General features: G+C 61.5%; 45 protein-coding genes, 1 tRNA gene, 2 pseudogenes and 1 riboswitch. Of the genes and pseudogenes, 28 read left to right on the top strand and 20 right to left on the bottom strand.

The features are described 5' to 3' along the window. The 4 genes and pseudogenes from MOV76_RS18155 to MOV76_RS18170 all read right to left on the bottom strand — a co-directional run. A pseudogene (locus tag MOV76_RS18155) lies at window positions 1-376 on the bottom strand (hypothetical protein); the annotation flags it as partial. Window positions 377-435: 59 nt separating this feature from the next. Further along, complete coding sequence (locus tag MOV76_RS18160) at window positions 436-1,353, bottom strand: NAD(P)-dependent oxidoreductase (RefSeq protein WP_130717754.1); 918 nt, start codon at window positions 1,351-1,353, stop codon at window positions 436-438. Beyond that, a complete protein-coding gene (locus tag MOV76_RS18165; RefSeq protein ID WP_247265020.1) occupies window positions 1,350-2,186 on the bottom strand; it encodes a glycosyltransferase in 837 nt (278 codons plus the stop codon). The genes MOV76_RS18160 and MOV76_RS18165 overlap by 4 nt, the downstream gene beginning before the upstream one ends. Before the next feature lie 10 nt (window positions 2,187-2,196). Beyond that, window positions 2,197-3,417: an NAD-dependent epimerase/dehydratase family protein gene (locus MOV76_RS18170; protein WP_247265021.1), complete on the bottom strand. Its 1,221-nt coding sequence runs from the start codon at window positions 3,415-3,417 to the stop codon at window positions 2,197-2,199. A gap of 119 nt (window positions 3,418-3,536) precedes the next feature. Between MOV76_RS18170 and ybgC the strand changes: the two genes are divergently transcribed. The 14 genes from ybgC (at window position 3,537) to serA (ending at window position 19,643) form a co-directional block, all read left to right on the top strand. Beyond that, window positions 3,537-3,992, top strand: a complete 456-nt coding sequence (gene ybgC / locus MOV76_RS18175; RefSeq protein ID WP_018243438.1) for a tol-pal system-associated acyl-CoA thioesterase — start codon at window positions 3,537-3,539, stop codon at window positions 3,990-3,992. A 375-nt stretch (window positions 3,993-4,367) separates the two neighbouring features. Then, entirely contained in the window at window positions 4,368-5,087 is a 720-nt protein-coding gene (gene tolQ, locus MOV76_RS18180; protein ID WP_003542733.1) for a protein TolQ, read from the top strand. An 18-nt stretch (window positions 5,088-5,105) separates the two neighbouring features. After that, the gene (gene tolR / locus MOV76_RS18185) at window positions 5,106-5,558 is read left to right on the top strand and encodes a protein TolR (RefSeq protein ID WP_017968102.1); all 453 of its coding nucleotides are present in this window, start codon (window positions 5,106-5,108) and stop codon (window positions 5,556-5,558) included. 8 nt (window positions 5,559-5,566) lie between these two features. Continuing rightward, complete coding sequence (locus tag MOV76_RS18190; protein WP_247265022.1) at window positions 5,567-6,703, top strand: hypothetical protein; 1,137 nt, start codon at window positions 5,567-5,569, stop codon at window positions 6,701-6,703. Window positions 6,704-6,724: 21 nt separating this feature from the next. Beyond that, window positions 6,725-8,035, top strand: coding sequence for a Tol-Pal system beta propeller repeat protein TolB (tolB, locus tag MOV76_RS18195; protein ID WP_026188517.1), 1,311 nt, complete (start codon window positions 6,725-6,727; stop codon window positions 8,033-8,035). A gap of 153 nt (window positions 8,036-8,188) precedes the next feature. Continuing rightward, on the top strand, window positions 8,189-8,722 hold the full coding sequence (gene pal, locus MOV76_RS18200; RefSeq protein ID WP_018243435.1) for a peptidoglycan-associated lipoprotein Pal: 534 nt from the start codon (window positions 8,189-8,191) through the stop codon (window positions 8,720-8,722). 162 nt (window positions 8,723-8,884) lie between these two features. Beyond that, the gene (gene ybgF, locus MOV76_RS18205; protein WP_247265023.1) at window positions 8,885-9,874 is read left to right on the top strand and encodes a tol-pal system protein YbgF; all 990 of its coding nucleotides are present in this window, start codon (window positions 8,885-8,887) and stop codon (window positions 9,872-9,874) included. A gap of 11 nt (window positions 9,875-9,885) precedes the next feature. Continuing rightward, window positions 9,886-11,289 carry a tRNA lysidine(34) synthetase TilS gene (gene tilS, locus MOV76_RS18210; protein WP_018445909.1) on the top strand — a complete coding sequence of 468 codons (1,404 nt, stop codon included), beginning with the start codon at window positions 9,886-9,888 and terminating at the stop codon, window positions 11,287-11,289. A gap of 96 nt (window positions 11,290-11,385) precedes the next feature. After that, window positions 11,386-13,317, top strand: a complete 1,932-nt coding sequence (gene ftsH, locus MOV76_RS18215) for an ATP-dependent zinc metalloprotease FtsH (protein ID WP_017989342.1) — start codon at window positions 11,386-11,388, stop codon at window positions 13,315-13,317. A gap of 241 nt (window positions 13,318-13,558) precedes the next feature. Further along, window positions 13,559-14,911: a phosphoglucosamine mutase gene (gene glmM / locus MOV76_RS18220; RefSeq protein WP_018068990.1), complete on the top strand. Its 1,353-nt coding sequence runs from the start codon at window positions 13,559-13,561 to the stop codon at window positions 14,909-14,911. Between the two features lie 307 nt (window positions 14,912-15,218). Beyond that, entirely contained in the window at window positions 15,219-15,458 is a 240-nt protein-coding gene (locus tag MOV76_RS18225; RefSeq protein WP_018243432.1) for a hypothetical protein, read from the top strand. Between the two features lie 300 nt (window positions 15,459-15,758). Next, window positions 15,759-16,595 (top strand): outer membrane protein, encoded by an 837-nt coding sequence (locus MOV76_RS18230; RefSeq protein ID WP_032980655.1) that lies wholly within the window; start codon window positions 15,759-15,761, stop codon window positions 16,593-16,595. A 190-nt stretch (window positions 16,596-16,785) separates the two neighbouring features. Beyond that, a complete protein-coding gene (locus MOV76_RS18235; RefSeq protein WP_247265024.1) occupies window positions 16,786-17,964 on the top strand; it encodes a phosphoserine transaminase in 1,179 nt (392 codons plus the stop codon). Window positions 17,965-18,047: 83 nt separating this feature from the next. After that, window positions 18,048-19,643: a phosphoglycerate dehydrogenase gene (serA, locus tag MOV76_RS18240; protein WP_003542699.1), complete on the top strand. Its 1,596-nt coding sequence runs from the start codon at window positions 18,048-18,050 to the stop codon at window positions 19,641-19,643. A gap of 157 nt (window positions 19,644-19,800) precedes the next feature. On the opposite strand, the gene MOV76_RS18245 is transcribed toward serA, so the two are convergent. Next, on the bottom strand, window positions 19,801-20,064 hold the full coding sequence (locus MOV76_RS18245; protein ID WP_018068984.1) for a hypothetical protein: 264 nt from the start codon (window positions 20,062-20,064) through the stop codon (window positions 19,801-19,803). Between the two features lie 163 nt (window positions 20,065-20,227). Between MOV76_RS18245 and MOV76_RS18250 the strand changes: the two genes are divergently transcribed. From MOV76_RS18250 to MOV76_RS18260, 3 genes are all read left to right on the top strand, one after another. Further along, window positions 20,228-22,381 carry a bifunctional diguanylate cyclase/phosphodiesterase gene (locus MOV76_RS18250; protein ID WP_247265025.1) on the top strand — a complete coding sequence of 718 codons (2,154 nt, stop codon included), beginning with the start codon at window positions 20,228-20,230 and terminating at the stop codon, window positions 22,379-22,381. Window positions 22,382-22,830: 449 nt separating this feature from the next. Continuing rightward, window positions 22,831-24,030 carry a tRNA 2-thiouridine(34) synthase MnmA gene (gene mnmA, locus MOV76_RS18255; protein ID WP_247265026.1) on the top strand — a complete coding sequence of 400 codons (1,200 nt, stop codon included), beginning with the start codon at window positions 22,831-22,833 and terminating at the stop codon, window positions 24,028-24,030. Window positions 24,031-24,165: 135 nt separating this feature from the next. Beyond that, a tRNA-Met gene (locus tag MOV76_RS18260) sits at window positions 24,166-24,242 on the top strand. Window positions 24,243-24,687: 445 nt separating this feature from the next. Here the strand turns inward: MOV76_RS18260 and MOV76_RS18265 are convergent. The 7 genes from MOV76_RS18265 to pobA form a co-directional block, all read right to left on the bottom strand. Then, window positions 24,688-25,521, bottom strand: coding sequence for a VCBS domain-containing protein (locus MOV76_RS18265; RefSeq protein ID WP_018243426.1), 834 nt, complete (start codon window positions 25,519-25,521; stop codon window positions 24,688-24,690). Window positions 25,522-25,928: 407 nt separating this feature from the next. Then, window positions 25,929-26,645: an ABC transporter ATP-binding protein gene (locus MOV76_RS18270; RefSeq protein ID WP_247265027.1), complete on the bottom strand. Its 717-nt coding sequence runs from the start codon at window positions 26,643-26,645 to the stop codon at window positions 25,929-25,931. After that, entirely contained in the window at window positions 26,626-27,390 is a 765-nt protein-coding gene (locus MOV76_RS18275; protein ID WP_247265028.1) for an ABC transporter ATP-binding protein, read from the bottom strand. The genes MOV76_RS18270 and MOV76_RS18275 overlap by 20 nt, the downstream gene beginning before the upstream one ends. Next, complete coding sequence (locus MOV76_RS18280) at window positions 27,387-28,391, bottom strand: branched-chain amino acid ABC transporter permease (RefSeq protein ID WP_247265029.1); 1,005 nt, start codon at window positions 28,389-28,391, stop codon at window positions 27,387-27,389. The genes MOV76_RS18275 and MOV76_RS18280 overlap by 4 nt, the downstream gene beginning before the upstream one ends. Window position 28,392: 1 nt before the next feature. After that, a complete protein-coding gene (locus tag MOV76_RS18285; protein WP_247265038.1) occupies window positions 28,393-29,256 on the bottom strand; it encodes a branched-chain amino acid ABC transporter permease in 864 nt (287 codons plus the stop codon). 103 nt (window positions 29,257-29,359) lie between these two features. Further along, window positions 29,360-30,532 (bottom strand): ABC transporter substrate-binding protein, encoded by a 1,173-nt coding sequence (locus MOV76_RS18290; RefSeq protein ID WP_247265030.1) that lies wholly within the window; start codon window positions 30,530-30,532, stop codon window positions 29,360-29,362. 162 nt (window positions 30,533-30,694) lie between these two features. Then, entirely contained in the window at window positions 30,695-31,867 is a 1,173-nt protein-coding gene (gene pobA, locus MOV76_RS18295) for a 4-hydroxybenzoate 3-monooxygenase (protein ID WP_247265031.1), read from the bottom strand. A gap of 127 nt (window positions 31,868-31,994) precedes the next feature. Between pobA and MOV76_RS18300 the strand changes: the two genes are divergently transcribed. Continuing rightward, window positions 31,995-32,885 carry a helix-turn-helix domain-containing protein gene (locus MOV76_RS18300; RefSeq protein ID WP_247265032.1) on the top strand — a complete coding sequence of 297 codons (891 nt, stop codon included), beginning with the start codon at window positions 31,995-31,997 and terminating at the stop codon, window positions 32,883-32,885. 67 nt (window positions 32,886-32,952) lie between these two features. Here MOV76_RS18300 and MOV76_RS18305 read toward each other — a convergent pair whose 3' ends face one another. The 4 genes and pseudogenes from MOV76_RS18305 to MOV76_RS18320 form a co-directional block, all read right to left on the bottom strand. Continuing rightward, the gene (locus MOV76_RS18305) at window positions 32,953-33,138 is read right to left on the bottom strand and encodes a hypothetical protein (RefSeq protein WP_247265033.1); all 186 of its coding nucleotides are present in this window, start codon (window positions 33,136-33,138) and stop codon (window positions 32,953-32,955) included. A gap of 171 nt (window positions 33,139-33,309) precedes the next feature. Continuing rightward, a pseudogene (locus tag MOV76_RS18310) lies at window positions 33,310-34,299 on the bottom strand (phosphoketolase); the annotation flags it as partial. Beyond that, window positions 34,293-34,505 (bottom strand): hypothetical protein, encoded by a 213-nt coding sequence (locus tag MOV76_RS18315; protein WP_247265034.1) that lies wholly within the window; start codon window positions 34,503-34,505, stop codon window positions 34,293-34,295. The pseudogene MOV76_RS18310 and the gene MOV76_RS18315, both read right to left, overlap by 7 nt. Window positions 34,506-34,576: 71 nt before the next feature. Next, window positions 34,577-35,755, bottom strand: a complete 1,179-nt coding sequence (locus MOV76_RS18320) for an acetate/propionate family kinase (protein ID WP_247265035.1) — start codon at window positions 35,753-35,755, stop codon at window positions 34,577-34,579. A gap of 290 nt (window positions 35,756-36,045) precedes the next feature. Here MOV76_RS18320 and MOV76_RS18325 point away from each other — a divergent pair, with 290 nt between their 5' ends. Further along, window positions 36,046-37,647: an inorganic phosphate transporter gene (locus MOV76_RS18325; RefSeq protein ID WP_166480867.1), complete on the top strand. Its 1,602-nt coding sequence runs from the start codon at window positions 36,046-36,048 to the stop codon at window positions 37,645-37,647. Window positions 37,648-37,656: 9 nt separating this feature from the next. On the opposite strand, the gene MOV76_RS18330 is transcribed toward MOV76_RS18325, so the two are convergent. Further along, complete coding sequence (locus tag MOV76_RS18330; RefSeq protein ID WP_018243414.1) at window positions 37,657-39,228, bottom strand: bifunctional diguanylate cyclase/phosphodiesterase; 1,572 nt, start codon at window positions 39,226-39,228, stop codon at window positions 37,657-37,659. 447 nt (window positions 39,229-39,675) lie between these two features. Next, window positions 39,676-40,230, bottom strand: a complete 555-nt coding sequence (locus MOV76_RS18335) for a histidine phosphatase family protein (RefSeq protein ID WP_247265036.1) — start codon at window positions 40,228-40,230, stop codon at window positions 39,676-39,678. Between the two features lie 210 nt (window positions 40,231-40,440). Next, a riboswitch (cobalamin riboswitch) is annotated at window positions 40,441-40,516 on the top strand. A 51-nt stretch (window positions 40,517-40,567) separates the two neighbouring features. Here MOV76_RS18335 and MOV76_RS18340 point away from each other — a divergent pair. The 3 genes from MOV76_RS18340 to MOV76_RS18350 all read left to right on the top strand — a co-directional run bounded on the left by MOV76_RS18340 (window position 40,568) and on the right by MOV76_RS18350 (window position 42,343). After that, window positions 40,568-40,777, top strand: coding sequence for a CbtB domain-containing protein (locus MOV76_RS18340; protein ID WP_003542661.1), 210 nt, complete (start codon window positions 40,568-40,570; stop codon window positions 40,775-40,777). 117 nt (window positions 40,778-40,894) lie between these two features. Continuing rightward, window positions 40,895-41,641, top strand: a complete 747-nt coding sequence (locus MOV76_RS18345; protein ID WP_028733472.1) for a CbtA family protein — start codon at window positions 40,895-40,897, stop codon at window positions 41,639-41,641. A 69-nt stretch (window positions 41,642-41,710) separates the two neighbouring features. Next, window positions 41,711-42,343 (top strand): hypothetical protein, encoded by a 633-nt coding sequence (locus MOV76_RS18350; RefSeq protein ID WP_018243410.1) that lies wholly within the window; start codon window positions 41,711-41,713, stop codon window positions 42,341-42,343. Here MOV76_RS18350 and MOV76_RS18355 read toward each other — a convergent pair. After that, a complete protein-coding gene (locus MOV76_RS18355) occupies window positions 42,328-42,990 on the bottom strand; it encodes a sulfite oxidase-like oxidoreductase (RefSeq protein WP_112904890.1) in 663 nt (220 codons plus the stop codon). The two genes, MOV76_RS18350 and MOV76_RS18355, sit on opposite strands and share 16 nt — an antisense overlap. A gap of 292 nt (window positions 42,991-43,282) precedes the next feature. Here MOV76_RS18355 and MOV76_RS18360 point away from each other — a divergent pair, with 292 nt between their 5' ends. The 6 genes from MOV76_RS18360 (at window position 43,283) to MOV76_RS18385 (ending at window position 51,225) form a co-directional block, all read left to right on the top strand. Continuing rightward, a complete protein-coding gene (locus MOV76_RS18360; RefSeq protein WP_408987997.1) occupies window positions 43,283-45,079 on the top strand; it encodes an ATP-binding protein in 1,797 nt (598 codons plus the stop codon). Next, the gene (locus tag MOV76_RS18365; RefSeq protein WP_011653327.1) at window positions 45,076-46,410 is read left to right on the top strand and encodes a sigma-54 dependent transcriptional regulator; all 1,335 of its coding nucleotides are present in this window, start codon (window positions 45,076-45,078) and stop codon (window positions 46,408-46,410) included. The genes MOV76_RS18360 and MOV76_RS18365 overlap by 4 nt, the downstream gene beginning before the upstream one ends. Window positions 46,411-46,737: 327 nt before the next feature. Then, window positions 46,738-47,721: a tripartite tricarboxylate transporter substrate-binding protein gene (locus tag MOV76_RS18370; protein ID WP_018243407.1), complete on the top strand. Its 984-nt coding sequence runs from the start codon at window positions 46,738-46,740 to the stop codon at window positions 47,719-47,721. Between the two features lie 142 nt (window positions 47,722-47,863). Continuing rightward, complete coding sequence (locus tag MOV76_RS18375) at window positions 47,864-48,325, top strand: tripartite tricarboxylate transporter TctB family protein (RefSeq protein ID WP_018445878.1); 462 nt, start codon at window positions 47,864-47,866, stop codon at window positions 48,323-48,325. A gap of 9 nt (window positions 48,326-48,334) precedes the next feature. After that, the gene (locus MOV76_RS18380) at window positions 48,335-49,840 is read left to right on the top strand and encodes a tripartite tricarboxylate transporter permease (protein ID WP_018243405.1); all 1,506 of its coding nucleotides are present in this window, start codon (window positions 48,335-48,337) and stop codon (window positions 49,838-49,840) included. Between the two features lie 215 nt (window positions 49,841-50,055). After that, window positions 50,056-51,225 carry a M20 aminoacylase family protein gene (locus MOV76_RS18385; protein ID WP_130758930.1) on the top strand — a complete coding sequence of 390 codons (1,170 nt, stop codon included), beginning with the start codon at window positions 50,056-50,058 and terminating at the stop codon, window positions 51,223-51,225. Window positions 51,226-51,283: 58 nt separating this feature from the next. Here MOV76_RS18385 and MOV76_RS18390 read toward each other — a convergent pair. After that, window positions 51,284-52,556, bottom strand: a 1,273-nt coding sequence (locus MOV76_RS18390) for an adenine deaminase C-terminal domain-containing protein (protein WP_247265037.1), incomplete at its 5' end; no start/stop codon positions are given.

The following is a 52,556-nucleotide window of genomic DNA, read 5'->3' on the forward strand; positions in this document are numbered from 1 at the left end:
CGGCCGCAGCACCCGTGGCTGCATCCATCGAAACCGCTGTTGCCGGGCTGCCGGTTGCGACAGCCGATGCGAATTCGGAGGCGGCGGTGCCGACCTTGCGCGCTAGTTCGGCGGCCAGCCGGGCGACCACCTCAGGAGCCATGTTGGAGCTGCGCAGCATCTCCAATTGCTGCTTTGCCTCTTCGAGCTTGCGTTGCGCCTTCGCCTTGGCCTCGTCTCCCGAGTTCGCCAAGGTTTGGCGCATCTGCTGCAGCGCCTGGGTGGCGCGCTGCAGCTTCAGCACGCCTTGATCGGTCTCGCTTCCAGCAGCTGAAATGGCTGCCGTCGAAGACGCGCCGCGCAAGATGATGGAGGCAGACGTGGTTGCGACCTGCATGGACAATCCCCCGATTTTTAATCGGGCCCCCGATTGCAATTCGGGCGCATTCTGCAACGTCAGACTTGCGTGGACCTGTGTCTTGGCGATTGGGGAAGCGCGGCGGCCAGCTGCTGCATCGTCTCCTCGAATAGAGGCGCTCCGCCGGGTGCCCAGCCGAGCGCGCGGATTTTCGCCGTGCTCATGGGGATGAGCGCGGCGCTATCGGCAGGGGCCGGCAGCGCATGCCGACAGCCCGTCTCGCGACAGATGGGTGAAAGGATATCGCGCGTGTCGACTGACATGTCTGAGACGTTGAAGACCTCGCCGGAGATGCGGGTGCTTTCCGTCTCCAGCATCAGCCTCACCGCCCGACCGAGGTCGCGGCCGTGAACTTCCGTTCCCCGACGGGCAACAACCGGCCGGCCGGCGAGGTAATCGGCGATGAGACCGTCCCATTTGTTCGGCGAGAGATCGCCATAGACGCCGGTTGCCCTCAGGCTTACGCCGGCAAAACCCGGCGTGGAGAGGTGGTCAAGGGCGCGTTCGGCATCGAGCTTGACCTGGCCGTAAAGTGTTTCAGGCTTGGCCAGCATCGTCTCCGTCAGTTCGGTTCCCTCGGGATGGTCGCCATAGGCGGCGCGGCTGGACAGGAAGACGCAGCGGCGCGTGCCGGCGCGTTTGGCGGCTTCGAAAAGCCGGACGGTGCCGTCGAGGTTCAACCTGTGGAAGGTCTTCGGATCGTCGCCCTCGCCGCCACGATACTTGCCCGGAACATGGCTGAAGGCGGCGTGGACGAAGAAGTAAGCGTCGTCGAAGACGTCGATCTGATCCTTGTCGGGATCGAGCGAAAGCGCCGCGAACTCGACCGGGCGAGAGAAGAGGCGAGGCAGCGGCGCGCGGCGCCCGCCGACGATCACCTGATATCCGGCGGCCAGCAGTTCCTCGACGACATACCGGCCGACGAGACCCGTTCCACCCGATACCAGTACCTTCATGCTGCCCCTTCCGGATTGTCCAGCGCCGAGATCTCAGGCACATCGCCGCCATCGTGGAAACGGTGCCACAGATCGATCAAAGGTTGTAGTCGCGCTGCCTTGGGATGATCCTTTTCCCACGGTTTTTCATACTGGTAGTGCAGGATCGAAATGCTCTTCCAGTCCCAAAGCTCCGGCATGGTGAACCATACATATTGCAGCATGTTGAAATAAACCGGCAGGCCGTGCCAATCCGGGAAGAACGTCTCGAGAAAGGTCTGATCGGTGCGCCGCCAGAAGGCGTCCCGCCTGTCGAGCCTTTCGAGCATGTGCCGGAATGTGTCATGCGAGGGCGTCGCGACGAAAACGCCGGAATTCATGCGGCGGAAGTCGGCGAGGCTTTCGTAGACATTGGGGGCGGCTGACAATTCCGGATAGAGGAAGAGCCTGTCGACGTTCTTCAACACGAGGGCGTCGGCGTCGATGAAGACGCAGCGCTGGTATTCGACGAGCTGCCAGAGCCTGAGCTTGCAGAAATTGTCGAGCGGCGAATGGAAATCCGGTTTGCGACCCTTGGTGAAAGGGGCTGTCGAATGGAGCTGGCCACGCGCATGGCGTTCGTTGAAGGCGGCAGACAGCGGCAGATGCTCGACCGCGATCAGGCGGCAGTCGAGTGCTGTCAGGGGCAAAAGAGCGGCAGCATCGACGCCGCCGGTGTGGAGAATGACGATGTCAGCCCCGGTGCCGGTTCGGCGCAAGGAGCGGGCAAGCGCGGTTGCGCCCATGGCGTAGTCGGCATTGGTGACGAGTGTGACATAAGCGAAACGGGCGGGTATGCCGCTGGCGCTCGTCATATTGCGGGACTCACGAGACGGATTTCAGCCGCTTGCCTTCCGGATCGTGATTGATCGTCGCGGCGATGTCCTTGGTCCAGGCGGAGACGGCCGGAACGCGGGCGCGGTCGACGCGATAGGCGAATTTCTTGGCGACGTCGACGATTTCGCCGAGCAGGCCCGCTTCCAGCGTGATCGGGTCGAGGCCGAGATCGCGGAATTTTTCGTTCCGGACGATCAACTCGTTCTCTGCGGCTTCCTTGCGCGGGTTGGGCAACCAGGCAATGTTGGCGCCGCTCATCCTGGCGATCATCTCGGCGAGGTCGCGCACCCGGTGGGTTTCCGTCATCTGGTTGAAGATCTCGACGCGGGCGCCGCGCGCCGGCGGATTTTTCAGCGCCAGTTCGATGCAGCGCACCGAATCCTGGATATGGATGAAGGCACGGGTCTGACCACCGGTGCCGTGCACCGTCAGCGGGTAGCCGATTGCCGCCTGGATGAGGAAGCGATTCAGCACCGTGCCGTAATCGCCGTCGTAGTCGAAACGGTTGATCAGCTGCGCATGGCGGCGCGTCTGCTCGGTATGCGTGCCCCAGACGATGCCCTGGTGCAGATCGGTGACCCTCAGGCCATCATTCTTTGCATAGAACTGGAAGAGAAGCTGATCCAGGCACTTGGTCATGTGATAGATGGAGCCGGGATTGGAGGGGTAGAGGATTTCCTGGTTGACCGTCTCGCCACCTGAAGTTTCGATGCCGACCGGCAGGTAACCTTCGGGGATCGCCGCCCCGACCGTCGAATAGCCGTAGACGCCCATTGTGCCGAGATGGATGAGATGGGCATCGAGATTGAGTTCCGTCAGCGCGTTCAGCAGGTTGTGCGTGGCGCTGACATTGTTGTTGACGGTGTAGTTCTTGTGGCGGTCGCTCTTCATCGAATAGGGCGCGGCCCGCTGTTCGGCGAAATGGATGACGGCATCCGGGCGGTGTTCGAAAAGCCAGTTTTTCAGGAGTTCGTAATCCTTGGCGAGATCGATCAGATTGAAGTGGATGCGGCGTCCGGTTTCGGCATGCCAGATGCGGGTACGCTCCTGGATCGAATCCATCGGGGTCAGCGACTGAACGCCAAGTTCGGTGTCGATCCAGCGGCGCGAGAGATTGTCGAGGATATGGACGTCGTGACCGGCATCGGAGAGATGCAGCGAGGTTGGCCAACCAATGAAACCGTCTCCGCCCATAACCGCAATCTTCATCGCATCGTCTCCTGATTGGTCGCTCATTATCGGGAATAGTTAGGAATTGTGACAATCATTCAATGCTTGCCTGTCCGGAAGCGTTGCGCCAAACAGGGCACCTCAGTTTGGAGAAAATTATGACGGAACGCCCTTTTTCCATTTCGGGAGAGCTGACGGAAGCCGGACACCGCCTCGTTCAGCGGGTCTATTATGAAGATACGGACTTTTCCGGCCTGGTCTATCACGCCCGCTACCTGCATTTCCTGGAGCGCGGCCGTACCGATTATCTGCGCTGCCTCGGCGTCGAGCAGCGCGAACTCGTCAGCGCCGATGAGGAGGGCCTCGTTTTCGTTGTCCACCGCATGGAGATCGACTTCAAGAGCCCGGCGCGCATGGACGATGTGCTGACGATCCTGACACACACGGAGAAAGCCGGCGGCGCCAAGATGGTGCTCAATCAGCAGATCCGCTCGGGCGAGACGCTGCTGATCGCCGCCAAGGTGATCATCGCCGTCATCAACGCCCGGGGGCGGCCAAGGCGGTTGCCGGAAACACTGGCAGCGAAATTCCTGGAAGGCAGCATGCCGCTATAGGCCGAATTGCCGAAAAATCGGACCTTGTCAAAACTTGAACTTTATGTGAAGGAATTCCCGCGCCGCAGGATGAGCGCTCTTTCGGCAGCCGGACCTTGCTCCGGTCAAGTAATCCATGGAACGAAATCTTCCAAATACAGGCTTACTGTCACAGTCCGGCACTAACGATCTATTAACCATAATGGTGTCTTACTGGGAAAGTCGGAGTTTGTGCGGTGCACGCCTTCCTTTGACCAAATTTGACGGCAAGAAGGCGGAAGATGAGCTTGGAAGTTTGACCAGGGCTTTGGGCGGCGGCCGCCGGACACTTCTTGCGAGATCAGTTTGTGCCGCCCGGTCCAGCACCGGGCGTTTGGATTCGGGGATTTTGGATCAATGGAACAAGTAGGATTGGCAGCAGCAACGACGGACGTCAGCCTCTGGTCGCTTTTCATGCAGGCCGGCATCGTCGTCAAGCTCGTCATGCTCGGGCTTATCGCGGCCTCGGTGTGGACATGGGCTATCGTCATCGACAAATACCTGGCTTATGGCCGCGCACGGCGCCAGTTCGACAAGTTCGAGCAGGTGTTCTGGTCGGGCCAGTCGCTGGAAGAACTCTACCGCTCGCTGTCGGAACGCAACAATACCGGGCTGGCAGCGATCTTCGTGGCTGCCATGCGCGAGTGGAAGAAATCCTTCGAACGCGGCGCCCGCTCGCCGATCGGCCTGCAGATGCGTATCGACCGCGCGATGGACGTGACGCTCGCCCGTGAGACCGAATTTCTCGGCGCTCGCCTCGGATCGCTCGCGACCATCGGCTCGGCCGGTCCATTCATCGGTCTGTTTGGCACGGTCGTCGGCATCATGACCTCGTTCCAGGCGATCGCCGGTTCGAAGTCGACCAACCTTGCGGTCGTCGCGCCCGGTATCGCCGAAGCGCTGCTTGCCACTGCGATCGGCCTCGTCGCCGCTATCCCGGCAGTTATCGCCTACAACAAGTTCTCTGCCGATGCCGGCAAGCTCTCGGGCCGAATGGAAGGTTTCGCGGATGAATTCTCCGCCATACTTTCGCGCCAGATCGACGAGAAACTGCAGCCGCGCGCTGCCGCTCAATAACCAACGGAGTATTCTCACATGGGTATGGCTGTTGGAGGCAATGGCGGAGGCGGCGGACGCCGCCGTCGCGGCGGTCGGAACAGGGCCGTGATTTCCGAAATCAACGTGACGCCGCTCGTCGACGTCATGCTGGTGCTTTTGATCATCTTCATGGTCGCGGCACCGATGATGACCGTCGGCGTGCCGATCGACCTGCCGGAAACGCAGGCCAAGGCGCTGAATTCCGAGACGCAGCCGATCACCATCTCCGTCAAGAACGACGGCGAGGTGTTCCTGCAGGAAACACCGATCCCGGCGGCGGAGATCGCCGCCAAGCTCGAGGCGATCGCCACCACCGGTTATAACGAACGTATCTTCGTGCGCGGCGACGCAACAGCGCCCTACGGCGTCATCGCCGACGTCATGGCCCGTATTCAGGGTGCAGGCTTCAAGAATATCGGCCTGGTGACGCAGCAGAAGAAGGACCAATAGCGCGCAAAATGAAGGCCAGTGTCATCACATCTGCTGTTTTGCACGGCCTGGTGCTCACCTGGGCGATGGTGTCGCTTGGCGCTCCGGAATCCTTCAAGGTAGAGGATTTCGAGGCGATGCCGGTCGATCTCGTGCCGGTGGAGTCCATTACCCAGATGCAGCAAGGCGACAAGAAGGCTCCGAAGAAGGAGACTTCCGCGCCCGTGCCGACGACACGGCCGCCGATTGCACAGCCGGCCGAGAATGCCGGCGACAACAATGTCGACCTGAAGACGCCGCCGGTCCCGAACGCCAAGCCCAGCAATACTGAAGCGGCTGCCGCCAATTCGAGCGACAAGCCGATGCCGAAGATCGATCCTAAGCCGAATGACGTCAAGGAGATCGTCAAGGAGGAAACGGAAGTCGAGCAGCCGAAGGAGGTTGCTTCAATTCCGCCGCCGAAGCCTGTCGAAGTGACGCCGCCGAAGCCCGAGGAAAAACCGCCGGAAGAACAGGCCAAGCCGGAGGAGCCGCCGAAGCCCGATGCCGAGGCGCTGCCGGACAATGTACCGACGCCTGTCGCCAAGCCGCAGGTGAAGCCGCCGGAACCACAGAAGCCCGCCGAGAAGCCGCCGGAAAAGACTGCGGATCAGCCGAAGGCTGCCGAAAAGCCGACCGAAAAGAAGAAGGCTGATCAGAAGCAGGAGACGGCGAAATCGGCTTCGGCGATGAAGAGCGATTTCAATGCCGATGAGGTTGCGGCGTTGCTGAACAAGACCGATCCTTCAGCAGGCGGTGCCAAGCGCTCGACGCAGGAGGCATCGCTCGGTGCGAAGAAGAGCAATGGCGGCTCCAAGCTTTCGATGAGCGAGATGGATGCGCTGAAGAGTGCCATCGCCGGCAATTGGTCTGTCATTCCCGGCATGGAAGGCGTGGGCGATGTTCGCATCAAGGTGCATATGAATCTCGATCAGGACGGCAACATCGTCGGCGAACCGGAAGTCGAGGCGGTCGGTGGCGATAACGAATCCACGCGTCGGGCACTCGCCGGCGGCGCTTATCGCGCCATCATGAAATCGGCTCCTTTCTCGTCGCTTCCAAAAGACAAATACGATGCCTGGAGCGAAGTCGTCGTCAACTTCGATCCCAGCGATCTAGGAATCTAAATGCTGAAAGGCTTTTCCTCCATGAACAAGTGTTCCTTCTTCCGCGCCATCATGGTCGCTGCAGGCCTGATGACCGCTGCCGCGTTCGCGACGCCGGCGAACGCTCTCGTCGAGATCAATATCAATAAGGGCAACGTTCAGCCGTTGCCGATTGCGGTGACGGACTTCCTGCAGGGTGACATGGGGGCGCAGGTCTCGCAGGTCATCGCCGCCGACCTGCAGCGTTCCGGCCTGTTTGCTCCGATCAGCAAGACCGCCTTCATCGAGAAGATTGCGAATCCTGACGCTGCGCCACGTTTCGAGGACTGGAAGGTCATCAACGCTCAGGCGCTGGTCACCGGACGGGTTACCCAGGAAGCGGACGGCCGCCTTCGCGCCGAGTTCCGCCTCTGGGATACCTTTGCCGGACAGCAAATGACTGGTCAGCAGTTTTATACGCAGCCTGAGAACTGGCGGCGTGTCGCTCACATCATTGCCGATGCGATCTACAAGCAGATCACCGGCGAAGAAGGCTATTTCGACACTCGTGTCGTCTTTGTCTCCGAATCCGGCACCAAGCAGCAGCGCAAGCGCCAGCTTGCGATCATGGACCAGGACGGCTTCAACATCCGCATGCTGACCGATGGCAGCGATCTCGTTTTGACACCGCGCTTCTCGCCGAGCCGGCAGGAAGTCACCTACATGTCCTTTGCCAACCAGCAGCCGCGCGTCTACCTGCTGCAGCTTGAAACGGGGCAGCGCGAGGTCGTCGGCAACTTCCCCGGCATGACCTTCTCGCCGCGCTTTTCGCCGGACGGGCAGAAGGTGATCATGAGCCTGCAGCAGGAAGGCAATTCCAACATCTATACGATGGACCTGCGCTCGCGCACGACGACGCGGTTGACCTCGACGGCTGCGATCGACACCTCGCCCTCCTATTCGCCGGATGGTGCGCGCGTCAGCTTCGAAAGCGACCGCGGCGGAAAGCCGCAGATCTATGTGATGAATGCCGATGGCTCGGGCCAGACCCGTATTTCCTTCGGCGACGGCTCCTATTCGACGCCGGTCTGGTCGCCGCGCGGCGATCTCATCGCCTTCACCAAACAGGCCGGCGGCAAGTTCTCGATCGGCGTGATGAAGCCGGACGGGTCCGGCGAGCGCATCCTGACGACCGGCTTCCACAATGAGGGCCCAACCTGGGCGCCAAACGGCCGCGTCCTGATGTTCTTCCGCCAGGCGGCAGGGTCGGGCGGTCCGCAGCTCTATTCGATCGACCTCAGCGGTTACAACGAGCAGCTTGTGAAGACGCCGACCTACGGTTCCGACCCGGCCTGGTCACCGCTTCTGGAGTAGGCGATGCACTGCCGCCTTCATGTCGCCCCAAAGTCATGGAAACCGGGCGGCTACGGGACAAATCAGTAAATCGTTAACCATAATCTTTGAGGGGCGGTTAACCGAGTGCGGTTACTGTCCGGAAACCCTGATGAAATCGCAAGGAGACCGGCCATGAGCCGAATTCATACCCCGGCAATGAGCCGCATGCAGAATTTCGCCCGCAACCCCGTCATGATCGCGCTTATCGCCGGTCTCGCGCTCGCAAGCTGCGCCAAGAAGCCGCCGAACAGCGCCGGCGACCTCGGCCTCGGCACCGGTGCTGGTGGGGCTGCAACGCCGGGCTCTGCCCAGGACTTCACGGTCAATGTCGGCGACCGCATCTTCTTCGATACAGACTCCTCGTCGATCCGCGCCGATGCTTCGCAGACGCTCGACCGTCAGGCCCAGTGGCTCGCCCGCTACCCGAACTACCAGATCACCGTCGAAGGCCATGCCGACGAACGCGGCACGCGCGAATACAACCTCGCGCTCGGCGCCCGCCGTGCGGCTGCCGCCAAGGACTATCTCGCTTCGCGCGGCGTCCCGGCGCAGCGCCTGAAGACGATTTCCTACGGCAAGGAACGTCCGGTCGCCGTTTGCGACGATATTTCCTGCTGGTCGCAGAACCGCCGCGCGGTTACCGTGCTTGGCGGCGCCGGCATGTAATTGCCGAGCAACAATTCGCTTTTCGACGGGCGGTCCCATCAGGGGCCGCCTTTTCTTTTTGACCACACTTTGGCCAGACTCCGTTGCTTTTTGAAAGCAATTGGAAAAATCTCCTGTTCGTGCCATCGAGGTGCGAAGAATCACTGGGACAGGACGATACATATGAAGAAACTTGTCGTGGCAGGCATGCTGTGCCTCGCGGCTGTGACCGGAAGCGAACGAGCGGCCTATTCCGCCTCGTTCTTCGGGCTACATCTCGGCGGCCGATCCGCGGAAAACCAGGCGGCGCCGCCTGTTGTCAAGGTGCAGAGCGGCGACGCGGAGGTCCGCGTGCAGCAGCTCGAAGAGCAGCTGCGGCAGTTGAACGGCCGGATCGAAGAGATGAGCTTTCAGCTTCTGCAGATGCAGGAGACGATCCGCAAACAGCAGGAAGACAATGAATTCCGCTTCCAGCAGCTCGAAAAGACGGGCGGCGCCGGAGGTGCCACCAAGGCTCCTGTCAAGAAGAGCGAGACCGATGCCGCTCCGGCCGCCTCCGGCGGCGACGACATCGCCAAGGTGATTCAAGCACCGCAGGGAGCCGAAACGGCTCCCTCCACCAGCGTGCCTGAGAATAGCGGTCTCGGCCAGCCGCCGAAGGAACTCGGCTCGATCGATTTCGATCAGAGCGGTAATCCGATCGGCGGAAGCGTCGACGAAAATGCCACAATCGGTTCCGGGCCGATTCCCGAGGCCAACACCAAAACGCCGCAGCAGACCGCCTCGCTCGGCAGCGAAGCCGACCAGTACAAGGCCGCCTATGGCCACGTGCTGTCCGGCGATTACAGCACGGCGGAACAGGAATTCACGCAGTATATCACCCGCTACCCGAGCAGCGCGCGGTCGGCAGACGCCAATTTCTGGCTCGGCGAAGCTCTTTATTCGCAGGGTAAGTACAATGAGGCGGCCAAGACCTTCCTCAATGCGCACCAGAAATACGGTACATCGGAAAAGGCACCGGAAATGCTGCTGAAGCTCGGCATGTCGCTTGCCGCCCTCGACAATACCGAGACGGCCTGTGCGACGCTGCGCGAAGTCTCGAAGCGTTATCCGAAGGCGTCGCGTGCCGTCATAAGCAAGGTTGCGAGCGAACAGAAGCGCCTCTCCTGCTAAGGTCTTCCGGAATGTCTCCGGAAGCCGCATCGCCTCAACTGGCGATCCACCAGTTTCTCACGTCGCTTCAAAGCCCCGCGCGCATTCTCGTCGCGATATCAGGCGGTAGCGATTCCACCGGCCTGCTCCTTCTTCTCGATCAAGCCGTGAAGGCCGCGCCCCATCTCAGGCTTTCCCTTTGCGCTGCAACCGTCGATCATGCGTTGCGCGCCGGCTCCGCAGACGAGGCGCGTGAAGTCGCAGCCCTCTGCGCATCGCTCGGCATTCCCCACACCATCATGATCTGGCAGGGCGCCAAGCCGACAACCGGCATCATGGCTGCGGCCCGAGAGGCACGTTATGGCTTGCTTGCGACCGCCGCCACAGACTTCAACGCCGATCTCATCGTCACGGGGCATACACTCGACGACCAGCGCGAAACACTACAGATGCGTGGGATGCGAACAGAGCAGGTTTCGACCGGTATTGCAGATGCAGTGCTCTTTGACCGGCGTTTCTGGATTTTACGTCCGCTTCTTTTTTCCACCCGGGCGGATATCCGCGCTTTCCTGAAAGAGCGGGGCGTGCCGTGGATCGACGATCCCAGCAACGAGGACACGAAGTACGAGCGCGTGCGGATGCGCCGGCAGCTTTCGGCCGATGCAGGCATGACGAAGGATATCAGCGCGGCCTGGGAGGAGCGGCTGGCACTGTCGTCCAGAGGAGCCGAATGGCTGGATCGCCATTTCCGGCTTCACGGCTGCCTGCTCGGGCAGGTGATGCCTGACGGGTTGCGGCAGGATCGCGCAGTCCTCGACTATGCACTCGCCCGTCTGGCAGCCGTTTTCGGTGGGCAGCCGTTTGCGCCGGGGAGGGGGCATATGGAGCGTATCCTTGCATTTGCCACCGGCAGCAAGCCGGGACGCATGACCGCCGGCAGGGTAGTGTTCGATCTGCGGCATGACGGGCTTTATCTGGCGCGCGAGAACCGGGGGATATCGCCTCTGGTATTGCGGCCGGGCGAGGCCGGGGTTTGGGATGGCAGGTTTTATGCGCGCAATGGGTCGGTCGCATCAATTGAAATCCAGGCCGCTGCTGCACACGCGCAAGACACTTCACGCTTTATTGAGTCAATCACCGCGCAGACGCGCGGTGCCTGGATTCCGGTGACGAGCACAGGAATGACGGAGTATATGCAGCGCCTTCCCAAGAGCGCATGGAAGCGCGCTATCGCTTCGGCGCCGGTGTTATCCGCCGAAGAGAGCCTTTTATCTGAGGAATCCGCCCGCATGGTCGAACTAACACCCTATTTCGCACCCTTCGACCGCTTTTTGACACGATTTGACTTCATCTTTGCCAATAGGCTTTCGGCGGTTTTCGCGACGGCGCCCTATGCGAGGCTGCCTTTAAGAAGTATTGACGGAAAAACCATCTGACTTGGGGGATCGCCTTGGCAACGGCACGGCGCAACCCTATGTTAGAAACGAATAAGACGGTCGCCATGAGGCGGCTGTTCCATGCTGGGGAGTTCAATGAACCCTAACTTACGTAATTTCGCCTTGTGGGCGATCATAGCGCTTCTGCTGATCGCCCTTTTCAGTATGTTTCAGACGGCGCCGGCACAGACGGGCTCCCGCGAAATCCCTTATTCGCAGTTTCTGCGTGAGGTCGATGCGGGCCGCGTGAAGGATGTCGTGGTGACGGGCAACCGTCTCTCCGGAAGCTATGTTGAAAATGGCACCACCTTCCAGACCTATTCACCTGTGATCGACGACAGTCTGCTCGATCGCCTGCAGTCGAAGAATGTCCTGGTTTCCGCCCGTCCTGAAACGGACGGCTCTTCGGGTTTCCTCAGCTATCTCGGCACGCTTTTGCCGATGCTTCTGATTCTCGGCGTCTGGCTGTTCTTCATGCGGCAGATGCAAGGCGGCTCACGCGGCGCGATGGGCTTCGGCAAGTCCAAGGCCAAGCTTTTGACTGAAGCGCATGGCCGCGTGACTTTCGAAGACGTCGCCGGTGTCGACGAGGCCAAGCAGGATCTCGAAGAAATCGTCGAATTCCTGCGTGATCCGCAGAAGTTTCAGCGTCTCGGCGGCAAGATCCCGCGCGGCGTGCTGCTCGTCGGCCCTCCGGGCACCGGCAAGACGCTGCTCGCCCGCTCGGTCGCCGGCGAAGCCAATGTGCCCTTCTTCACCATTTCGGGCTCCGACTTCGTCGAAATGTTCGTCGGCGTCGGCGCAAGCCGCGTGCGCGATATGTTCGAGCAGGCGAAGAAGAATGCGCCCTGCATCATCTTCATCGACGAAATCGATGCCGTCGGCCGCCATCGCGGCGCCGGTCTCGGCGGCGGCAATGACGAACGCGAGCAGACGCTGAACCAGCTGCTGGTCGAAATGGACGGCTTCGAGGCGAATGAAGGCGTGATCCTGATCGCCGCCACCAACCGTCCCGACGTGCTCGATCCGGCGCTGCTGCGTCCCGGCCGATTCGACCGTCAGGTCGTCGTGCCGAACCCCGACATCGTCGGCCGCGAGCGTATCCTCAAGGTGCATGCGCGCAACGTTCCGCTGGCGCCGAATGTCGATCTCAAGATTCTCGCCCGCGGCACGCCCGGTTTCTCCGGCGCCGACCTGATGAACCTTGTCAACGAAGCCGCCCTGATGGCCGCCCGCCGCAACAAGCGTGTCGTCACCATGCAGGAATTCGAGGACGCCAAGGACAAGATCATGATGGGCGCCGAGCGCCGTTCCTCGGCGATGACCGAGGCGGAAAAGAAGCTCACCGCTTACCATGAGGCCGGTCACGCCATCACCGCGCTCAATGTCGCTGTCGCCGATCCGCTGCACAAGGCGACGATCATTCCGCGCGGCCGTGCACTTGGCATGGTCATGCAGCTTCCCGAGGGCGATCGCTACTCGATGAGCTACAAGTGGATGGTCTCGCGTCTTTGCATCATGATGGGCGGCCGCGTTGCCGAGGAGCTCACCTTCGGCAAAGAGAACATCACGTCGGGTGCCTCTTCCGACATCGAACAGGCCACCAAGCTTGCCCGCGCGATGGTCACGCAGTGGGGCTTCTCCGATCAGCTCGGTCAGGTCGCCTATGGCGAGAACCAGCAGGAAGTCTTCCTCGGCCACTCGGTTTCGCAGTCGAAGAATGTTTCGGAAGCAACCGCGCAGAAGATCGACAATGAAGTGCGCCGCCTGATCGACGAGGCCTATACCCAGGCCCGCACGATCCTGACGGAAAAGCACGACGAATTCGTCGCTCTTGCCGAAGGTCTGCTCGAATACGAGACGCTGACCGGCGAAGAGATCAAGGCGCTGATCCGCGGTGAAAAGCCTTCTCGCGATCTCGGTGATGATTCGCCGCCGAGCCGCGGCTCGGCCGTTCCGAAGGCCGGCGCACGGCCAGCCACCAAGGGTGACGAGCCCGAAGGCGGCCTCGAACCGCAGCCGCATTGAACAGCGGCACCAATCCGAACAAGGCCGGATTTCCGAAGTGGGGGATCCGGCCTTTTCTATTGGTAACGGGATATAATCATTTTTCTTGCTAATTTACGTGCTGATCGCCGCATTTTGTGGCATTCCGCTGAATTGAGGCAAGCATGAATCACGCTCGTGGATTGACGACGTTCCACTGAAGCCGGATTCGCTTGGAACGGTGCGCTGTCTTGAATGGCGCGCGGAAAGCGCAGGAGTGCAGATGAAAAGACGCTATTTCGGTACGGACGGCATTCGTGGCCAATCCAACGTCTTCCCGATGACGCCGGATCTCGCCATGCGGGTCGGCATTGCCGCCGGCACGATCTTCCGCCGTGGCAACCATCGCCATCGCGTCGTTATCGGCAAGGATACGCGCCTTTCCGGCTATATGCTTGAGAACGCCATGGTCGCGGGCTTCACGGCTGCCGGCCTCGACGCCTTCATTCTCGGCCCGATCCCGACACCAGCTGTTGCCATGCTGACGCGCTCGCTGCGCGCCGATCTCGGCGTGATGATCTCGGCGTCGCACAATCCTTACGAGGATAACGGCATCAAGCTCTTCGGCCCTGACGGTTACAAGCTGTCCGACGACATCGAGGCCGAGATCGAGGATCTGCTCGAAAAGGATCTGAATGCGCAGCTTGCCAAATCCGATGATATCGGCCGCGCCAAGCGCGTCGACGGGGTGCATGACCGCTATATCGAACATGCCAAGCGCACGCTGCCGCGCGACGTGACGCTGCAGGGTCTGAGGATCGCGATCGATTGCGCCAATGGTGCTGCCTACAAGGTGGCACCCGCCGTGCTCTGGGAGCTTGGCGCCGAGGTCGTCACCATCGGCAACGAGCCGAATGGCACCAACATCAATCTCAATTGCGGCTCCACCAGCCCCGTCGCGCTGCAGAAGAAGGTCGACGAGGTGCGCGCCGATATCGGCATCGCGCTCGATGGCGATGCCGACCGCGTCATCATCGTCGATGAAAACGGCTCGATCGTCGACGGTGACCAGCTGATGGCCGTTATCGCCGAGAGCTGGGCCGAGAGCCAGCAACTGCGCGGCAACGGTATCGTCGCCACCGTCATGTCCAATCTCGGCCTCGAGCGCTTCCTCGACGAGCGCGGCATGGCGCTTGCCCGTACGCGGGTCGGTGACCGCTACGTCGTCGAGCATATGCGCCAGCACAATTACAATGTCGGCGGCGAGCAGTCCGGCCATATCGTGCTTTCGGATTACGGCACGACCGGCGACGGTCTCGTCGCAGCGCTGCAGATCCTGGCCGCGGTCAAGCGCACCGGCCGGACCGTCAGCGAGGTCTGCCGTCGCTTCGAGCCGGTGCCGCAGCTCCTGCGCAATGTCCGCATCAGTGGCGGCAAGCCGCTGGAGGATATCCAGGTGCAGAAGGCGATCGCCGATGCCGAAGCCGAACTGGCCAGGAACGGCCGCCTCGTCATCCGCCCTTCGGGCACCGAGCCGCTGATCCGCGTCATGGCCGAGGGCGACGACCGCGCCCAGATCGAGCGCATCGTCAACGAGCTGATCGGCACGATCTCGAACGTCCGGACCGCCGCCTGATTTTTTAGGGACGAAATTTCAAAAGCCGGTACGTAGGTGCCGGCTTTTTCGCTGTTGGCGCCTTCGGTTCGAAGATCCACTCCGGATGGACTTCCCGCCGAAACCGTTTCCGCCCTTCCGAAGACAACATGTCAATGAATTGCCAGCTTGGCTTCCGGTAGGGAGCAAGCGTCGGCAACTGCACCATGTCGGGCGCGGTGAACACTGAGGCGGCGTCCGCGGAAGTCTGCCGATATCTTTGGCGACAGCGCTGTCAACCGCCACACGCGGATGCTACACGGCGGCGTTTGCATTCAAAGGAAATATCATGAAAAAATTGGTGCGCCTGCTGCTGACGATCGCTCTCGCATTCGTCGTCTTTACTGGTTTCCGGTGGTATCGCTACATCAGCAACACCGACAGCCCTTACGATGAAATCGGCATCACGCTCAACAATGCCATGCCAGGCCCGATCAATGCCTGGGGCTGTGCTCAGCTGAAAACGACCTTTGGCACCTCCTTGCCACCGTACGGCTGCGCCGCCGAAAACGCGACGCAATGGAAGTAACAGCAGGATTCGCCGAGTGGAGCAGCCGATCCATCTGACGGCGAAGGAAACCGACTTAACCATTTGACAGCAGCGGACTTCATGGCGTTGCAGCTGGCGGTCTCCGGCAAGTGCGGCGGCTGCCAGCCTTCGGCCGACCTTCATCACCATGTCGAGGAACTTGCTGCCAATCTTTCTCTTAACGTTTCTTCCTATTTATAGTTAAGCAGCTTTTAACGTTTCCCATTCATTATCCATACGAAGCGTACCAGATTGGCAGCGACTGAGCCTGCCGACGCAACGGATTTTGGAGTGGGATCCATGAAAAGAAGCTTGTCCGGCATCTTCGCCGCATTGTTGATCGCGACAAACGCCTATTCCGCGGACCTCGCCCCTGCCGAGCCTATCCCGGAGCAGCCGCCTGAGGTGACGGTCACCGAAGCGACCGGCTGGTACCTGCGCGGCGATGTCGGCTATGCCTTCACTGATCTGCGCGGCGCCCGCTATTTCCAGGGCAGCAACGCAACGGAAGTCGATTTCGACGACGCCGATCTGGATGATGCATGGACCATCGGCGGCGGTGTCGGTTATCAGATCAACAGCTATCTGCGCACCGATCTGACCTTCGACTATCTCACCCAGGCGGATTTCAAGGGCTCGACAGTCGGGCAGTGCGGCTTTCCTCTGGTGGACTGCACCTCGAGCGACCGCTCCTCGCTGACAGCCTATACGCTGCTCGCCAACGCCTATGTCGATCTCGGCACCTACGGCTACGTCACGCCTTATGTCGGCGCCGGTATCGGTGGTTCCTATGTGAAATGGAAGAACCTGCGCAACGTCGCCTGCGCCGATGACGGCAGCTTCTGCGACGACCAGGTCACCCACGGCGGCAAGGGCAACTGGCGCTTCACCTACGCCCTCATGGCCGGCGCTTCGATCGACGTGACCTGCAACATCAAGGCCGATGTCGGCTACCGTTACCTGCATATCGATGGCGGCAACATGTTCGGCTATGCCGAAAATGGCGGCCCGGGCCGCGACAAGGGTCTCAGCGCCCACGAAGCTCGCGTCGGCGCCCGTTATCTCTTCGGCGGCTGCGCCCAGGCGAGCTATGAACCACCGCCGGAAATCCCGCTGCAGCAGCCTGTCTACAAGTAAATTTGATCGCCTGACACCAAAAGCCGCCCCCAACCGGGCGGCTTTTTGCATTGTGGCCGCCCTACCGCCCTGCGTCAAAATATGTTCCGCCCGCGACACTTCGATCTTGACTATGACGTGTCGGATCCATACACACGGCGGCGGGACACCCTTCCCCAACGAAGGGCTTTCTATCTGAGAGGATAGCATCATGGCGAAGACCGCAAAGCCGGACATCCGTCCGCACAATACCCATTTCTCTTCTGGCCCTTGCTCGAAGCGCCCCGGTTGGTCGCTCGAAGCCCTTTCCGACGCGGCCCTTGGCCGTTCGCACCGCGCGAAGGTCGGCAAGGCCAAGCTCAAGCAGGCCATCGACCTTACCCGTGAAATTCTTGAAGTGCCGGCGGATTACCGCATCGGCATCGTTCCGGCGTCCGACACCGGGGCCGTCGAAATGGCGCTCTGGTCGCTGCTCGGCGAACGTGGCGTCGACATGCTCGCCTGGGAAAGCTTCGGCGCCGGCTGGGTCACCGATGTCGTCAAGCAGCTGAAGCTCAAGGATGTGCGCAAGCTCGAAGCCGGTTACGGCGAGCTTCCCGATCTCTCCGCCGTCGATTTCGACCGCGACGTCGTCTTCACCTGGAACGGCACAACCTCGGGCGTGCGCGTTCCGAATGCCGATTTCATCCCGGCCGACCGCAAGGGCCTGACGATCTGCGACGCCACTTCGGCGGCTTTCGCACAGGAACTCGATTTCGCCAAGCTCGATGTCGTCACCTTCTCCTGGCAGAAGGTTCTGGGCGGCGAGGGTGCGCACGGCGTCATCATTCTTTCGCCGCGCGCCGTCGAGCGTCTGGTCACCTACACGCCGGCCTGGCCGCTGCCGAAAATCTTCCGCATGACCTCGGGCGGCAAGCTGACGGAAGGCATCTTCCAGGGCGAGACGATCAACACGCCGTCGATGCTCTGCGTCGAGGACTATATCGATGCGCTTGTCTGGGCCAAGCAACTCGGCGGCCTCAAGGGGCTGATCGCGCGTGCCGATGCCAATGCCAAGGTCATCCACGATTTCGTTGCGGCAAACGACTGGATCGCCAATCTCGCCGTCAAGGCGGAAACGGCCTCCAACACCTCCGTTTGCCTGAAGATCGTCGACAAGGACATCGCAGCCCTCGATGACGACGGCCAGGCGAATTTCGCCAAGGGTCTGGTCGGCCTCCTGGAAAAGGAAGGTGTCGCCTATGACGTCGGCCATTACCGCGACGCGCCGCCCGGCCTGCGCATCTGGGCCGGCGCCACGATCGAGGCATCCGACATGCAGAAGCTGATGCCCTGGCTTTCCTGGGCCTTCGAGACGCAGAAGGCGCAGCTTAATCAGGCTGCCGCCTGAGGTGATCGCATCCGGCTCCGCCATAGGGCGGAGCCCAGCATTCCTGATTCATTCATCGCTGAACACTTTTGAAGGAGGCCCTCATGGCACCTCGCGTGCTCGTATCCGACGAATTGTCGGAAACCGCCGTCCAGATCTTCCGCGACCGCGGCGTCGAAGTCGATTTCGAACCGCAGCTCGGCAAGGACAAAGACCGTCTGCTCGAAGTCATCGGCAAGTATGATGGCCTGGCCATCCGCTCTGCCACCAAGGTGACGGAAAAGATCATCGAGGGGGCTACGAACCTCAAGGTCGTCGGCCGTGCCGGCATCGGCGTCGACAATGTCGATATCCCGGCCGCCTCGCGCCGCGGGATCATCGTCATGAACACGCCCTTCGGCAACTCGATCACGACAGCCGAACACGCGATCGCGCTGATGTTCGCCGTCGCCCGCCAGCTTCCGGCAGCCGATACCTCGACGCAGGCCGGCAAGTGGGAGAAGTCGAAGTTCATGGGCGTCGAGATCACCGGCAAGACGCTCGGCGTCATCGGCGCCGGCAATATCGGCTCGATCGTCTGTGCCCGCGCCATCGGCCTCAAGATGCACGTCGTCGCTTACGATCCGTTCCTGTCCAAGGAGCGCGCCGAGGAGATGGGCGTCACCAAAGTCGAACTTGAAGAGCTTTTCGCCAGGGCCGATTTCATCACGCTGCATGTGCCGATGACCGACAAGACGCGCGGCATCCTCAACAAGGAAGCGCTGGCAAAGACCAAGCCCGGCGTGCGCATCATCAACTGCGCCCGCGGTGGCCTGGTCGATGAGGCAGCGCTTGCCGAAGCAATCAAGTCGGGCCATGTCGCGGGTGCCGCCTTCGACGTGTTCGAGGTCGAGCCCGCCAAGGAAAGCCCGCTCTTCGGCCTGCCGAACGTCGTCTGCACGCCGCATCTCGGTGCCTCGACGACCGAGGCGCAGGAGAACGTCGCTTTGCAGGTGGCCGAACAGATGGCGGACTACCTCGTCAATGGTGCAGTCTCCAACGCCATCAACATGCCGTCGATCACGGCGGAGGAAGCGCCGATCCTGAAGCCCTTCATCCGCCTTGCCGATGTTCTCGGCGCCTTCGTCGGCCAGGTCACCGAAGAGCCGATCAAGGAAATCGAAATCCTCTATGACGGCATCACCGCCAACATGAACACGCGGGCGCTGACAAGTGCTGTTCTCGCCGGCCTCATCCGTCCGCAGGTCGCCGACGTCAACATGGTTTCGGCGCCGATCATGATCAAGGAAAAGGGCATCGTGCTTTCCGAGGTCAAGCGCGACAAAACCGGCGTCTTCGACGGCTACATCAAGTTGACGGTGACGACCGAAAGCATGACGCGCTCGGTCGCCGGCACGGTGTTTTCGGACGGCAAGCCGCGCTTCATCCAGATCAAGGGTATCAACCTCGATGCCGATGTCGGCTCGCACATGATTTACATCACCAATACCGACGTTCCCGGCATGATCGGCTTCATCGGCACGACGCTTGGTGCTGCCGGCGTCAACATCGCCAACTTCCAGCTCGGCCGTGACAAGCAGGGCGGCGACGCCATCGCGCTGCTCTATGTCGACGGCAAGGTTGATGACGCCGTGCTTGCTGAGTTGACCGCCCACCAGGCGGTTCGCCAGGCAAAGCCGCTGACCTTCAATATCGACTGAGTTTTTCCTCCCGAGGAAATGAAAAACCCGGCGCTGGAAACGGCGCCGGGTTTTTTCGTGTCAGGAATCGATGAATCTTAAAGCGCGTCGCGCTTTAAATCTTTTTTTGATGCATGTCGCGGTCCCAAAACCGATGCACACTTTTGGGCGGCATGCATTAGTGGTGCCGGCGTTTGCGGCGGAGGATTTTGCCGAAACGGGCGACATCGTCTTCAGCCTTCGTGCGGTGAAGGAAGGCGAGCCTGCTGCCGTCGAGGCCCTGAAAGAATTCGTCCCAGGAAATCTCTTCCGGTTCCGAGGAAAAATCGACGCGGACGGTTTCGCTGTCCGGTGCGTTCTTGATTCGGGCGGGATGGCCTCCGCGCGCCTCGATCCAATGTCTGATTCTGCTGTAATCCGTCGTCGTGCCGAACCTGCCCATGAAACCCTCCTCAGCAATTCGAATGCGACATCGATCACCCGCAACGCACGATCGACGTAATTGTTCCAGGACGCCCAAATTATTTTATCGAGAGCCGAGATCGTGACAGCAGGCCGCCGCTTTGCACATTCTGAAGGCGGAAGCCTAAAGTTTAACCCTAAGTATGATTCTGATTTTATTTAACTTTTCTCGGTATATCCCTGGCATCGGCATCAACCGCACGCGAATTTCCATGGCCCCCTTGCAGAAGCCCGAGCAGACCGAAGCATTAAACGACGACTTCCGGTCATTGTTTGCAACGCATCCGTCGCCGATGTGGGTCTATGATCCGGCATCGCTGCGCTTTCTTATCGTCAACGAGGCGGCGGCAGCACTTTACGGCTACGGCGCGGACGAATACCGGCGCATGACGGTTCTGGATATCCGCCCTGAGCATGAGCGGGAACGGATGGTCGACGCCGTCAGCGGCCGTACCGACATGGAAAAGGCGGAGCGTTGGGTTCACCTCAAGGCGAGTGGTGAGACCTTCGAAGTGCTGACCTATGGCCGAGAAGTGCGTTTCGAGGGCCGAGCGGCAATCCTGGCGATCGTGCAGGACCGCACCGAGGTCAATGCCGCCAGACGCCAGATCAGCGATACGCGCTCGCTTCTCGACAGCATCGTCGACAACCTCCCGGTCGGCGTCTTCGTCAAGGACATGGAAGCGGACGGGCTTTACGTTCTCTTCAACGAGGCCTGCGGCGACATTGTGGGCATGAGGGCGGAGCACGTGGTCGGCCGAACCGACCGGGCGCTGTTTCCCCCCAGTCAGACAGACGCCTTCCGCGAGCAGGATCGCCGGGCCTTCGAAGCCAATACGGCGATCAGCTTCGAGGAGAGCATGCTGCGCGCCGATGGTGTGCCGCGCCTCCTGCGCACCGTCAAGCGCGCCCTGCCGACGCCGGAGGGCCAAGCGCCGCGTTATCTGCTCGGCATCTCGCAGGACGTGACGGAGGAGCGCTCCGTCGAGGCAAAGCTTGCCCATCTCGCCATGCATGATCCGCTCACCGGCCTGCCGAACCGGGCGGCATTTTCCAAACATATCAACCGGCGGGCGGTCGAGGCGACCGCCGACAGCCCGATCGCATTGCTTTATATCGACGTCGATCACTTCAAGCATATCAACGACAGCAAGGGACATGCCGCCGGCGACGCGCTGCTTTGCCAAGTATCGGAGCGGCTGCTGCAGCTGGCGGAGGAGGGCGATCTCGTCGCCCGCCTCGGCGGCGACGAATTCGCCGTCGTACTGGAGCTCGACGAGCCGGAGCGGGCCGGGCGTTTTGCGCAACGGCTGCTCAAGGCGCTCAGCCGTGCCTTCGATCTCGACGGCGCCCGGGAGCATGTCACCTGCAGCATCGGCATCGCCTTGGCGCCGGATCATGCCGGCGACGCGGACGTGCTGATGCGGCATGCGGATCTGGCGCTCTATGCCGCCAAGGAGAGCGGGCGGTCGACCTATCGCTTCTACGAGGCGGAGATGCGGCTTGCCGCCGAGCGCCGGCACGTGATGACCGCCGAACTGTGGGAGGCGCTGGAGAAGCGCCAGTTCGAACTGCACTACCAGCCGATCGTGCAGCTCGACAATGACGGCATCGGCGGCTTCGAGGCGCTGATCCGCTGGCGCCATCCCAAGCGCGGGCTGGTGGCGCCGATGGAATTCATTCCGCTTGCCGAGGAGACCGGCCTCATTGTGCCGATCGGCGACTGGGTGATCCGGGAAGCCTGCCGCACGGCCGCCGGCTGGCCCGCGCATCTGAGGATCGCCGTTAATCTCTCCGTCAGCCAGTTTCGGCATGCGAGCCTGCTTTCGACCGTGGTCGCGGCGCTCGACGAGACGGGCCTCAATTCCGACCGGCTTGAAATCGAAATCACCGAGTCCGTATTCCTGACTGATGCCGACCAAAGCCTGCCGCGGCTGCGCGCATTGAAGGAGCTCGGTGTTCGCATCGCCATCGACGATTTCGGCACCGGTTATTCGTCGCTGAGCTATCTCAGGTCCTTCCCCTTCGACAAGATCAAGCTCGACCGTAGCTTCGTTTCGGGCATTGAGACGGATGCCGGCAATCTCGCCATCGTGCGCGCCGTCGTCGGCATCGGTTCCGGCTTCAACGCGACGACGCTGGCCGAAGGGATCGAGACGGAAGAGCAGTTGCAGAAGCTGCGCGCTGAAGGTTTCAGTGAGGTGCAGGGTTATCTGCTCGGCCGGCCGATGCCGCAGCACGAGGCAGAGGCGCTGATCCACGGCCGCGCTCTGAAGACGGCTTCGTCACGCAGATAGAGTCGTTTAAGCGACAGCTGGGAGTGGCGTCCGGGGAAATGCGTGCCGCCGGATGCCATCAAGCATTCGTCATTTTGAGAAAGGTGGGCGAAGCCGCATAATTGTCGTGGGCTGGAAAGGAGGATGTTTATGAAACGCTTTTCATTCTCGATGATCGGACTGGCGCTCGTAACCGCCATCATCGCCAATCCGGGCATTGCATTCGCCTGCAACAAGCTGATCGGCACCTGAGCCGCACCCCCCGCTTCCAAGGCGCGGCTTTGGCTGCGCCTTCTCTTCACACGGGAATGCGAAATATCGGTACCCGAAGGCTGCCCCTTGCGCCCAAGGACAATCCTTTCTATATCGATGCCTCATCGAGAGACGGCGGCCGATCCCGCCGGAGATCAGCAATCCGCCGCAATTGCAGCGCAAGGGCGGATCGTGACCGCGCAGAATTGGCACCATCGTTGAACACACTGGATTTTGACAAGAAGCCGGAAGAGACCCGTGTCGTCGTCGCCATGTCGGGCGGCGTCGATTCATCCGTTGTCGCTGGCCTTCTCAAACAGCAGGGTTACGACGTGCTCGGCATTACGCTGCAGCTTTACGATCATGGCGCCGCTGTTCACCGCGCCGGCTCCTGCTGCGCCGGCCAGGATATCGACGATGCGCGCCGCGTTTGCGAAACACTCGGCATCCCGCATTACGTGCTCGATTATGAAAAGCGATTTCGCGAGACCGTGATCAACCCGTTCGCCGAAAGCTATGTGGCGGGCGAAACGCCGATCCCTTGCGTTTCCTGCAACCAGACCGTCAAATTCGCCGATCTTCTGGCGACCGCCAAGGAGCTCGGTGCCGATGCACTGGCGACCGGCCACTATATCCGCTCGGGACCGAACCCTTCGCCCGAAAATCCCGGCCGCCGCGCGCTTTTCCGCCCTGCCGATGCCGACCGCGACCAGAGCTATTTCCTCTTCGCCACGACGCAGGAACAGATCGATTATCTCCGCTTTCCCCTGGGCGGCCTGCCGAAGGCCGAGACCCGCAGGCTCGCCGAAGAGATGGGCCTCGTCGTTGCCAAGAAGGCCGACAGCCAGGACATCTGCTTCGTGCCGCAGGGCAAATATTCGGACGTCATCACCAAGCTGAAGCCGAATGCGGCGCTCGCCGGCGAGATCGTCCATCTCGACGGCCGCGTGCTCGGCACCCATGAGGGCATTCTGCACTTCACGATCGGCCAGCGCCGCGGCATCGGCATCGCCACCGGCGAGCCGCTCTACGTCGTTTTTCTCGACGCCCGCTCGCGCCGCGTCATCGTCGGGCCGAAGGAGGCGCTGGAAACGCACCGCGTCTACTTGCGCGACGTCAACTGGCTGGGCGACGAGACGCTTGCGGAAGCCGCCTCCGGCAAGGGTTTTGCCTGCTACGCCAAGGTCCGCTCGACACGGTCGCCGGCACCCGCCGTGCTGCATATCGATGCAACAGGCACCTATGTCGATCTGACGGTCGGCGAGGCGGGCATCGCGCCCGGCCAGGCCTGCGCGCTTTATTCCGCCCCCGGCGACAACGCCCGCGTCTTCGGCGGCGGTTTCATCGAACGTTCCGAGCGCGAACCTTCGGCGGAAGCCTGCCTGAAGGTCCTCTTGGCCAGCCCGGTCGCCGCCTGAAACCGATAGGTAACGACGGCCGGCAAAGCCCACCGTTTTTCTCGATCATGCGCTTGACACAAAGCCGAAGCGCACCTTATAAGCCGCTCATCCCACGAACCGGCATCGCTTCGCGAGCGGGTATCGTTGACCAGTGGCGGAGTAGCTCAGTAGGTCAGAGCAGAGGAATCATAATCCTTGTGTCGGGGGTTCAAATCCCTCCTCCGCTACCATCTCCTTATTGCAGAATTAGCGATTTTTTCGGCTCGATTTTGAGCCGGTTCCGAAGGCCGTGGTAGCACATTGATCGCAGCGTCAAACGTCGCGGCGAGGGGACAAAAGCAGTTCGACCTCCTGCAGCATTTCCGCCAACGCCGAGGACAGGCCTATCTGTAGAGCGTCAAAAGCAATACAGGCATCTTCGTCACCCAAAGGTGGGATGCGACAGCGATAATAATAGCCCATACGGCAAGCGAGAACATGACCGCCGCTAACCTCATCCCGACTGGTTGCATCATTTCCTCCATCCCAGCATAACCGTGCCTCCTCGCACGATCCCATGCTAGCAAGACGCAACCCGGTCAGCTATCGCAAGATATTGGTATCAGATAGCCACAGCAGAGAGCGCTTGGCGAAGATGCAAAGATTTCGGCGATACGACGCCCCTTTCCCCCTCCGTCAAACGATGAAATGAAAGTTGTCGTATCGCGCGCCATAATAATCCGGGCCGCTCGTCTCTGTGATGACGGGCTCCGTGTCGAGCACGAGATAGTCGATGTCGCCGTAGGCGCTGAGATCGATCACTTGCGGGTCATGAATGCTGTCGGCGGTGACGTTGACCGTGACCAAGAATACGGTATCGCCGTTCAGCTTACCTTCGATCGTCAGAACGTTGTCATAGTCCGATGTGCCGTTTGCGACACTGAATTGCTCGATCTGAAAGTGACCGCCATCGGCGGCTTGGATGGGTGTCCAGAACACTCCGCCTGACAGATAATGGTTGCCGTCGGCTTCCTTCTGTACCGTTGCGTCGTCACCATCGTGCCAAGCACCCCAATCAAAGCCCTTGTAGCCCGTCGGGAAGTCATATTTGCCGACATCCTCGAAATTGACGAACACGTCGCCATGTTCCGGCAAGTCGACCGCGATGTTGAGCAAGCCGAAATCGGTGGCGCCTTTGCCATCCGAGATCTTGAAATTGAACTGGTCGACGAGTTGGTCTCCCGGGCCGAGCGCTGATACCACCGGGTTGGAGTGATCGAGTTCATACGTGTAGTTGCCGTTGGAATAGACGGTCAGCGTGCCGTATTTTCCCTCGACTGTGGTGGTCGTGGCGGGCCCGTTCGGATCGGCCGGTTGCGGAATGCGTTGTCCATTGACGAAGTTGAGACGCACCTGATCTCCGTCGGCATCCACCGAACTGGTATTGTCCAGGATGTTGCCGTCGATCGGGTTGTCGATGTTGAAAATAGGCTGGTATACATCACCTGCGACCGGCTTGTGGTTTGCCATTTCTACCTCCCGTGTGATTTTCTGCTCGACTATGCAACCCTATCGGGTATCTGGCAACCAAAATTGAGGGAGCGTCAGAGCAATTCCGCCCGTCAACGCCACACATTCCGGTCGATTGCAGCTCAACCGTACAAGTAAAGGGAGCGGCAAAAACGTCGATCCTGATTATGAACCAGGATTTACGTCTGATCTTACGTTGCTGCCGCTTCATCGATCATGGTGTTTCTCGCCTTTTCAGGCGATCCATCAATTCGGCCAGCGGAAAACTTTCAGGCAGGATAATAATGACAGGTCAATCATGACGTCGTCATGACGATATACTGCATGAATTGCTCGGCGCGCCAAGAGCAATCTTGAAAGCGAAAGGGGAGCAATTAGCAGAGCACGAGCTTCTGCCGATCATCCCATCAATGCAGGCCGCCGACCCCGAGCAGGCTCTCGACAGCCTCGTGATCGCTGGTGAGGCTCTGCGGCGTTCCCGTCCAGGCCAGTCTGCCGCGTTCGAGAATGACGACCTGATCGGCGAAATCGAGCGCGCTCTGGATGCGCTGTTCGACCAGCAGGATGGTCATGTCTCCTGTCTTGGCGAGGTCGGCGAAGGCAGCCATCAATTCCTCGCAGATAACGGGGGCGAGGCCTTCCAGCGGTTCGTCGAGCAACAGGACGGAGGGGCGGCCGAGAATGGTGCGGGCCGTGGAGAGCATCTGCTGCTCGCCGCCGGAGAGCTGGCTGCCGAGATTGCGGCGGCGCTCCTTCAGGCGCGGGAACATCACATAGGCTTCCTCCAGTGCCGTCTTCGGTCGCGACTTCAAGCCAACGAAAAGGTTTTCTTCGACTGTCAGCGTCGGGAAGATGCAGCGTGCCTGCGGCACATATCCGAGGCCTTTATGCGCGCGCGTGGCGCTCGGTGTTGCGCTGACATCCGAACCGCCGAGGCGGATGCTGCCCTCGTATCGCCTGGTCTGCCCGGCGAGCGTTGCGAACAGCGTGGTCTTGCCCATGCCGTTGCGGCCGAGCACGGCAAGCCGGGCGCCTGCCGGCACGGAGAAGGAAATGCCTTCGAGCACTCTTGTCGGCCCATATCCGGCCGACAGATTTTCGACCTCAAGCGATATGGCTGGCATTGGCATAGCTCCCGAGATAGGCCTCGCGCACGCGCGCATCCTTGGTGACGTCTTCAGGCAGGCCGTCGAAGATGATCGCGCCTGATGCAAGCACGATGACGCGTTTGGCAAAACGGAAGACGAGGTCCATGTCGTGTTCGATCATCAGCACGGCGAGATCGGCAGGCAGATCGGCCAGCGCCTGCTCGATGCGGCCGGTATCGCTTTGCGGCACGCCGGCTGCCGGCTCGTCGAGCAGCAGCACCTTCGGCTTCAGCGCAAGCGCTACGGCGATCTCGAGAAGCCGCTGCTGGCCATAGGCGATCTCGCTGACCTTGCGATGCATCAGCAAAGCCAGTCCGAGCTTTCCAAGGAGATCGTCGACCTCTGCCATGACGTCGGGCATACGCAGGAAATTGCCGAACATGCGCCCGGTCTTCCCGTCGCGTTGAAGGACGGCAAGTCCCACATGTTCGGCCGGCGTCATGTCCTGGAAGAGCCGCGTCACCTGAAAGGAGCGCACAAGGCCGCGTCTGACCCTTCCGATCGCGTCGACCTTCGTCACCACCTCGCCGCCGAGGCGAACCTCGCCGGAATCGGGAGAGAGATTACCGGTCACGAGGTTGACGAAGGTGGTCTTGCCGGCGCCGTTCGGGCCGATCAACGCGATGCGATCGCCTGGGGACATCGTGAGCGAGACATCATTGGTGACGGCAAGGCCGCCGAAGGCTTTCTTGAGATTGGCGACTTCGAAGACCGGGCTCATGAGCGTTGCTCCCTGCGGCGGCTAACGAAGGCTGCTGATGTGCCATAGAGACCCTTCGGCGCAAAGAGCACGACGGCGATCAGCAGCGCGCCGACCATGGTCAGCCAATGGAAGGGATTGGCGGCCGAGACATAGTCCTCGAAGAGCATGAAGATGACAGTGCCGGAGAGCGCCCCGAAGAGAGAACCGGTTCCGCCGAGCACCAGCATAACAAGCGCTTCGGCCGACTGCGTGAAAGACAGGCTGTCGAGGCCGACGACCTGTGTCGAAATCGCATTCAAGGCGCCGCCGACACCGGCAACGGCGCCGGAGAGCGCGTACATCCTGATCAGAGCTGCCTTCGGCGAAGCGCCCATGGCGCGGATGCGCAGCGGATCCTGCTTGATGGCGTGGCAGAGCATGCCGAAGGGCGAGCGGACCAGTAATCGTAGCAGCACAAAGACGATCAGCAGCAGCGCCATTCCGAAGAAGAAGGCGGTGTGACCGTAGAGATCGAATTCGAAGAGGCCGAAGACCGGGTCCGGCGCGATGCCGGAAAGTCCATCGCTGCCGCCTGTCCAAGACGAGGCCTTGTTGGCGAATTCATGGAAGAGGTTGATCAGCGCAATCGACAGCACCAGCTGCGGCAATCCATGTGCACGCAGGATGATGGCGCCGCAGAGCAGCCCGGCAAGCGCGCCGCCTGTGATGCCGGCCAGCATCATCAGCAGCGGGTCATTGATGCCGTAATGCGCCGACAGGATCCCGGCGGCATAGGCGCCGGAGCCGAAAAGGGCGGCATGGCCGAGCGTTGCGACGCCGCAATAACCGGTCACCAGATCGAGCGACAGGACGAGCAGCGCGATCGTGATCATCCGAGTCAAAAGCGCGAGATTATCGGGGAAGGCGAAGTAGCCGATCGCGGCAATGGCTATGATGACCGCTATTCCGGCGAGATCGCGGCTGAAGAATCCGCGCCGATGCTGGAGACGTTCGTTTTCGTCGTTCATGACAAGCGCCATCTTATTTTGCCCTTCCGGCAAGGCCGCGTGGGAAGACGCAGATGATTGCGATCACGGCGAGATAGAAGAAGAATTCGCCGAATTCCGGCATCAGATACCGGCCGGTCGTATCGATCGCGCCCAGCAGCAGGCAGGCAATCAGCGCGCCCGGAATGGAACCCGCGCCGCCGACGGAGACGACGACCAGGAAGGTGACCATGTAGCGCAGCGCATAATAGGGTTCGACGGGCAGGAGTTCGGCGCCGACCACGCCACCGAAGGCGGCAAGCCCGACGGCAACGGCAAAGCTCACCGCATAGATGATCTCGGTGCGCACGCCGAGTGCCGCAGCCATTGCCGCATCATCGACGGAGGCGCGCAGCTTGACGCCGAAGCTGGTCCTGTCGATCGCGAACCAGAGGGTGAGCGCCACTGCCAGGCCGCAGAGGATGACGAAAAGCCGGTGAACGGGAATGGTGCGAAAGCCGAGATCGGCCGATCCCTGCAGCGCACCGGCAAGCGGGATGGTCTTCAGCGTCGGCCCCATCATATAATTGGCGATGCCGATGACGCAGAAGGTGATGCCGATCGTCATCAGCACCTGGGTCAGTTCCGGCGCACCGTAGATCCGGCGGAAGAGAAAACGCTCGATCGGAATGGCGACGATGATGGTGATGACAACGGCGGCGATGACTGCCGTGGCATAACCAAGGCCGAGGTCGCGGGCGACATAGGAGGCGATATAGCCGCCGATCATCGCGAAAGCGCCGTGAGCGAGGTTAACGACACGCATCAGCCCCATGGTCACCGAAAGGCCGATTGATATGACGAAGAGCACCATGCCATAGGCAAAGGCATCGACGGCTATGCTGAAGACTGTCTGCATGGACATACCTTGCTTCGATGCGACGGGCTTCGGGCAGCTCCGGAGAGATCGGAAGTCTGCCCGAAGCATTACCCAAGCCCGTCGCATGCCGTGATGCTCGATGTTACTTGACGGCCGCCAGGCCGGGATCGCCCTGCTTTTCGAAGGTCTGAACCTCCTTGTTGATGTAGGTCCCGTCATCGGCCTTGGTGACTTCGCGCAGATAGATGTTCTGCGTGATGTGGCGGCTTTCGGGATCGATCGAAACCGGGCCGCGCGGGCTGGTCCAGGCAAGGCCCTTGACCGCATCGACGGCCTTTTCAGCATCCTGCTTGCCGCCCGTCGCCTCGATCATCTTGTAGATGACATACATGCCGTCATAGGCGCTGACCGCGGGGAAGGAGAGTTCGGCCTTGTTGCCGATCGCTTTGGTCGCCGCCTCGACGAAAGCCTTGTTCTCCGGAGAATCGTGCGACACGGCATAGTGGAAGGTCGTCTGGATGCCGAGTGCCGCATCGCCGAGCGCCGGCAGATCGGATTCCTGGGTCAGATCGCCCGGCGCGAAGAACTTGATGCCGGCCGTCTTCAGGCCATTGTCGTTGTAAGCCTTGACGAAGCCGAGCGTCGTCGGACCCGACGGCAGGAAGGCGAAGACGCCCTCGGCGCCGGAATCCTTGATGCGCTGCATGATCGGGCTGAAATCGTTGGTCGCAAGCGGCATGCGGATTGCCTCGACCACCTGACCGCCGGCCTTTTCGAAGCCGGCCTTGAAGGCGTTCTCTGCATCGATGCCGGGGCCGTAATCGCTGACGACCGAAATCACCTTCTTGACGCCGGCGTCGAAGGCGACCTTGGCGATCGGCGTCGAGGTCTGCCAGGTGGTAAACGAGGTGCGGACGACAAGCGGGCTCTTGGTGACGATCGCCGAGGTGGCGGCGTTCATGATGACCATCGGCACATTGCCCTGCTTCAGGATCGGCGTCACCGCCATCGCATCGGGGGTGAAATAGAAGCCGGCCAGATACTGGACCTTCTCCTTGACGATCAGTTCCTGCGCCAGGGCCTTGGATTGGGCGGGATCAGCCTGCGGCACGTCGCGATAGACGATCTCGACCGTGTCGCTGCCGACCTTGTTACCGTTGACCGCCATATAGGCGTCGATGCCGGCCTTGAAGTTCTTGCCTTGCAGCGCGAACGGACCGGAGAACGGGCCGATGACGCCGACCTTGATGGTGTCTGCATAGGCCGTGCCGCTGAGCACGGCGGCCGCAACGGCGGCCAGAAATAGCTTCTTCATTCTCTCTCTCCCTTTTTGGCGCACTCCCGCGCCGTATTCGCTAGCCGCTCAAAATTGAGTGTTAGCTTGTCATGCGAAATGGTGATGTAAAATGAAATAAATGCCGTAATCCATGACCTAGCGATTATGATTGTGCATCGAGGATGCGGAATTATCCTCGTCTCAGAATGGCAATCCCACATAGTTTTCCGCGAGCGCCATCGAGGCGGCGCGGGAATGGGTGAGATAGTCGAGTTCCGCCTCCTGGATCTTCTGGTCGAAATCACCGGTATCCGGAAAACGATGCATCATCGTCGTCATCCACCAGGAAAACCGCACGGCTTTCCACACACGGGCGAGCGCCTTCTGCGAGTAAGCGTCAATGCCACTATTCGAGCCTTCGCGGTAATGCTCGATCAACCCGGAGAAAAGGTAATGGACGTCGCTGGCGGCAAGGTTCAATCCCTTGGCCCCGGTCGGCGGGACGATATGGGCAGCGTCGCCGACCAGGAAAAGCCGGCCGAAACGCATCGGTTCGGCGACGAAGGAGCGCAGCGGCGCGATCGATTTCTCGAAGGACGGCTCGGTCGCCAATGCCTCGGCATGATGCGTCGGCAGCCGCCGTCTCAACTCGTCCCAGAAGCGATCATCGCTCCAGTCATCGATTTTCTCGTCGAGCGTACATTGGATGTAGTAGCGGCTGCGGGTGGCCGAGCGCATCGAACAGAGCGCAAAGCCCCTTGGATGGTTGGCGTAGATCAGTTCATGGCTGACAGGCGCCACGTCGGCAAGGATCCCCAGCCAGCCGAAGGGATAGATCTTCTCGAAACTCCTGATCGCCCGTTCCGGGACGGCCTTGCGGCTGGTGCCGTGAAACCCGTCGCAGCCGGCGATGAAGTCACAATCGATGCGCTTGGCAACACCGTCTTTCACATAGGTGACGAAGGGAGAAGGGCCGTCGAAGTCATGCGGCGCGACATCGACGGCATCGTAGATCGATAAGGAGCCGCTTTCTTCGCGCCGCTCCATGAGATCGCGCGTCACTTCGGTCTGTCCGTAGACGGTGACGCGCCTGCCGCCGGTCAATTCGTGAAGGTCGATGCGATGGTCGCGTCCGTCGAAGGCCAGCGAGAAACCGTCATGCGGCAGGCCCTCGGCATGCAGCCTCGCGCCTGATTTGGCCTGATCCAACAGCCCGACGGTGCCTTCCTCCAGAACGCCGGCACGAACCCGGCCGAGGATGTAATCCTTGTTCACACGATCGAGGATGACATTGTCGATGCCGGCTTCGGTCAGAAGCTGGCCGAGCAGCAGGCCGGATGGCCCTGAACCGATGATGGCGACCTGAGTTCGCAAATACTGCCTCCCTGCATTTTTGCGTTTTGTCAGATTCTGCCGTGCCGCGCTTGCCGCAGCAATGGACATGCCGACCTAAAAATTGCACTAATCGAACATTGGTGTCGGCGAAGCCCCACGGAGCCCCATGAGCAGACAGGTCCCTACCTATGAACTCTACGGCGAAAAGACCGGGCGAGAACCGGATTTTTGGGTGCATTGCGAAACAATTCGCTCTCGCAGCAGTTTGCATCACTGGGAGATTCGCCCGCACCGCCACGAGAGTTTCTTTCAGATATTGTACATCGAAGGCGGTTCGGGCGATGCGATTTTCGGCGAAAAGAGCCATGCCATCCGTCCGCCGGCCATCATCACCGTGCCGCCCGGGCTCAATCACGGCTTTCGTTTTTCACGCGATATCGACGGCCTGGTGATCACCCTGTTGAGATCCCATCTCAGCCATCCGCCCGGCGACCGAAGCCAGCTCGGCGAATGGCTGGCGGCGCAGCATCTGACGCCGCTCGATCCCGATCGTGCCGAGGCAGCCTATGTCATGCAGACGTTGAGGCGGCTGGGCGACGAATTCGAAAACCGCCGCAGCGGCCGCAACGAGGCGTTGGCCGCCTATGTCGCTCTGGCGCTGCGGCTGACGGCGAGGATTTCCCAAGAGGGGAATACGCATGAACTTCCGCCCAACGAGAACGAGCGGCGGATGGAAATGCTGAGCGAGCTCATCCAGCAACATTTTCGATCGCACAAGCCCGCGTCTTTCTATGCCAGAGAGCTTGGGGTTTCGCCGACGCATCTCACCCGCATCGTCCGGTCGATGACCGGCAACACTCCCCACGAACTGATCGCCGGCAAGCTCGTCGAAGAGGCGAAACGCCAGCTCGTTTTTACGCTCGGCAGCGTTCAGGAGATCGGGTTTCGGCTCGGCTTTGCCGATCCCGCCTATTTCTCGCGCTTCTTTTTTAAATATACGGGAGAAACCCCGCGGGTCTGGCGCATGAAGGAAAAAGTCCGGCTCGAACGCGCATAGGGTTCCGGCATTCCGGGTGCGACGCGCTCGCGGACAGGCATCCGAGGGTCGCCCTGTGGGGATCGCCTTACCAGGCTTCGACGCCGTCTTCCGTGTTGCGGGCGCGTTCGTCGGCGCGGGTCTCGTATGCCTCGCGTTCCCCAGCTGGCTTGACGGTATCGGTTGAGCCATCCGGCCGGGCTTCGGGCGTCATGTAGAAGGCGAGCGCCTTTTCCAGCCGGGCGGCGGTAAGCGTGGCAGCGAAACCCTTCATGTCGTTTCCTCGGTCAGTGGCTTAGAGCTTCCTCAAGACACATAGCCTACGATATGGCCATTCTGGAACAGCGCTCCGGTCGTTTTCACCAACTTTAGACGTCGCTTGACGATTGCTCCCGCCGGATAATCTTCTCCGACCAGGTCCGCGCGACTCTGTTTGGTTTTGGCTTCACGCCGTCGGCCATGTCCAGTTCCGCACCTCCGGCATATCCTCACCATATTCGCGGACATAGTCGTGATGTTCCGCAAGCTTGCCACGGAAGGCGGCGAGCGCTTCTCCAGCTTTTTCCTTCAAGCCCGGCACACGCTCGATCGCTTCGATGGCGAGGTGGAAGCGATCGAGTTCGTTGAGGACGGTCATGTCGAAAGGTGTGGTCGTCGTGCCTTCCTCGATGAAGCCGCGGACGTGGATGTTGCGGTGGTTGGTGCGTTTGTAGGTCAGGCGGTGGATGAGATAGGGATAGCCGTGATAGGCGAAAATGACAGGCTTGTCGGCGGTGAAGATCGCATCGAATGCCTCGTCAGTCAGGCCGTGCGGATGCTGATCCCTGGATTGCAGTGCCAGGAGGTCGACGACGTTGACGGTGCGGATCTTCAGCTCGGGAATGGCCTGGCGCAGCAGGTCGACGACAGCAAGCGTCTCCATGGTCGGCACGTCGCCGGCGCAGGCCATGACGAGATCGGGCAGGATGGTGTCGTCCTCATTGCTCGCCCAGTGCCAGATGCCGACGCCGGCCTCGCAATGTTTCACCGCCTCGTCCATCGATAGCCATTGCGGCTCTGGCTGCTTGCCGGAGACGATGACATTGATGCGGTCATAGGTGCGCAGGCAATGGTCGCCGACCCAGAGCAGGGTGTTGGCATCGGGCGGCAGGTAGATGCGGACGATATCGGCCTTCTTATTGGCGACGAGGAAACCGGGATCCTGGTGGCTGAAGCCATTGTGGTCCTGACGCCAGACATGCGAGGTCAGCAGGTAATTCAGCGACGAGATCGGCTTTCTCCACTCGAGTTCCCGCGTCACCTTCAGCCATTTGGCGTGCTGGTTGAACATGGAATCGATGACGTGGATGAAGGCCTCGTAGCAGGAGAACAGGCCGTGGCGGCCAGTCAGCAGGTAGCCTTCCAGCCAGCCCTGGCAGAGATGTTCGCTCAGTGCGCATAGGTGAAGTTGAGGCCGGGTGTGGTGCCCCAATGGCCGAGCAGGCGGGGCTTGATGTGCTCTGGTTTCAGCTGCTCGCGCAACAGCGGATTGGCCAGCAGATAGATCTGGCCGATGGAGAGATAATTGGCGGCGCGCCAATAGCGGTCGATCAGAGTGAGTTCGGCATCGGTAAGAGCGGCGGTCGAGACATGCTTTTCCATGGGTTTCTCCCGTTCGAAAACGTCTTCAACGTCAATTCGACCGGCGGATGCCGGCAAGCTGTTGATCTGGATCACCCGCCGCGAAGAAGAGACAGCGCCTCGTCAGCGATGACCTGTTCCTCATCGGTGGCGATGACATGGGCGGCGATGCTGCTTTCCCGTGTGCTGATCGTGAAATCATTGGCGGCATTGGCCTTTTCGGCGATTGCAAGGCCAAGCCAGGACAGCCGCTTGGTCACGCCTGCGCGGATCTCCGGTTGATGCTCGCCGATCCCGGCGGTGAAGACGATGGCGTCAAGCCCGTTCAGCGTTACCGCCATGCGGCCGATTTCGCCGGCAATGCGCAGCGTGAAGAGGTTGATCGCCTGGCGCGCCTCCGGCCGGCCGTCCTTCAACAGCTCGCGCGTATCGGCGCTGATGCCGGAGACGCCAAGCAGGCCGGATCGGTGATAGAGCAGGTCTTCGATCTCCTCGAAGGACTGTTTCCTCTGATCGGCCAGATGCAGGATGACGCCGGGATCGAGCCAGCCCGGGCGCGTCGCCATCGGGATGCCATCGAGCGTCGAAAACCCCATGCTGCAATCGCGGCTGACGCCGTCATCCAATGCACAGAGGCTGGCGCCGCTGCCGAGATGGGCGACGACCACCTTTGCCGCGCGCGGCGCCTTGCGGCGAAGCTCTCCGGCGATGAATTTATAGGAAAGGCCGTGGAAGCCGTAGCGCTTGATGCCCTCGTCATGCAGCGCGCGGGGAATGGCGAAGCGGCGAACGAGATCGTCCTGCGTGGCGTGGAAGGCGGTGTCGAAGGAGGCGGTCTGGGCAAGATGCGGTTTCAGATGCTTGAGCGCGCGGATGAAACGCAGCGCCTGCGGCTGGTGCAGGGGCGCAAGCGGGGTCAGCGCATCGACGGCATCGATTGCGGCGGCGTCGAGGGCGATCGCCCTGGTGAAGCGGTCGCCGCCATGGACGACGCGGTGGCCGGCAGCGTGCGCGGCGGTCATGTCGAAATGATCGGCGAGAAGCGCGAAAGTCTCATCGATGACGCCGTGCAGATCTTCTGTCACCTCGGCCTTCATCGGAATCTCGAAGGTCTGCGGCCCTTTCGTCAGGCCGAGCGACAGCGGTTCGGCGCGGAAATCGATCACGCCCTTGCCGATGCGCCGTGCCTTGCCGCCGTCTATCGCGAAGATGCCGATCTTAACGGTCGAGGAGCCGGTGTTGAAGGTCAGCAGCAGGTCGGTCGATGACATGTCTTCTAAGACTCCGCGCGGGTGTGAGATGACCGAACTTAGCGTCGGATGTCCAGGCGGGAAGGATTTATTCGCCCGGGGCGCGCTTTGTTGCTGCATAGACAACCATCGTCCGCCGCTTGGGATCGCAACGCGGCATCTTTTATGGAAGCGACGGTACCAGGCGCATCACCGTCAATATCGCCCGGCATCAGTGGCTTACGGGCGGTTCAGTCGGGGCGTCATGAGAGCTTCACGCGGCGGAATTATTAACAAAAGGCAAATTTGCAAACGGAATAAGGAACTATGCCATGGCCGATATTGCCCCCAGCCAGGTTCATAGCGACACGTCCCACCCGCTCCACAGTTCGAATTCGGCCGGCAAGTGGTTCTTGCCGCTGTTTGCGCTCGTTCTGGTCTGCGGCCTTGGATATGTTGCCTATGCACTCGGCCGCGACCTCACGACCGCAGTTGCCGTTCCCTGGATTCTCCTAGGCCTTGCGCTGCTCATCGCGCTCGGCTTCGAGTTCGTCAACGGCTTCCATGATACGGCCAATGCCGTCGCCACCGTAATCTACACCCGCTCCATGCCGGCGGAATTCGCCGTCATCTGGTCCGGCTTTTTCAACTTTCTCGGCGTGCTGACCTCGAGCGGCGCCGTCGCCTTCGGCATTCTGGCCCTGCTGCCGGTGGAATTGATCCTGCAGGTCGGCTCCGGCTCCGGCCTTGCCATGGTTTTCGCGCTGCTGATTGCCGCGATCGTCTGGAACCTGGGCACCTGGTATCTCGGCCTGCCGTCGTCGAGTTCGCATACGCTTGTGGGATCGATCATTGGCGTCGGCCTTGCCAACCAGTTCCTGGCGCCGGCAGGCACTGCGACCAGCGGCGTCGACTGGTCGCAGGCGACCAATATCGGCCTGTCGCTTTTGATCTCGCCGCTGATCGGCTTCGGTCTTTCCGCTGTTCTCCTGCTGGTCATGAAGCTTCTGGTGCGCAACAAGGCGCTCTATGCCGAACCGAAGGGCAACCAGCCGCCGCCGCTCTGGATCCGTGCGATCCTGATCTTCACCTGCACCGGCGTCAGCTTCGCCCACGGCTCCAACGACGGCCAGAAGGGCATGGGCCTCATCATGCTGATTTTGATCGGCCTGGTGCCGACGGCTTTCGCGCTGAACCGCACCCCCGATGTCAACTATCTCGAAGCCTACAAGACGGCATCGGCTCAGGTGGAAACCGCGCTCGGCAAGTATGTGAAGCCGGGTGTTGCTGTCGCAGACTACAAGGCCGAAGTCAGCAACGCCGTCAAGAACAAGACATGGACGGATGCGACGACGCCGGCCCTGCAGCAATATATCCACCAGACGAGTGCCGAAGTCGCCGGCTACCCGACGCTCGAAGCGGTGCCGACCAATCTCGTCGGCAACGTCCGCAACGACATCTATCTGATCGGCGAGGCGCTGAAGCTGATCGACAAGCAGAAGCTGCTGCCGATGGATGCCCGCGACCTCGGCGCAGTGACGAACTACCACAAGGCGGTCGACAACGCGACGAAGTTCATCCCGCTCTGGGTGAAAGTGGCGGTCGCGATCGCGCTCGGCCTCGGCACGATGGTGGGCTGGAAGCGCATCGTCGTCACCGTCGGCGAGAAGATCGGCAAGACGCATCTGACCTATGGTCAGGGTGCGGCAGCCGAAGTCGTGGCGATGGTCACCATCGCCTCGGCCGATCATCTCGGCTTGCCGGTCTCGACGACGCATGTGCTGTCATCCGGCGTTGCCGGCACCATGGCGGCGAATGGCTCCGGCCTGCAATGGTCGACCGTGCGCAACATGCTGATGGCCTGGGTGCTGACGCTGCCGGCCTCGATCGCGATCGCCTTCGTGCTCTTCGTGATCATGCGTCAGGTTTTTTAGGGCGTCCCGTCAGGCCGTGGAGGCCAGGCTGGCATTGCGATCGCTGATGAAGATGCCCGCCTCGGCGGCGGGCATCGCCTTGCCGAAGAGATAGCCCTGGCCGATGTCGCAGCCGAGCTGCAGCAGGAAGGCGAGCTGGCCGTGCTCCTCGATGCCTTCCGCAGTCGTCTTGATGTTGAGGCTCCTGCCGAGGCCGAGCATGGCGCGGACGATCTTTTCCTGGCGTTCTTCGTCGCGATAGGTGGCGATGAAGCTTTTGTCGATCTTGATCTTGTCGAAACGATAGCGGGCGAGCTGGGCGAGGCTCGAATAACCCGTGCCGAAATCGTCGAGTGCGATCTGGATGCCGGCGGCGTGCAGTTCGTCGAGAATGAGGGCGGCGACGGCGGGATCCTGGATCAGCGCGTTTTCGGTGATCTCCACTTCCAGGCGCTGCGGTGGCAGCCGGCTTGCCGAAAGCACCTTCAGAATGCGCGACGTCAGCAATCTGTCTTCCATCTGCACCGGCGAGACGTTGAAGGACAACGTCACATGCTCCGGCCAGGTGAGGGCGTCGCTGCAGGCCTGGGCAAGAAGATCCTCGAACAATGCGGTGATCATGCCGGTTTCCTCGGCGATATCGATGAAGACCGGCGGCGGGATGTTGACGCCGTCGTCGCCGATCCAGCGCGCCAGCGCCTCGAAGCCGCAGAGCTGGCCGGTCTTCAGGTCGATCAGCGGCTGATAGAAGGGCTTGATCGCCTTGTTGGAGATTGCGGCGCGCAGCCTGGTTTCCAACGCGGCGCGTTCCGTAACTTTGTCCTGCATCGAAGGTTCGAAGACGAAATAATGGTTGGGCCCGCGTGATTTCGCCTCGTACATGGCGAGGTCGGCACGGTGGGCGGCATCTTCCAGCGGTTCGGCTTCCTCGACCCAGCGGTCATAGCCGACGCTAGCGCCGACTTCGACGGCAAAACCATCGATATGGATCGGCCGGGTGACGGCCTGGATCAGCAGCCTGGCAAAACGCTCCTCGCGCTGCGCCGTCAGGGCGAAGGCGACGATGATGAATTCGTCGCCGCCGAAGCGGTAGACGCAATCGGCATTGCCGAGCGCGCAGATGCGTCTGGCAACCTCGATCAACAGGATGTCGCCGCCCTTGTGGCCGACGAGGTCATTGACCTTCTTGAAGCCGTCGAGGTCGACGGAGAAGATGGTGACGTTGCGGTCCCACTCCTCGATCTCCGCCTCGTCGTCCTTGATCGGCCGTGAGAGGATCTTGCGCTCGAAGGCGTAGCGGTTCGGCAGCTTGGTCAGATGGTCGTGGGTTGCGGTCCAATCGGCCTTCGACTGGGCGGTGGCGCGCAGTTCCATTTCCTTACGCAGATCGGCGATGCGCAGCACCGAATAGATGAAGCTCATGGCGCCGGCGATGCCGAGCGCCAGAACGAGCTTGTCGGCGCCGTACTCGCCGAAGCCGATCATGAAGGAGACCAGGCTGTCGTCGAGCTGCAACAGCGTGCCGAGGAGCCAGAGGGTTACCCCAAATCCGACGATCGACACGCATTGCCTTCCGGCCCTGCTTTGGAAAAACACCGGCATTATGCCTTCTCCATCTCCCACCCTTCGCGGAGATATCACGAAAGTCTGAATGTTTGTTGAAACCAGAAGGCGAATTATCGGAGGCAGCAGCCTGTTGCTGTGCCGCTGAGAGACCGACGGGCTTGGGGGAATCTGGGCGTCGTCGTGGGCGATCCCGGTTCAGGAGACCAGTCGACGCGGGAAAGAACGAAGGCGAGCGTGCTAATGCAGCGCTCGCCCTTTCTCGTGCTTCAGGCGGTGGCGATCAGCAGCGGAACGCTGACGATGAGACCAACCAGAACCGTGACTGTGGCGACACGCATGAAACGCAGCCGTCGCGTGCGCTCGCCACTCCAATCATATGTCATTCTTCCATCTCCTTGGGACAAGGAAGTAGTCCCCGCGAAACCGGGTTCAACAGAGATGACGCGATTTGCTTGTGCAAGGCTGGATAAGAATCAGCAGTTTCTAATGCTGGAAGCGCAGCGACCAGCGCAGTCCGTTGCTGGTCATGCGAACGATGGCGAGCGGCTCGACGTCGCTCAGCCAGAAAGAGGAGAGCGGCGCCTGAAGCACATGGGCGACAGCCGCCCGGATGACGGCCGCGTGGCTGACGGCGATCACATGGCCGCCGAGGGCGGATTCACTGTCCATCCAGCCGGCGACGCGGGTGCGCAGATCAACAAAGCTCTCGCCGCCATGCGGGGCCGCTTCCGGATCGCTCATCCAGGCCATGAGGTTCTCCGGCTCTTCGGCCTCTATCGCCGCGATCGACCTGCCGGCCCACCGGCCATGGTCGCAGTCACGAAGTGCGAGGTCTATCCTGGCTTCGAGGTGGAGCGCTTCCGCTGTCTGGCGGGCACGCAAAGCGGGGCTCATGGCAATGCGGTCGGCGCGCGGCGGGGCGGCCATTTTGCCGGCTTCTTCCGCCGCCTTGCCTTCCAGCGTTTCGTCGAGCGGGAACAGCGCCTTGCGGTTCGCCGTCGTCGCGCCGTGGCAGATCCAGGTGAGGCGCGTGTTCACGGTCGTTCTGATCTCCCGGAATGCGGCTCCGGCGCCGCGCGTCTTTTCGAGAGGCGCAAGGGACGCTGTAGCAGTTTGAATGGCTCCATAATCTATCCCTGAATCAATTCCGATTTAAGGAATTATGCAGCAGGACGCCTCTCTGCCGGCTTGTGAAGTTTCGTTGACAGTCTCTTCGGCGTGCAGATATAACCGTGCTGTTGCGGGTTTGGAAGCCGGTGTAAGTCCGGCGCGGTCGCGCCACTGTGACCAGCGTGTCGAAAGTTCTTCGCGCTGGAAGTCAGACCCTACTGCACAAGCACTCTTTCGACTGAACGCGTCATTCCCGGAGGAATATATGTCTGACACCACTTTCGCGCCCGTTGCGGTACCGGCGCCGATCCCTGTAGGCGAGATCCTGCCCTGGGCGATCTTTGGCGGCCTGCTGATGCTGATCGTCCTCTATTTCGTCGGCACCGAGGAAGGCGCGATGGCGCTGTTCAACGGCATGTATGTGCACGAATTCGTGCATGACGGCCGCCATCTCCTCGGCTTTCCCTGCCACTAAAGCGCGTCGCGATCTTTCAGATTCGCTCGTCTCGCTTTAGGTTTTCGTTTTTACGCATGTCGTTATCGAAAAACCGCTGCACACTTTTGCGCGACGTGCTTTAAGGGAGTTCCTGACATGGTTGGAAACCTTCTGCTTCGCGGCATGCTCGCGGGCCTGATTGCTGGCATCCTCGTTTTCGCTTTCGCCCATACTTTCGGTGAGCCGCTGGTCGATGCGGCGATCGCCTTCGAGGAGGCAAGCGCCCAGGCGGCCGGCGAAGCTGCCGAACCTGAAATCGTCAGTCGCGCCACGCAGGCCGGTCTCGGCCTTTTCACCGGCGTCATGGCCTACAGCGTCGCTGTCGGCGGGCTCTTCGCACTTGCCTTCGCTTTCGTACACGGCCGTTTCAGCAGCCTTTCGGCGCGTGGCACCTCAGCCGTCATCGCCATTGCCGCCTTCGTGGCGATCGTCATCGTTCCCAGTATCAAGTATCCGGCCAACCCGCCGGCGGTCGGCAATCCCGACACGATCGGCGTCAGGACCGAGTTGTTCTTCCTGATGATCGTCGTCTCGCTCGCAGCCCTGATTGCCGCGGTGGCGCTGTCTCGCCGCCTTTCCGAGCGCTTCGGTCTCTGGAACGGCGCGATCATCGCCGGCATTGTCTATCTCGTCTTCATCGGCGTCGTGCTCTATCTGCTGCCGCCGATCAACGAGGTGCCGGAGAACTTCTCGGCGATGGTGCTCTGGCGGTTCCGCACGACCTCGCTTGGCATGCATGTGATCCTCTGGGCAGCCTTGGGGCTGGCTTTCGGAGCGCTTGCCGAAAAGCGGCTTGCAGTTAAGGGCGGGCAACGAGGTCGGCCGGCAACGGCATTTCACTGAAAGCATCGAAGGGCGCCGCTTTGCCGGCGCCCTGAACTTTGGGAGCTAGCCCGACTTTTTCGAGCGAGTATGAAAAGCAGCAGAACCACACCAATCCTGTCGGCGGCGTTAATCACGGCCGCCTTTTTGTGTGTGGTTGCCGGAAGCGCTTCTGCTCATAGCCGCAGCGATGGCGGCAGCCATGCGGGCCTCAATATCCCCGAGATTTCCCATGGCGAGATGGCTGTCATGTCTGACTATCGCAGTGGGATTATCGACCTTGCATCCCGCGCAGTCGATACGAACGAGCCGTTCCGGCGCGTTCTGAACTATGCCGAAATCCAGTATTCCTACTGCCTATGGGGCCGGATGCCGGGCAGTGTGACCGATGAGCAAAGCCCGTTCAACGAATGCGCCCATGCCTATCTCGCGGCGGCCAAGGCGGTCTTGCTTTCGATGCGTGAGATGCCGCGGGAGAGAGCTGCGGCGGATGAAATTATTTCCGCGGTCGATGCCGATATGGTGCGGCGCGGTCTTGCGCTCATCACCTGTCGATTCAGCGGCGAGGCCTTCAACACCGCTGACATCATCAAGCCACGCTGGAGCGGGATACCATTCCATGCCGCCAGCATGGCGTCGATGACGGGGCTTGCCTCCTTGTTCGGCCTTGGCGTGTTTGCGCTTCGCCGTTTCTCGCGGCCGAAAGCTCAATCGTCGGAATAGCGCTGCTCACGCCAGGGATCGCCATAGATGTGATAGCCGTTCTTTTCCCAGAAGCCGGCCTGGTCGGCGGGCATCAGCTCGATGCGGCGCAGCCATTTGGCGCTTTTCCAGAAATAGAGATGCGGCACGACGAGGCGCATCGGGCCGCCGTGATCCGGTGTCAGCGGCAGGCCTTCCCAGGCGGTGGCAAGGATCGCATCCTCGGCGGCGAAATCGGCCAGCGGCAGGTTGGTGGTATAGCCGTCATAACTTGTCAGCATGACGTAAGCCGCTTCGGGCTTGGGCATGGCGAGATCAAGCAGATCGCGCGTCGAAACGCCCTTCCATTTGTTGTCGTAGCGCGACCACGTGGTGACGCAGTGGATGTCGCTGACCTTGGTGCTCTGCTCGATCGCCTGAAAGGCGGCCCAGGTGAGGGTGAGCGGCGTTTCGATAAGGCCGCGCACGTCAAGCCGCCAGGAATCTGTGGAGACAACAGGCTGCTGGCCGAGATCGAGCACCGGCCAGTTCTTGACGAGGTGCTGGCCGGGCGGCAGGCGCTCGGCTTCGGGACGGCTGATGCGGCCGGTCAGGAACTTGCCTTCGGCCGCCCAACGGCGCTTGGATGTGGTGAGCTTGCTGTCGGCGGGCGTCTGGTCGTCGCTCATGGGCGGGGCCTCCTTGCGGTGCAGCAATAGGACATCCGCCCCTGCCGGGTGTCAAGTTTCGGCAGGCCCTTGGAAATCCCTGTCCACCCCCATAGAGCGCCGCGCGTCCGGCCGGACGCGCTAAGGACGCTCTATCACTTTGAATTGGCGCATAATCCTTTCCGAAAATCGATTCCGATTTTCGGGGTTATGCGTTAACTTGAGCCGTCGGGTATGCCTCGCTGGGGAGTGGAGGCAGAAAGGGGAGGAGCCGGATCTGTCTTCGAGATATCGTGCCATAGCGGCTTTGCTGGTGGTGCCGCTGATCATCTTCGCCTTCTTCACTTATGGGAGCGCGATTGCGACGCGCGCCTATATGGAGGAGGCTTCGGCACAGGCAGGAACGGCGCTGCGGCTTGCCGTTTCGGCACTCAGCGGCCATCTCAACCGCTACGAGGCGCTGCCGGCGCTGATCGCCGATCACGACGACATCAAGGAATTGGTGAGCGCGCCCGAGGATGCGGCGCTGCGCGATGCGGCCAATCTCTATCTCAAGGAGATCAACGGGCTGCTGAAATCCTCTGACATCTATGTGGTCAAGCCGGATGGAGAGACGATCGCGGCCAGCAATTACGATGGGCCTGGAAGCTTCGTTGGACAGAATTTCAGCTACAGGCCCTATTTCCAGGATGCGATCGAAGGCCGGCAGGCGCGCTTCTACGCGCTCGGCACCACCTCGTTGAAACGCGGCTATTATTTCGCTGCGCCGATCCGGACCGGTGCGGATATTCGCGGCGTCATCGTCTTCAAGGTCGATATTGATATGATCGAATCCTCCTGGGGCGGCGGCGAATACAAGATCTTCGTCTCCGATCCCGAGGGCATCATCTTCATGTCCGGCAGCCCGGAATGGCTTTACGGCGCGATCCTGCCGCTGACGGCGGACCGCATCGCACGCACGGAGGCCTCGCGGCGCTATGCCAATGCCAGGCTGGCGGCGCTGCCAGTGACGCGACATCACTTCGAGCAACATGAGCTGATGACGCTGGCCGGCGAGCGCGACTCGAGCGAATATCTGGTGCTCTCGCATTATATGCCGGCCGAGGACTGGACGGTGAACGTGCTGATGGAGACGAGTTCCATCCGCGCCCAGGCGCGCACGGCGCTTGCCGCCGTGTTTCTTATTCTCTGCATTGCAGGGCTTACGGTGGCCGTCCTTCGCCAGCGGCGGGCGCGGCTTGCCGAGCGCATGCAGTTGCAAGCGGAGGCCCGCAACGAACTGGAACAGCGCGTCGAGGAGCGCACGGCCGATCTTGCGCGCGTCAACAGCCGCATCGAGGAGGAGATCGCCGAACGGCGGCTGACCGAACAGCAGCTCCGCCAGACACAAGCCGACCTCATCCAGGCGGGCAAGCTTGCCGGCCTCGGGCAGATGTCGGCTGCCCTTTCGCACGAGTTCAACCAGCCGCTCGCCGCCGCCAAGACCTATACGGACAGTGCCTCCGTCCTCATCGACCGTGGGCGGACGGAGGAGGCGCGGGATAATATCCGGCGGATCGGTGGGCTGATCGACCGCATGGCTGCGATCAGCCGGCACCTGCGCAACTTCGCCCGCAAGCCGAACGAGAAGCTCGGGTCGGTGTCTCTCGACGAGGCGATGCATGATACGCTCGAGATCATTGCCTGGCGGCTGAAGGCGGCGGACGCCGAACTCCTGCTGGATCTCGGGCCGCGTCCGTCGGTTGTGCGCGCCGGTTCGGTGCGTCTGCAGCAGGTGCTGGTGAATGTGATTTCCAACGCGGCCGATGCGGTGGAAGGGCTGGATGACAGACGCATCGAGGTTTCGGCCTTCGAGGAGGCCGGCAAGGTGGTGCTGACAGTGCGGGACCATGGGCCCGGCGTGCCGGCGGCGATCGCCGAGCGTATCTTCGATCCCTTCTTCACGACGAAGGGTGTCGGCAAGGGGCTCGGCCTCGGGCTTTCGATCTCCTACAACATCATCAAGGATTTCGGCGGCAGCCTTGCTGCTGCCAATCATCCCGAAGGGGGCGCGGTGTTCCGCATCGAGCTGCAATCGGCGGCAGGGCTGATGCCGGAGGCGGCGGAATGAACGATGCGAAGATCCTGCTGGTCGACGACGAGGAGGAACTGCGCCGCTCGACGGCGCAGGCGCTGGAGCTCTCCGGCTTCAGCGTCGAGACCTATTCGAACGGCGACCATGTGCTGGAGCTGATCGGCTACAGCTTCCCCGGCGTGGTCGTCAGTGACATCCGCATGCCGGGCATCGACGGCATGACGCTGATGCAGAAGATCCGCGAGCTCGACCCGGAGGTGCCGGTCATTCTCGTCACCGGGCACGGCGATGTGCAGCTTGCGGTGAAGGCGATGCGCGAAGGCGCCTATGATTTCATCGAGAAGCCGTTCACGCCCGAGATGCTCGCCGGCGTCATCCGCCGGGCGATGGAGCGGCGCGGCCTCGTGCTCGAAAACCGGCTGTTGAAAGCGGTCGCCGGCAAGCGCGACGATATCGAGGCGCGGCTGCCGGGTCGCACGCAGGTGATGGTGGATTTGCGCTACCGCATCCGGGCGATCGGGGCGAGCGATGCCGATACGCTTATCGTCGGAGAAACGGGTGCCGGCAAGGAGGTTGTGGCGCGTGCGCTCCACGACATCAGCGCTCGGGCGAGCCGGCCGTTTATCGCGATCAATTGCGCCGCACTGCCGGCAAACCTGATCGAGAGCGAGCTTTTCGGCCATGAGGTGGGGGCCTTTCCGGGTGCGGTGAGGCCGCGTTACGGAAAATTCGAACATGGGCGCGGCGGCACGATCCTGCTCGATGAGATCGGCTCAATGCCCTTCGACCTGCAGGCGAAGTTTCTGCGGGTGCTGCAGGAACGGGTAATCTCACGGCTCGGATCGAACGAAGTGGTGGCGCTCGACGTGCGCTTCATCGCGACGAGCAAGGTCGATCTGGAGGCGGAGGTGGCGGCGGGGCGTTTTCGCGCCGACCTCTTCTATCGGCTGAATGTCGCGACGCTGCATGTGCCGTCGCTGTCGCAGCGGCGGGCGGATGTTCCGCTGCTTTTCCTGCAGCTGGTGCGGGAAGCGGCGGCCCGCTATGGCCGCGACGAGATGGCCGTGCCGCCGGACGTGATCTCCGATATCGCTCAGCGCGACTGGCCCGGCAATGTGCGTGAATTGAGGAACGCCGCAGACCGTCTGGTCCTCGGTCTCGACAATGGCGGGCGCCAAGCCGAGGAGGCGACCGGGCTTGCTGAGCGTGTCGCCGAATTCGAACGAGGGGTCATTGCCAGCGCGCTGGTGGCCCATGGAGGCAGCCTCAGGCCGGTCTATGAGTCGCTCGGCATTTCCCGGAAGACGCTCTACGAAAAGATGCAGAAATATGGTCTCGACAAGCGGATGCTGACCACCGAAAGTTAGCCATTTCGGAAGGAGCATGCTTTTCGAAGTGACGATTCCGGCGGCTGGCCGCGCATTCTCTCCAACCTCAAGGCGCTGATCGAGACCGGCGAAGTGGTACTGCCTCAGAAAAGTAAGGGTGTGGCTACAGTGCGATGGGTGGATTTCCACCCATCGCACTGCCTGTTTGTTTCCGAATCGACCCATGCTGCATCGCACTGTCGCAAAATCGTCTTTCGAAAGCGGCTGTAATGATTGCGGGTCGATTTTTCCCGGCGGCAAATAGGTGATCCGAACCGGCGCGGAGGATGTGTCGGCGGGCTTGCTTATTTCATCAGGGAGGAAACGATGAAAATTCTGAAGGCCATGCTCGGCCTGACCGCGGCTGCCGCGGTCTCTGTTCTCGCCAGCGTCGCTTCGGCGCAGACCTATCCCGAGCGCACCATCACCATGGTCGTGCCCTTTGCGGCCGGCGGCCCGACCGATACCGTTGCGCGCCTGGTCGCCGAATCCATGTCGAAGGATCTCGGCCAGCAGATCGTCGTCGAAAATGTCGGTGGCGCGGGCGGCACGCTCGGCGCCGGCCGCGTGGCGAATGCCGATCCCGACGGTTATACCATCCTGCTGCACCATATCGGCATGGCGACCAGCGCCACGCTCTACCGCAAGCTTGCCTATGACACGCTCGGCGCCTTCGACTATGTCGGCCTCGTCACCGAGGTGCCGATGACGATCGTTGCCCGCAAGGACATGGAGCCGGCCGACCTCAAGGGGCTGATCGATTACATCAAGGCCAATAAGGACAAGGTCACGGTCGCCAATGCCGGAATCGGTGCGGCCTCGCATCTCTGCGGCATGATGTTTATGAGCGCCATCCAGACGCCGCTGACGACCGTTCCCTACAAGGGCACCGGCCCTGCCATGACCGATCTGCTCGGCGGCCAGGTCGACGTCATGTGCGACCAGACGACCAACACGACGAAGCAGATCCAGGGCGGCACGATCAAGGCCTATGCCGTGACCTCGCCCAAACGCCTCGACGTAATGAAGGACATTCCGACTGCCGTCGAAGCCGGCCTGCCGGGTTTCGAAGTCGGTATCTGGCACGGCATCTATACGCCGAAGGGCACGCCGGCTGAGATCAACGAACGTCTGTCGAAGTCGCTGCAGGTGGCGCTGAAGGATCCGAATGTCGGCGCCCGCTTCGCCGAGCTCGGCACGACGCCATCCTCCGACGCTGATGCGACGCCGGCTGCGCTGAAAGCCAAGCTCGAGAGCGAGATCGCCCGCTGGAAAACCGTGATCGAGGCTGCCGGCGAATATGCCGACTGAGGATTATCCTCGTCCAGGACATGCCGGATGAGCCCTTCACTCTAACCCTCTCCCCGCATGCGGGGAGAGGATGCCGGCAGGCGGATGAGGGGCAATCGCATCAGCAGCGCATCACGAACCATCTCCAACCCCAGGAGACACCATGAAATCCATCAGTTTCGATACCACCAATGCGATCTGCGGCGCGCTTTTCGTCGCGACCGGTGCTTTCTTCGCCATCCAGTCGCTGGGGCTCGACCTCGGCACGACAGTGCGCATGGGGCCTGGTTATTTTCCCCTGGTGCTGGCCGGCGTGCTCGTGCTTCTCGGCGCGATCATCTTCATTCAGGCTCTCCGCGTAGAGGGCGAGCCGATCGACCCGTTTGCCTGGCGCGGCATGCTCTTCATTCTGCCGGCACCGGTGTTCTTCGGCTTGACGGTGCGGGGGCTGGGTTTTGCGCCGTCACTGTTCTTCACCGCCTTTATCGCCTGCTTCGCATCGCAAAAGATGAACCTGTTCTTCGCGATCATCCTCTCGCTGCTGCTGACGATCTTTTCGGTGGCGGTCTTCAGCTATGGGCTCGGCTTGCCGTTCGAGCGCTTCGGCCCCTGGGTCCGGTTCTAGGAGACGATGATGGATCTTTTCAGCAATCTCGCGCTCGGCTTTGCGACGGCCGGAACTCCGGAAAACCTGTTCTTCTGCCTGATCGGCGTGCTGCTCGGCACGCTGATCGGCGTGCTGCCCGGCATCGGCGCCACGGCGACGATCGCCATGCTCTTGCCGATCACCTTCCAGCTCGAGCCGGTCTCCTCGCTCATCATGCTCGCCGGCATCTATTACGGCGCGCAGTATGGTGGTTCCACGACGGCGATCCTGATCAACATGCCGGGCGAATCCTCTTCGGCCGTCACCGCGATCGACGGTTACCAGATGGCCCGCAAGGGCAGGGCGGGGGCAGCGCTTGCGATCGCGGCGCTCGGCTCGTTCTTCGCCGGCACCGTGTCGACCTTTCTCGTCGCGATCTTCGCGCCGCCTCTCACCGCAATCGCGCTGCAATTCGGTTCGGCGGAATATTTCTCGCTGATGATCGTCGGCCTTGTTTCCTCGATCGCTCTCGCGCACGGCTCTGTCGTCAAGGCGCTGGCGATGGTGGCGCTCGGGCTGCTGCTCGGTCTCGTCGGTACCGACATCTATACCGGCACGCCGCGCTTCACGCTCGGTATCCGCGAATATGCCGATGGGCTGAACTTCGTGGCGCTCGCCGTCGGCGTCTTCGGGGTTGCGGAAATCCTGCGCAACCTCGAGGGCGAGTCGACACGCACGGTGCTGATGGCCAAGGTGTCCGGCCTTTTGCCGTCTCGCCAGGAATTCAAGGAGATGATCGCACCCGTCATTCGAGGCACGGCGATCGGTTCGGCGCTCGGCATCCTGCCGGGCGGTGGCGCCATCCTTGCCTCCTTCGCCTCCTATACGGTGGAAAAGCGGATGTCGAAGACGCCGGAGGAGTTCGGCAAGGGTGCGGTTGCGGGCGTCGCAGGGCCGGAATCGGCAAACAATGCCGGTGCGCAAACCTCGTTCATTCCGCTCCTGACGCTCGGCATTCCGGCCAATCCCGTCATGGCGCTGATGATCGGCGCGATGATCATCCAGGGCATCGTGCCCGGTCCGAACGTCGCCACCGAGCAGCCGGCGCTGTTCTGGGGCATCATCGCCTCGATGTGGATCGGCAACCTGATGCTGGTCATCCTCAACCTGCCGCTGATCGGGCTCTGGGTGAAGCTCTTGACCGTGCCTTACTACGTGCTCTTCCCCGTCATCATGGCTTTCTGCTCGATCGGGGTCTACAGCGTCAACGCCAACGTCTACGATCTCTATGCCGTCGCCTTCTTCGGGCTCATCGGCTATGTGCTGGCAAAGCTTCGTTGCGAACCGGCGCCGCTCTTGCTCGGCTTCGTGCTTGGGCCGCTACTCGAAGAGAACCTCCGGCGCGCCATGATCCTGTCGCGTGGTGATCCGACGACCTTCGTCACGCGGCCGATCAGTGCCATTCTTCTGGCCATTGCGGTTGCCGTGCTGATCGTCGTCTTCCTGCCGAGCGTCAAGAAGAAGCGCGAGGAGGTGTTCGTCGAGGAGGCGTAGAGCATGATGCCGAAAAGTGTGAGCGGTTTTCGGACGACATCATGCTCTAACTCGTTAATTGAGAACGGGATTCAGATTTTTGGCCCGGCCTAAAATCATCCTGTTCTGGGGTTGAACTTGTGGGCCGTTTGATAAACAAGGAATGATCTGATGCGGGCGCCGGTTGGGCGCCCGTTTCGCATGACAGGATATCCAGGCCCCAGGACCATTGCCCGATGAGCATTCCCGCCCGGATCAAGGACGATCTGCCGTTTCTGACCTCCCTGCGCCGCGACCTGCACGCGCATCCCGAACTCGGTTTCGAGGAGGAGCGTACCGCCGGCATCGTCGCGAGGCTTCTCGAAGAAGCTGGTATCACGGTGCATCCCGGCCTCGGCGGCACCGGCGTGGTCGGCACGCTACAGCTCGGCAACGGCTCGCGCAGGATCGGGCTGCGTGCCGATATGGATGCGCTTGCCATGCCTGAAATGGCAGAGCGGCCTTATAAATCGACCGCGCCCGGCAAGATGCATGCCTGCGGCCATGACGGCCATACGGCGATGCTCCTCGGCGCTGCGCGGCATCTTGCTGCGACGCGGAATTTTTCCGGCACGGTGCATTTCATCTTCCAGCCGGCCGAAGAAGGGCGAGGCGGAGCAAGGCGCATGGTCGAGGAGGGGCTGTTTAAGCTTTTTCCCTGCGATGCCGTCTACGGGCTGCATAACATGCCTGGGCTTGCGGTCGATGAGATCGCCGTGGTCGAGGGACCGCAGCTTGCCTCCTCCGACAGCTGGCGCATGACCTTCCGCGGGACCGGCACGCATGGCGCCAAGCCACATCTCGGCCGCGATCCGATCACGGCTGCCGGCACATTCCTGTCATCGCTGCAGACGATCGTCGGACGGGTGGTCGATCCGCTGCAGCCGGCCGTCGTCAGCGCCTGTTTCCTGCGGGCGGGCGACCCGAAGGCGCTGAACGTCATTCCTGATATCGTCGAGATCGGCGGGACGGCGCGGGCCTATTCGCCTGATGTGCGTAATCAGCTGGAGACCGAGATCGGACGACTGGCGCAGGGTAGTGCAGCCATGTACGACATCACCGTGGACTATGCATTCGAACGGCGGATTCCGCCTGTCATCAATGACGCGGATGCGACCATGCGGGCGCTCGCGGCCGCCGGCTCGGTGTTTGGCGGGAAGGTGCAGACAAGTTTTCCGCCGTCGACGGCGGGCGACGATTTCGCCTTCTTCGCCCAGAATGCGCCGGGCTGTTACGTCTGGCTCGGCAACGGCCCGGCGGTGGACGGCGCGCTGCATCACAACACGGCCTATGATTTCAACGATGAAGCGCTTGGTTATGGGGCGGCTTACTGGGTGGCGTTGGTCGAGCGGGAATTGAAGGTCTAGCTGGAGTTTGAGGTGGCGGGGACGCACGCCCCTTTATATATGGTCTGTGCGTCTCGGCTTACATAACCTCCAGCACCGGACTCTCAAGCACTTTCCCCGTCACCACATCGGCAATTCCCCGATCCGTCTGGTGCGGGCCGGCATTGCAGGCGAGCGTTGCGCCGAAGCAGGCCTTGAAGACCCGATAGGGTGGTTTCCAGTCGACAATCTTTTCCATGGCCTTGCGGATGCCGACGAAGGCCAAGGCGGTGTCCTTCAGCGATGCATCCGTCACCAGGCCGGAGAGCGGCAGCCGCAGGATCGCCTCGATTCGGCCGTCCTTGGCGACCGCCATGCCACCGCCGGCTGATATGACGGCGTTGGCGGCGAGCGTCATGTCGCGCGCATTGCCGCCAAAGACGGTGAGGTTGTGGCTGTCATGCGAAACAGTGGTACAGAAGGCGCCGCGCCATTCACCCCAGCCGGTGAGGAAGCCGATACGCGGGGTACCATCGGCTTTGCCGTGGCGATGGGCGACGGCGATCATGGCGCTGCCCGCCGGCGGAACGACGAAACCGTCCCTGACCTCGGTTTCGGCCTCGCCCCATTGCGTGAAGCGCGGGCGGTCGATGGTGGCGACGCGGACGCGCTCGTCCTTCGCCGGAATGCGGAAATCATTCTCAGTCAGCGGCGGCAGCTTCACCGAATTGACAAGCGGCGCCGTATCAATCTGCTGGACGGCAGCCTGCATGCTGCCGTTGCGGGCAGCGATGCGGCCACCTGATATGACCAGCCGTGCCCGGAATTCCATGAGGTCGTCGAAGAGCACGATGTCGGCGCGGCGGCCGGCGGCGACGAGGCCGAGATCGGTGCGCTTCAGACGTTGTGCGGCATTGAAAGTCGCGGCACGGATGGCCCATTCCGGCTTCATGCCGTAGCGCACCAAGCGCCTGATGACGTCGTCGAGGCCACCATCTTCCTGGAGTTCGTCGGGAAAAACGTCGTCAGTGCAGAGCGTGACGGTCGGAGGCAGGTGACCGAGACCGTTCAACACATCGACGAACTCCTTCAGCAGATGGTCGTGCGAGCCGCGCAGCTCGATCGTCAGGCCGGCGGTAAGCTTGGCGAGGAGATCGGCACCGGAGGTAAGTTCGTGGTCGGAGGTGATGCCCGATGCCATGAAGGCGTTGAGATCGGCGCCTTCGAGGCCGCGGGCATGGCCGCAGACGAGCTTGCCGGCGGCGAGGCCGGCATTGACGATGGCCGCCATGCGCGGATCGCCGTCGATGACGCCGCGCATGTTCATCACTTCGGCGATGCCGTCGACGGCGGAGGAGCGCAGCATCTCGGCG

The organism is Rhizobium sp. PRIMUS64, from assembly GCF_023006465.1.
Lineage (GTDB): Bacteria > Pseudomonadota > Alphaproteobacteria > Rhizobiales > Rhizobiaceae > Rhizobium > Rhizobium leguminosarum.

Excerpts from the sequence above, each read along its gene's own strand:
- MOV76_RS18160 (WP_130717754.1), bottom strand. The coding sequence starts at position 1,353 with ATGAAGGTACTGGTATCGGGTGGAACGGGTCTCGTCGGCCGGTATGTC.
- MOV76_RS18165 (WP_247265020.1), bottom strand. The coding sequence starts at position 2,186 with ATGACGAGCGCCAGCGGCATACCCGCCCGTTTCGCTTATGTCACACTC.
- MOV76_RS18170 (WP_247265021.1), bottom strand. The coding sequence starts at position 3,417 with ATGAAGATTGCGGTTATGGGCGGAGACGGTTTCATTGGTTGGCCAACC.
- ybgC (WP_018243438.1), top strand. The coding sequence starts at position 3,537 with ATGACGGAACGCCCTTTTTCCATTTCGGGAGAGCTGACGGAAGCCGGA.
- tolQ (WP_003542733.1), top strand. The coding sequence starts at position 4,368 with ATGGAACAAGTAGGATTGGCAGCAGCAACGACGGACGTCAGCCTCTGG.
- tolR (WP_017968102.1), top strand. The coding sequence starts at position 5,106 with ATGGGTATGGCTGTTGGAGGCAATGGCGGAGGCGGCGGACGCCGCCGT.
- MOV76_RS18190 (WP_247265022.1), top strand. The coding sequence starts at position 5,567 with ATGAAGGCCAGTGTCATCACATCTGCTGTTTTGCACGGCCTGGTGCTC.
- tolB (WP_026188517.1), top strand. The coding sequence starts at position 6,725 with ATGAACAAGTGTTCCTTCTTCCGCGCCATCATGGTCGCTGCAGGCCTG.
- pal (WP_018243435.1), top strand. The coding sequence starts at position 8,189 with ATGAGCCGAATTCATACCCCGGCAATGAGCCGCATGCAGAATTTCGCC.
- ybgF (WP_247265023.1), top strand. The coding sequence starts at position 8,885 with ATGAAGAAACTTGTCGTGGCAGGCATGCTGTGCCTCGCGGCTGTGACC.
- tilS (WP_018445909.1), top strand. The coding sequence starts at position 9,886 with ATGTCTCCGGAAGCCGCATCGCCTCAACTGGCGATCCACCAGTTTCTC.
- ftsH (WP_017989342.1), top strand. The coding sequence starts at position 11,386 with ATGAACCCTAACTTACGTAATTTCGCCTTGTGGGCGATCATAGCGCTT.
- glmM (WP_018068990.1), top strand. The coding sequence starts at position 13,559 with ATGAAAAGACGCTATTTCGGTACGGACGGCATTCGTGGCCAATCCAAC.
- MOV76_RS18225 (WP_018243432.1), top strand. The coding sequence starts at position 15,219 with ATGAAAAAATTGGTGCGCCTGCTGCTGACGATCGCTCTCGCATTCGTC.
- MOV76_RS18230 (WP_032980655.1), top strand. The coding sequence starts at position 15,759 with ATGAAAAGAAGCTTGTCCGGCATCTTCGCCGCATTGTTGATCGCGACA.
- MOV76_RS18235 (WP_247265024.1), top strand. The coding sequence starts at position 16,786 with ATGGCGAAGACCGCAAAGCCGGACATCCGTCCGCACAATACCCATTTC.
- serA (WP_003542699.1), top strand. The coding sequence starts at position 18,048 with ATGGCACCTCGCGTGCTCGTATCCGACGAATTGTCGGAAACCGCCGTC.
- MOV76_RS18245 (WP_018068984.1), bottom strand. The coding sequence starts at position 20,064 with ATGGGCAGGTTCGGCACGACGACGGATTACAGCAGAATCAGACATTGG.
- MOV76_RS18250 (WP_247265025.1), top strand. The coding sequence starts at position 20,228 with ATGATTCTGATTTTATTTAACTTTTCTCGGTATATCCCTGGCATCGGC.
- MOV76_RS18265 (WP_018243426.1), bottom strand. The coding sequence starts at position 25,521 with ATGGCAAACCACAAGCCGGTCGCAGGTGATGTATACCAGCCTATTTTC.
- MOV76_RS18270 (WP_247265027.1), bottom strand. The coding sequence starts at position 26,645 with ATGCCAGCCATATCGCTTGAGGTCGAAAATCTGTCGGCCGGATATGGG.
- MOV76_RS18275 (WP_247265028.1), bottom strand. The coding sequence starts at position 27,390 with ATGAGCCCGGTCTTCGAAGTCGCCAATCTCAAGAAAGCCTTCGGCGGC.
- MOV76_RS18280 (WP_247265029.1), bottom strand. The coding sequence starts at position 28,391 with ATGGCGCTTGTCATGAACGACGAAAACGAACGTCTCCAGCATCGGCGC.
- MOV76_RS18285 (WP_247265038.1), bottom strand. The coding sequence starts at position 29,256 with ATGCAGACAGTCTTCAGCATAGCCGTCGATGCCTTTGCCTATGGCATG.
- MOV76_RS18290 (WP_247265030.1), bottom strand. The coding sequence starts at position 30,532 with ATGAAGAAGCTATTTCTGGCCGCCGTTGCGGCCGCCGTGCTCAGCGGC.
- MOV76_RS18300 (WP_247265032.1), top strand. The coding sequence starts at position 31,995 with ATGAGCAGACAGGTCCCTACCTATGAACTCTACGGCGAAAAGACCGGG.
- MOV76_RS18305 (WP_247265033.1), bottom strand. The coding sequence starts at position 33,138 with ATGAAGGGTTTCGCTGCCACGCTTACCGCCGCCCGGCTGGAAAAGGCG.
- MOV76_RS18315 (WP_247265034.1), bottom strand. The coding sequence starts at position 34,505 with ATGGAAAAGCATGTCTCGACCGCCGCTCTTACCGATGCCGAACTCACT.
- MOV76_RS18320 (WP_247265035.1), bottom strand. The coding sequence starts at position 35,755 with ATGTCATCGACCGACCTGCTGCTGACCTTCAACACCGGCTCCTCGACC.
- MOV76_RS18325 (WP_166480867.1), top strand. The coding sequence starts at position 36,046 with ATGGCCGATATTGCCCCCAGCCAGGTTCATAGCGACACGTCCCACCCG.
- MOV76_RS18330 (WP_018243414.1), bottom strand. The coding sequence starts at position 39,228 with ATGCCGGTGTTTTTCCAAAGCAGGGCCGGAAGGCAATGCGTGTCGATC.
- MOV76_RS18340 (WP_003542661.1), top strand. The coding sequence starts at position 40,568 with ATGTCTGACACCACTTTCGCGCCCGTTGCGGTACCGGCGCCGATCCCT.
- MOV76_RS18345 (WP_028733472.1), top strand. The coding sequence starts at position 40,895 with ATGGTTGGAAACCTTCTGCTTCGCGGCATGCTCGCGGGCCTGATTGCT.
- MOV76_RS18350 (WP_018243410.1), top strand. The coding sequence starts at position 41,711 with ATGAAAAGCAGCAGAACCACACCAATCCTGTCGGCGGCGTTAATCACG.
- MOV76_RS18355 (WP_112904890.1), bottom strand. The coding sequence starts at position 42,990 with ATGAGCGACGACCAGACGCCCGCCGACAGCAAGCTCACCACATCCAAG.
- MOV76_RS18365 (WP_011653327.1), top strand. The coding sequence starts at position 45,076 with ATGAACGATGCGAAGATCCTGCTGGTCGACGACGAGGAGGAACTGCGC.
- MOV76_RS18370 (WP_018243407.1), top strand. The coding sequence starts at position 46,738 with ATGAAAATTCTGAAGGCCATGCTCGGCCTGACCGCGGCTGCCGCGGTC.
- MOV76_RS18375 (WP_018445878.1), top strand. The coding sequence starts at position 47,864 with ATGAAATCCATCAGTTTCGATACCACCAATGCGATCTGCGGCGCGCTT.
- MOV76_RS18380 (WP_018243405.1), top strand. The coding sequence starts at position 48,335 with ATGGATCTTTTCAGCAATCTCGCGCTCGGCTTTGCGACGGCCGGAACT.
- MOV76_RS18385 (WP_130758930.1), top strand. The coding sequence starts at position 50,056 with ATGAGCATTCCCGCCCGGATCAAGGACGATCTGCCGTTTCTGACCTCC.